Source organism: Candidatus Dojkabacteria bacterium (genome assembly GCA_030583845.1).
Classification (GTDB): Bacteria; Patescibacteriota; Dojkabacteria; order SC72; family JAHDCA01.
Genome location: CP129478.1, coordinates 115,343 through 173,013, shown reverse-complemented (window position 1 = coordinate 173,013; position 57,671 = coordinate 115,343). Strand labels below are relative to the sequence as shown.

The window sequence follows — 57,671 nt, the reverse complement described above, 5'->3', positions numbered from 1 at the left end:
TAAGAACTGATGGCTACAGAATCGCCATCGCCGCAACCATATCGTCACCCTTCATGCTCATCACCTTCACGCCCGAAGTCTGACGACCCAGCGTTGGGATGCTCTCAATCGAGGAGCGAATAACAACACCGCTCTCCGAGATGATCACGATCTCGCGATTCGGATGGTCCATAACGCGAGCAACAGCAACACGACCAGTCTTATTGGTCACTCTGAATGTAAAGACACCAGAGCCTCCCCTACCCTGCAACGGATAATCACTAAGCTTGGTCATCTTGCCATAGCCATACTCAGAAAGTGTAAATAGCTGGTTCTCGTCATCACGTACTGCGTTCATAGAGACGATCTCGTCTTCTCCTGATTTGAAGCGGATTCCTGTAACACCTCGTGTGGCACGTCCAGTCGGTCTCACATCCTCCTCATGGAAGCGAATTGATCGCCCCTCGCGAGTTACCAAGATGATATGCTCGTCACCTGTAGTTGCTTTGACCCATTCGAGCTCGTCGTCGCCGTCGAGGTTGATCGAGATCAATCCATTGGTGCGGATCTTGTCGAAATCGGATATCTCAGTCTTCTTCACTACACCCTTCTTGGTGGCCATGAATAGATATTTGAACTCTCTTGGGGTCACTACCTTCTTCTCGTCTTGATCCTCCTGGATCTCGTCCTCGCCCATCACGCCACCCTTGCCTTTGGTCAATACGCTGGTTACCAATTCGCCTTGGTCCAAAGCTACTAGGTTTACCAATGGTAGACCTTTGGCTGTGCGGCTAAATTCCGGTACTTCATGTACTTTCGTCTGGAATACTTTACCTTTGTTGGTAAATAACAGCAGGTCGTCGTGAGCCATACATGAGAATGCATGCTTAATATAGTCGCCCTCTTTGACTGAGGCGCCTGCGACACCCTTGCCTCCTCGCTTCTGAGTGCGGTATGTGTCTGGGCGAAGTCGCTTGATATAGCCCTCATGGCTAATTGTTACAAACGATTCTTCGTTGGCGACTAGATCCTCCTCTGAGAATTCTCCCGCTTTTCCTTTTACCACTTTGGTTCGGCGATCGTCACCATATTTCTCAACTAGCTCTTTGAGGTCGCTGTCGATTACCTTCAGTACCTCATCCTCAGATGACAATATCTTGTTGTACTCTTTAATCTTCTCTGAGAGGGTTTTAAATTCGTCCTGCAGCTTCTCGCGCTCGAGTGCAGCCAATTTCTTTAGCTGCATGTCCAGGATCGCTTGAGCTTGCACATCGGTGAATTCAAATTTCTCGATCAAGTTGGTCTTGGCCTCTTCTTGCTCCTTAGATTCACGTATCGTTGAGATAATTTCATCCAGTATGTCTAAAGCCTTCAGCAACCCTTCCAATATATGCCCTCGATATCGTGCTTGAGCCAAGTCGAATTCATATCGACGAATAGTTACAGTGAGTCTGAAGTCTAAGAACAATTCCAACATCCTCTTCAACGAGAGCGTCTGTGGCTCCTGCTCTACCAGCGAGATCATATTGGCATTGAAAGCCATCTGCATCTGGGTATATTTGTAAAGCTTGTTCAAGACTGTCTTTGGCTGTGCATCTTTCTTCAGGATGATGACGATACGCATACCCTCGGTTGTGGTCTCGTCGCGAATGTCCGAGATACCGGTTATCTTCTTCTCTTTCACCAGATCTGCGATCTTGGTGATCAACATTGCCTTATTTACCTGATATGGGATCTCTGTAATGATAATCTCCATCTTTCCCTTCTTGCCATCCTCGATCTTGGCTGCCGCTCTCATCAATACTCGACCTCGCCCAGTAGAGTAAGCGCTCAGGATCTCTTTCTGGTCATAGATGGTGCCTCCGAGTGGGAAGTCAGGCCCTGGGATGATTTCGATAAGCTGATCTGGAGTGATCTCTGATTCAAATTTAGGGTAAAGAGTTACCTGCTGATCACCGTTTGAAGGTGTCTCGTTGAGCTGCGCCTCAATCTCGGCTACCTTCTCTTCATAGTTGAGCTCATGCTCGAGTACATAGTTCTCTATATAGCTTGCCGGCTTTGAATTCAATGTCTTCGGGATGCTCTCCTGCTTCTCGCGGTTTAGTCTCAGCTCATTGTAGATTGCCTTACCCTCCCATGTGCTTCCCTGCTTGATCATCTCTCTCAATGCTGCCACTACCTCTGTCAGGTTGTGTGGAGGGATCTTAGTTGCCATACCGACAGCGATACCATCGCTACCATTGCATAGCAGGTTCGGGAAAACTGTTGGAAGTACTGTTGGTTCAAGCTTAGTACCATCATAGTTCGGGATGAATGTAACCGTGCCTTTATCGAGATCCTGCAGCATCATGCCGGTAATCTTCGACATCCTGGCCTCTGTGTAACGCATAGCAGCTGGTGGATCTCCGTCTACCGAGCCGAAGTTACCCTGTCCATCTACTAGCGGATATCTAGTACTAAAGTCTTGCGCAAGCTTCACCATCGTTGGGTATACGATCGACTCACCGTGTGGGTGGTAGTTACCTGAAGTATCACCGGCGATCTTTGCAGACTTCCTGTAATGTGCTGTCGGTGTGAGGTTAAGGTCGTTCATGGCTACGAGCACTCTTCTCTGTGATGGCTTCAAGCCATCTTTTGATTCAGGGAGCGCACGCGCAACTATGACCGACATTGAGTAGTCGAGATAGTTGTTCTTCATCTCGCGGACGATTGATTGCTGGACTACCTCACCTGGGTTGAATGTAGGTGTGAAATCGAGATCCTCATCTCCACCGCCTCCAATTGTAGGCTCTAATGGGTCGCCATCTGGGTTAACCTGCTGGTCTGCTACATCTTCGGTCTGGCTGTTATCGGCTGCCTCGGTGGCGGTTTCTTCGGCTCGTTTTAACAACTCGTCCTTCACTGTATCCTTTTCTAGACTCTTCTTTTCGGGCTTTGGTGTTGCTGTTTTTTTCTCTTTCTTCTCTGCCATGTTTTGCTGTATAAAATGAGGTTTTTGCTTTATCTAAATGGTTTTTGTCTGGTCGAGGTCTATCATACTATAAATTTATGGGCTTGTGAAATCTGTTGCAGAAGTGCTTCCGGAAATGTAGAATCACCTTATAGGCTTCGATTGATTAGGTAAAAGCAATGCCAACTGTTGAAATTATAACCACCAGATCTGATAGTGCTGATCAAGTTAACCTCTTGAAAACTCTTCCCGAATATTATCAGGAACTTGGATTGGTTCTTCATGAGAAAGCCCCAGGCTACCTATCTACTCTAATAACGCACTCTCAGAATCTGATGAAGGAACTCCCTGATGGAGTCTTCGTACCTATGTATTGGTGTGGGACGAATGATGATGGCCAGTCTGTTTTGTCTAGACTGGCCGTGGGTAAAAACTCCTTGCGTATAGAAATTCCAGACCACTACGCCCTACCTACTTATCAAGAATCGTTTGTTACTTATGTAAGCGGAAGTTTTGAGCAATTCACGAGAGAGCTGGCAAACCAGTATAGCGAATCTATGCAGTATGTGATTAAGGTAGTTAGGGCCGCTCAAAGTGATTTCGTGTCAGCGCCGGGAGCGGAATTTAATATTACAAGCACATTTTTAGATGGGTTTATAGGTACACTCCCTGCAGAGCTAAGGCCTTCCGTTGAAGTACTTAATTCAAGCGATGTCGAGCCGAGCCAACTATTCTCATTTTATGCTGCCGCAATTATCACTGGTGTACCAAGTATAATGAATCTTATGTACCGCGCATATGTTGATTTTGGGTCAAAGGCCAATGCCTACACAATGCACATCAGGCCTGATGTCTATCCAATAGGAGTACCGAACAAGGAGGAAGACCTTGTAATAGACATGGTAACATCAATAATTACAGAAAATTTTAATATGTCTGCTGTAAAAGAAAATGAACCTGTTTATCGGATTCTTCTTAGGGCAGCTGATGTGTTTAGTGTTTTCGTAGAAATACTTAAGCTGCCCTATTCGGAGAAGTCAGCTTGATCCGAGCAGTTAATTCGGCTACATTCCGCTACTCTTCAGCCTCTGCAAACGCCTGACCCAGAAGCCTAGCCCTTACTAGTCCAAGCCATACAAAGCCAGCCGCTTGTGCGATCCATCCAATAAGACAGAAAGTAAGCACGAAACTCACAATGCCTGTGATTATTGAGGCCACATACGTGATCAGCTCTGATAAGCCGAAGTTCTTCCAGTTAAGCTTTGATATTCGATACACCTTCTTCAGATCCCAAGCGGCGGTAACGGAGTTATATTTCAGATATTGGTAAGTTGTTGTTGGCATTACAAAAAATGTAAGCACGAATGATACCGCGATCATTGCAAGCACAAGTAGTCCAGCGAAAATCATCATCACTACTCCAATAGGAATGCTGCCGCCATCTGTAAATGAGACTACTGCACCAAAAAAGAAGATTGCCAATGCAATTACCCAGGCCAATGTTAGCCCTATATAGTAAGGCAATCTCGCAAGCCATAGCTTAAGCCCATCGAGCATTTTATGACCGATCTCTACATGCTCTGGAAGTGTATCTCTGTTGCCTGCCATTACACTTCTAGTAGCTTCAAGTGTATAACCGCTGATGTACAGCATTAATGGTAATGATGCCAGCGAAAACAGCAGTGCGACTCCGATTAGCCCCATGTAGATTAGTAAATATGTAAAATCGTCGGCTGTATCACTGAATTCAGATAATACATCTAGTATATTTGAGCTAAACCTGATCAGGCTGCTGATTAGATAAACGACCGCCAATGGTGCAGTGATCATCACTAGCTTCCTCACCCATTCTTTGTCGAGCGTTGGGTATTTAAAAACTTCGACCACATCGAATTTCATCATGTGTGTAATGGTAATAAATGAATTGGCTGATTATAACACGGTCAGACCCGAAGTGCTCAGACCCGACCGGGTCTGAGCGACAATGATAAAGCCTTTAACTAAAGGGAAAAGTAATTTCGAAATTGATTAAGAGTCTGAAACTACACGTCCAATGTAGCCATGCGAGCATTTGTCTGAATGAATCGGCGTCGAGGTGGAACCTCGTCGCCCATCAGCACTTCGAACACCTTCTCTGCCTCTTCCATGTCCTCGATGCTAACTCTCTTTAATACTCTGGTTTCTTTATTCATTGTGGTTTCGGCAAGCTGGTCTGGATTCATCTCACCTAGCCCTTTAAAGCGGTTGATCACTGGTGTTTTGCCAGCCGCTTTTGCTTTGGCTACGAACTTATCTTTTTCAGCATCGTTAATGAAGTAGTACTTTTGTTTCCCAACCTCAACTTTGAACAGTGGTGGCTGTGCTACGTACACATATCCCTGCTCGATCAACGGTCTGAAGAATCTAAATAGCACTGTGAGTATAAGTGTGGTGATGTGCTGGCCATCTACATCAGCGTCAGTCATCAATATCAGCTTATGATATCTCAACTTGCTGACATCCAAAGTCTCACCAATTCCAATTCCAAGTGCTGTGATAATATCTTTGATTTCGTTGTTGGCCAAAACCCTATCCAATCTATACTTCTGGGTATTTATCACCTTACCTCTCAATGGCAATACCGCCTGAGTACCACGGTCGCGGCCCTGCTTTGCAGATCCACCAGCCGAGTCACCCTCGACCAGGAACAGTTCGCACTCCTCAGGGTTCTTACTCGAGCAATCCGCCAGCTTACCTGGCAAGCCTCCACCCTCAAGCGCGCCTTTTCGCACGACTGCATCGCGGGCGGCTTTTGCTGCTGCGCGGGCCTTGTTAGACAAAATAGCCTTGCCGATTATGGCTTTCGCTTCCGCTGGGTGCTCGTTAAAGTAAGTCGTTAAGGCATCTTTTACCACTTTTTGCACGACAGGCTTCACTTCTGGGTTGTTCAGCTTGATCTTGGTCTGGCCTTCAAATTGTGGGTCGCTTACTTTTACTGAGATAACTGCGGTCAATCCCTCGCGCACGTCGTCACCGGTCAAAGTGCCGTTCATGCCCTTGAGCATTTCGTTTGCTCCGGCATAATCATTGATTGCCTTCGTAAGTGCGGCACGGAAGCCTGCCAGGTGTGTACCACCCTCAGGGTTGATAATGTTGTTGGCGTAGCATTTTACATTCTCGTCGAGTGAGTTGTTGTACTGGATTGCGGTCTCGACAAGTACATTTTGATCCTCCCCTTTTGCATAGAATACTTCACCCACTGCCTTCTCATCCATATTCATGAACTGAACGAATGACTCAACACCATTTTCGAAATATAGCTCGAAGATCTTTGGTGGCTGACCCTCCTCTACTCGCTGGTCAATCAGTGTGAATCTAAGTCCAGCCGTCAGATATGCAAATTCACGGCAGATCTTGGTAATCATATTGTTATCCCACTCGACAGTGTCAAAGATCGTCTCGTCAGGATAAAACAGATGTGTGGTTCCTGACTTATCTGTCTTGCCTAGTTCTTTAACCTCGGTTTTCTTCTTTCCTTGTGAATACTCTTGTGCGTAAATCTTGCCATCCTTATAAACAGTAGTGACCATCTTGCTAGATAGCGCATTGGTACACTTGATACCCACACCGTGCAAACCACCCGATACTTTATATGCACCACCACCGAACTTACCGCCAGCATGCAGGTTAGTCATGATAGTCTCAAGGGCTGATACTTTGGTCTGCTGGTGGAAGTCGACAGGCATACCTCGTCCGTTGTCAGATACTTCCATACCGCCATCCTTCTGAACCGTCACAATTACGTGATTACAGAATCCGGCAATCGCTTCGTCTACGGTGTTGTCAATGACTTCTTTGAAGATATGGTGTAAGCCAGCTTTGTCTGTAGAACCGATGTACATAGCCGGTCGCTTGCGGACAGCCTCTAATCCTTGGAGCACCTCAATCTTGGAGGCGTCGTATTTTTCGTTGTTTGTTGGTTTTGGTGTCTTTGGCATAACGCTAGGTATCTTAGACTAGAGGGCGTCGGAATTCAAGGGGAGGTGGATATAGAATGGGGCGTCCCAGAACTGGGACGCCCTTGTTGGGTCTGCCCTGAATTGCTCAGACCCGATCGGGTCTGAGCAATTAATCTCCGATGTGAGCAATTAATCTCCGATGTTATAATTCATTAAGTAAAATTAATAATTAACCCAAGATGCAGATCTATACGATCTTTACCGTCATAATATTGGCAATACTCTTTCTCCTCTCCGCAGCGCTTTTCATGCGGAAAAAACTTTTCTCGGTGATGTCGGTTGGGCTAAAAGTGCTTTATGCCTTAGGAATTATAGGTGTTGTTACAGCCTTGCTACTACCACAAATATATACATGGACCTCCGATAAACTGCTCCAGGCATCTGGTGTACACGACAGAATTGTAGAACTGGATGAGCAATTCGTTTTTCTAAATATCGTGAAGGATTCTGTGGGCAATGTTGACGATATTACAGATCGACTGTCCGATTTCCTTAACAATTTACGAGACTCTGATAGCGATGACGATGCCAGCAGTCAGGAGGATGAAGCTACTGAGTCTGAGAGCGAAGGCTACTTTACCGAGAACCTATACCCTATTTTTGTGGACATCCTTGCCGGCTTTTTGCGGCTTATTGCATTAATCATGTCTATGGTTCTGGTTGTGCTGGTTGTGTATGTAAGTTACGGCATGAGCGGTGCTACAGATGCTGCCCGACTCGAGGCGAAAGTGGCATCGTTAGAAGCCAAACTTTCCAAGCTCGAGGATGAGTTGGAATCAAAAGTCTAGACTGGCGCCTCAATCGGCCCATTTTGCTTAGTGGCGCACCATGTTGACACTAATTATCCCGTTGTAGTAGAATAAAGAGGACTTAATGAGTTGGCGCTAGCTACACTACAAGTCACTCTTGAGAAATGACGTCGTATAGGTACGCCGTTTTCAAGGTGCGTTAAGTAGGCGGGCGAGTCAGTCGGTTCATTAGGTAGGGTAACTTTTAATAGATCTCCAAATGGAAAAAGCAGTAACAGACTTTTTAGGAAAGCTCGGTATTTCCGATACTGAGGCCCAGTTGTACGTGGACCTTCTCGAATTAGGCCCCTCCTCTATCGCCGAATTGACCCGCAAATCAACGATCCCTCGTACGACTGTTCGTGAGAATGTTGAGCGACTAATCCAGAAAGGCTTGGTGAGTCAGACCTTCAAAGGCGCTCGCAAGAAGCTTGTAGCCGAGGAGCCAAATAAAGCGAAACTGCTTTTGATGGATAGGAAGTTGGATCTGGAGAATCAGCAGAGGAATTTGGATGATTTGGAGAATAAGTTTGAGGGGTTTGTTAATGCACTCTATGAGTTTATACCAGGTCAGGCAACCGATTCGAATGTTGTGATTAAATATTTTGAAGGTAAGAGAGAGGTATGGCCAGTTTACGATGAGATATTGAAGGCAGACACAGTTTATTCTTTTGCTGACCTATCAAGGTATTATGAAGTATACCCAGACAGCATGGATCTGTGGGTAAAGGCTTTTGATGAAAACAAACGGAGAGAGTACTGGGATATTCTCGTCGGATCCTCAAAAGATAAAGAGGTGACTACATCACAGGCGATTGATAGGTATCATGTCAAACTTTTGCCTTCAGCTAAGAAAGATGACGGAATCTACTTCGCAGATATTATAGTTTTTGATCAAAAGGTTGCGATTATCGACTTGGGAGATAAGATTCCTAGAGCAACTGTAATTGAGTCGCCACACATCGCAGGAAGTATAAAAATGCTCCACAAGTATTTGTGGGACATTATGGACTAGTAGATCCTAGTAAGTGTCTTTCTTCGCACACTCCGGATGTGCGTATATGTGCCCTCTATTCGTTAGGGCTAGCGACTGAGAAATCCTTGGGAAGTTATTATCGTATAGATATGTTTTAGTTGTAAACTCTATTGTTGGGTCAACCTCGATTGGATATCCGTACTCTGTGAAGTATATTATAGACGCCAGTTCTTCAATCGCATAGTTTAGAAGTACTTCTATCGTATCTCTCATCTCACTGTCCGGGATGTTTCGTGATTCTTGCATCTCCTTGAGTTTTCCACCAATGCCCATCCTCATTAAGTTTCTCAAGTCACCGTGGAATGACTGGTCTGAAACAGAGAACTCCTTCAGTTGGCGAAGGATATTTTTATACTCTTCATTATCGGCGAAGTCACGGAATTGCAGAATTCTGACATTATCTGTTTGGAGGGCTGTAATTAACTTCTCGTAGCTTCGCTTCTTCTCATCAGATATATTTCTAGCCTTGGTCAGCGCTTCATCTGCATTAAGAGAATTAAAGACTTCAAAGTTGTACCTATCAGGGTCGTCCATTAGAACTATGGCAAAATTCTTAAAGACCTTGCTTCCCCATTCGATATAGTACTGCATTCTCTTTGGAGCGAAAAATTTGTGTTGAATGCTTATTCCCATAAATCCATTATATTTTCCTGGGTTCAAGAGAGCATTTGTTCCCAAAGCTGTTTGCTGTTCTATTATCATTGGTATCTGAGTGATCTCATTTTTCATGGTGGATTATACTACACTATGGGGAAGATTTCTTGTATTTCAGCACACAGTTCTCCAGTAAAAGTCTGGGGCTACTATTCGATTCTAGTCGTTTGAGCGATTCGCCTAGTAATACTATGAGTTGTGTATACTTTCCTTTAGCCTCCCAGTCTTCTTCTTCTAGACATTCAGCCAACGCTTTGTCAGTCATCTGTTTTATCAGATTTTGCGGGATAGGCTGCTCATCTGATAATTCACTTATTAAGGCAAATAGAGAAGCAATAGAGGCATTTCTTACATCTATGTCTGCAATTTGTTTATTATTTGCAAGAGATACATCAAAATTTTCGCTCTTCACATAATGCCTGACACACCTCGAAACAATCGTATCCAACACCCCACTCTCACTATCCACCAACAAAAAATACAAAGTCCGCTCACCCTGCTCCTCTAGCGCTTTCAACATCGCGTTCTGTGCCTCGAGCCGTCATATTGTGGGCATAACAGATAATTCCCAGCTGGTACTTCTCTTTAAATGGCTGAAAAATCAGCTCCTTCTGGAGCTGTTTTACATCTTCTATCTTTATAGACTCACCCTCGGTGAACTCAATAATATGTATATCAGGGTTACCGTGTAATTGGGCGAATTTCTCAAAGCTTGTGCCAAGATATTCGTTTATCTTCCCGATAAGGTATTCGCGGCGGAGGTTCACGTTTTGGTTAATTAGTAGATGTGTCATAGGGCTAAAAATTTCAGACCTTTGGTAAATTGTCCGAACTCGAAAAATGAAAATGTTAGAGGCCAACTGGTCCCTTTGCGCATTCGGCTGTCCCCAACTATCCGCGCTAAAATGTTAATAAGTTCGCACTTACATAAAATTATAGGACCCCTGTCGAGTTTAGGCGTACCTGACTCGTTTACGCCACAAGCTAAATACCCCTACCGCTTGCGGCAGTCCATTGTAGCACAGATCTGCAGATGACATTCTTTAACCATACCACCCCGCTAACTCATAGTGCGTAGCATCTCCTCGAATCCGAACTGCACTTAATGAAATCCGCAATAATTGCTCTTGTCTCAGCGTATGCATGTCGCACTATACTTACTCATAAATTATAGTTAATGAGTCGTGAAATACTAAAGTATTATAGGTTAGCTGGGTGGTTAGGCTGTACTCACTCGAAATAAATGATAATATATTGGCAGGTTGGTCTGGTGTTGCCATGGCCTGCCCACGTTCAGAAATTAATAGCTGCCCAAATGAGATAACACTCGCTTAGTCGACCATTTTCAGCAAAATCAAAAAATCACCAAGGAGCAAGCTGATGAGGTTCGCGTAGAGCTGACTCAGTCATCTAAAACTGAGGAGGCTGCCTTATTAGAGCGAAATCTAGTCACAGTAGAAGATGTCGCAAAGGCTAAGTCAGAGATGTTTAACATACCATATGTTGATCTCCGCGCTATAAATATTCAAGATAGCGTGTTCTCCGCTTTCGATATTGAGAAGCTAAAGAGATATAACGCAGTACCGTTTGAGCAGTCTGGTCACGTTATTAAAGTGGCAATGTCGGATCCGTTTGATGTGCAGGCCACTCAAGCTTTGACCCAGGTGCTGATGACAAAAGGTGGAGGGAGAATTCTAGTTCATATTGCGACTCAAGATTCAGTTGATTTTGTTCTTGACAGTCATATTGGTGGTCTGATCTCGACTGAGGTGTCAGAAGCACTTGAGGATTTTGAGGGTGGCGAAGTCACGGAATTGAAAGATGAAGATGCCGGCGCACTTGAGTCAGGCGATCTGAAAAATGCTCCTGTAGCAAGGATTGTAAACTCAATCTTGCAGTACGCAATCAAATCTGAAGCCTCAGATGTCCATATTGAGCCGCTTGAATCTAGCCTTCGTGTTCGTTTTAGAATCCACGGCGTGATGATTGAGAAGCTTACTTTGCCCCGAAATATGAAAGATTCTGTCGTTGCTCGTATTAAGATTATGTCCAACATGAAGATTGACGAGAAGCGCGTTCCTCAAGACCAGCGCCTCCAGGTGAAGTCGAATGGGAAGAGGTTTGACGTTCGTGTCTCCACGATGCCCTCAATTCATGGTGAGAAGGTGGTTATGCGTCTGCTTGATGGGTCGCAAGGTGTGCCGGCATTGGAGACATCCGGGCTTCGCGGCGGAGCATATCAGCAGATTCTCGACGGCTTGAAATTGACAAACGGAATTATTCTTATCACTGGCCCGACCGGCTCTGGTAAGACGCGTACTTTGGCGGGTGCGCTAGATAAGCTAAATACTACTGAGGTAAATATCATTACTCTTGAAGATCCTGTCGAGATCCGTATTCCTGGCATCACCCAGATCCAGGTTAACAAACAGGTTGGCCTCACCTTTGCTGTTGGTCTTCGATCTATCTTGCGTCAGGACCCAGATATCGTAATGGTTGGTGAGATCCGTGATCAGGAGACTGCAGAGTTGGCGGTTGAGGCTTCGTTGACTGGCCACCTGGTTTTAGCAACTTTGCACACAAATAGCGCTGCAGCTGCTATCCCTCGATTGATTGATATGGGTATTCAAGACTATTTGCTAGCTTCAGCTCTGAGAATCGCAGCGGCACAGCGTCTTCCAAGGCGTATCTGCAATGATTGTATGGAGGCATACCCTGCTTCTGAGGCAGATGTTGCGAACATTAAAGAGGTATTCGGCAGCATAAAAGGTTTTGATGTTTATGAGTATCTGAAGAAGCTTGCAGCCAGTGCGGGACAGCCTGGTCAGCCTGAGCACCTTGCCAAGCTGAAGGCTCCTGATGTAGATGCAAATGGTGCCCCGCAATTTTACCTGTATCGCGGTAAAGGTTGCAGCAAGTGTGGAGGTTCCGGCTATAAAGGGCGTATTGCTATCTTCGAAGTAATGACAGTAGATGGTGAGATCTCTGAGATTATCAAGAACGATCCATCGGACGCAGCGATTCAGAAGGCGGCTGTTGAAAAAGGCATGATTACAATGATTCAGGATGGGTATCTGAAGGCACTCGAGGGGATAACGACTCCAGAGGAGGTACTCAGAGTCTCGAGGGAGTAATTCTGTCCCGATCTGGTTGAATTGTTTAAATAGTTCATCTATATTGTATTTAAGACGGTTTAGAGATTAAAAATAACTAACTGCCCAAGATGGATCTGACGAACGCTCAAGGCAACGCGAGCCCACAATCACAAAATAGTACTGGTTTAGACTTTACCTACCCGACCGTTGCCACTCCAGGTGGCAGTTCCGTTGCTCAACCCGCAGCTACTCCAACAGCTTCTCAGCTTTCTGCAAATCAGCCTGCTGTGTCTCTTAACTCACCTATCTCGAGCGATATGGCTGATAATGCAGATGCATCAGCACAGGGTCTAGATACACCGATGCCGGCCAGCTCCCCGCCTCCATTCAAAGACGATGAATCGAAAAAAGAGGCCTTGGACATGCTGAAAAGTGCAACCAACTCGATGGATTTTCAGCCAGTTGAAGATAGTGACGAAGGCTCCACAAAGAGCGCAGAGCCAGCGAATTTCTCAACTGACACAGAATCGACCACGTCAGGTGAGAGTCCATTGAAAGCTCTTGCTAAGAAGCTATCTGGCTTAAAAGATGAATTTGTTGAAGAAGTCGACAGTGAAAGTAACTCAACTGCTCTACCCTCACATCAATCCAAAGATCCAGTTTCTAATAATCCACTTGTCCCACCGGTAATACCTGAAGCACCATCCCCATATGCCAATTCAGATACAGAAGATGAAAAAGAATTAGATAACTCATTAGAACCAAACAAGATGGATCAAACCAACACATCCCCTTCACTTCCTGTCGTGAATAGCAGCGATATGCCAGAAGATTTCAACCCAGCATCCCTGAGCAGCACAGCTGCCCCAACAGTATTATCTGCGCCGATCTCTCCACCACTAGCACCTACGCCATCACCTGCCCCAACCACAGTTTCGACTGCCGACCCTCTCGCTCCTGCCAATTTAACGCCGATGGTCACCAATGAAGATAGTTCTGATCCACTCACAGGTCCTGGTCTTACCAGTACTATGAGCACACTTGATCCTTTGACTGGCGATAGCAATATGGATAAAGGAACGGATATGACTTCGGTGGTAAATAATTCGACGCCAACGGTTTCTCCAGCTCCTATGGGTGGCTTGGCTGGTATGGTTGATCCTATAACCGGCCCTGGCAGTCTAAATACTCCAGCCGCTGATCCAATTACGCCTGGTAAATTAAGCAGTGTGACCGATAGCGCAATACCGAGTAGCCCGCTCGGTGGCGATCTAAGCATGGGTATGGGTGGGTCTGTCTCGGCGTCACCAATGGAGAGTGTTAAAGCCACAGATGCTCCGGCAAAGGAAAGTCAAGCCGCCATGCCAGCGAAGGAAGTAGCAGTCACTCCCCCGTCACCAGTCATCCCGACACACGCTAATTCTGCAGATAGTTCAAAGAGTAGTTCGGTAGCAGCACCATCAGCATCGGGAGGAAGATATCCGTACACGATGGAACAGCTACTTGATCTAGTGTTTGAGAGGGATGCATCGGATCTCCATATTACAGTTGATTATCCAGTAATGCTCCGCATCGACGGTTCGTTGGTAGAGGTAAACCCAGCTATTGTTACAGAGCAACAAGCGCAAGACCTAATCCTCTCGATATTGCCAGAGCAGAAGAAAGAGCTGCTAGAAGTAAACCGTGAAGTTGACCTTGCCCACTCTCATAAGACTAATGCTCGATTCAGAATCAATGCTTACTACCAGCAGCAATCTTTGGCTGCGGCATTCCGTCTGATTCCGAACGAGATCCGCTCTATTGATGATCTTAAGCTGCCACAGATATACCACCAGATCGCCAAATTGAGGCAGGGGCTTGTGCTCGTAACAGGACCTACCGGGTCGGGTAAGAGCACTACACTTGCCGCAATTTTAAATGAGATCAATAATACACGTCCCGATCATATTATCACTATTGAGGATCCTATCGAGTATGTGTTCCCGAAGGCGAAAGCTATGGTGGATCAGCGTGAGCTTCACGATGATACCCACTCATGGGAAATTGCACTTAAAAGCGCACTTCGACAAGATCCAGATGTAATGCTTGTAGGTGAGATGCGTGACTTTGAGACAATCTCATCGGCGATCACATTAGCTGAGACCGGACACCTGGTATTTGCAACGCTCCACACCAATAGCGCTGCTCAGACAGTTGATCGTATTATTGATGTGTTCCCGGAGCACCAGCAGTCGCAGGTGCGTTCGCAGCTGTCGAATGTAATTGAGGCAGTTGTGGCTCAGAGGTTGATTCCCGTCGATAAGGGCGGTCGTACAGCAGTATCAGAGATAATGATCGCTACCCCTGCGGTGCGTAACTTGATCCGCGAGGCCAAGACTCATCAGTTGGATAATGTAATTAGGACAAGTGCAGACATTGGTATGATCTCGCTCGAGCACTCGTTAGTGAAGCTTGTGCGTGATGGCATAATTACAATGGAGAGGGCTCAAGAAAATGCTGTACATCCTGAAGAGGTGATTCGATTGATGAAGGGTGCGGCCTAGTCGCACTTGCGAAGTCGGACTTAATGAAGTCGCACTTCGCGAAGGCGGAGTTGATAGTTGTTGAATATTAAATTTAATGAAATAGCAGGAAGTGAACCAGTATAAGTACTCGGCCAGAAACAAAGAAGGTGCTGTCATCAAGGGGAAGTTAAAAGCAAGTAGTGAAAACGATGTAGCTGATTCATTGCAGGCCAAAGGGCTTATTGTTGTTGATATCAAGGAAGATGTTGGTGTGAACCTCGAGCGACTAAATGAGATAAATATCGGTGGTGTGCCGATGGCCGATAAGGTTGTCTTCATGAGGCAGCTGTCGACCATGATTTCAGCAGGCCTTCCGCTTTCGCAGGCGCTTGAGATACTTGAGGCGCAGGCGGGCAATCCGAAATTTAAGAAAGTGCTGGCTGATGTTACTGCCGATGTTAAAGGTGGTACTGCGTTAGCAGTAGCCTTTAGGAAGAGCGCAGATGTGTTTGACGATATCACTGTAAGCTTGATCGAGGCCGGTGAGGAGTCGGGGCACCTAGAAGAGATTTTGAAAAGACTTGCAACTGAGCTCGAGAATCAGAAGAAGCTAAAGGATAAAGTGAAGTCAGCATTCACCTACCCCGCTGTTATTGTTGTAGTCATCATTGCAGTTATCGCAATCATGCTGTTGGTGCTTGTGCCGGCGATGGAAGATATATATAGCGAGTTCGATGCCGAGCTTCCATGGGTAACTCAGGCGCTTGTTGCGATGAGCAATTTTGTGATCAATTTCTGGTGGCTAATAATCGTAGCTGTCGCGACAATTGGTATTTTGTCCAAGTACTACTTCGATACACCGAAGGGTCGCAAATTTAAGGACAAAGCTATGCTTCGACTCCCTGTTTTTGGGAATTTGATTAAGAAAATTCAGATAACACAGTTTACCCGTGTGTTATCGCTCCTTCTCAAGAGCGGTCTATCAATAGTGGAGGCGCTACAGCTGACTTCTAACTCGCTGAGCAACACCCTATTTAAAGAAGCTGTGCTTGAGGCGAAGAAAGAGGTCGAGAAAGGCACGCCGATGGCTACACCAATTGCAAGAAGTCAGGTATTTCCGCTGATTGTGAGTCAGATGATAGCGGTTGGTGAGGAGTCTGGGCAGATCGATATGGTTCTTGAGAAGATGGCTGAGTACTACAATTCTGAAGTTGAAGTCATTACGAATAACCTGACGACATTGTTAGAACCACTGATTTTGATAGTTATGGGTGGTGTGATAGCGTTCATAGCTCTTGGTGTTTATATGCCGATGTTCTCGCTTGTTGAGGTTATCGGTTAGTAATTGACATCACCATGAGTATGGGATAAATTTTAGGTAGCACTATTTTAATTAACTATTACTGTCCATGAATAGAAAATATAAGGGCTTCACACTAGTCGAGATGCTGATCGTTATGGGTATCCTCGCAATTCTTATGGTTTTAGGTATTACCGTTGGTAGATTCGCTATCCAGCGTGCAAACAGAATTGCTCACCAGGGTGCTGTTGACCAGATTGATCAAGCAATGCAGGCCTACTACACAGTTAATAGAAAGTATCCAAGTGACACTGAGTGCGCAAGCATGTCTACACTTATGACTGATGAAACCAACTGTCTTGGTAGCTTCGTAGAAGGTGGCTGGGATGGAGGCTCAGAAGCAACATACTACTACACATCAGATAGCATCTCACAGTCATTCTTAGTGTGTGTTTCCATTGGTGGTATTGATGATGAACTTGAAGAAGGCTTCTACTGCTCGGGTAACGCATGGGGCGAGAGCGATGCTGGTGCAGATAGCGTAACGACCAAAGATGTTGGGCCAGATGATGCTGGTGCAGCGCAGGTCACTAGCTTCCCTGTATCTCAAGATTGGGATGGGTCAGCTTGGGGATCAGGCGCATCAATCGAGTCGCGTTAGTATTTGATCATTAACCCCGCTAACTTATAGTGCGACACGCACTATAAGTTAGCGGGGTTAAGCTTAGGATAATGGTATTACTGCATATTTTAATCTTCCTTCTTGGTGCTTCATTTGCGAGCTTTTTCTGTGCTCTATGCTATCGCATCGAGAGCGAGATGAAATATCGGGATCTCCTTACGAAAGGCTCTCACTGTGAGAAATGTGGAAAGGAATTGAGGTGGTATGAGCTCGTTCCTGTGTTGTCATTTCTATTTAGCAAGGGTAAGTGCAGAAAGTGTGGGGCAAAGATAAATCCGGTGTACTTTGGTGCTGAGCTGATATTTGGTACCACAACACTACTTCTATACCTTTATGGTGTCCATCCGATTGTATATGTTTGGGCTGCTACATTAGGCTTCCTTGCAATCTATGATGCTCTATATAAAGGTGTGCCCAAGAGCATAATGCATCTCTATCTATTACTTGGTGTGGTATGGCTTGGTGTAAGGTTGGTTCAGACGCAAGATGTTACCCTCCTCTACCCCACAGTTATTGCGCTGATGATATTTGCTGCGGTTGAGCTGCTCAATAAGCGAAAAATGGTATTTGGTCGTGGGGATTCGCTGACGCTAATTTACATTGCCACGATTTCAACGACAGAGATGTTTGTCACCACAATTGTCGCAGCATTTCTTATCAGCGGTATATTTGCCCTTGTGGCACTGTTGGCAGGCTTGGTGAAGAGAAAGGGGTATATCCCATTTATCCCATTTCTTGCTGTTGGTTATCTTGCTGCACTTCTACTAGCGCAGAAAGGCGTGTCCTTCTTTGATTATATTTTTTTGCTATGGTAGATTGTGGTATGAAAACTGCTGATAAATACAAAGGATTTACTCTGATGGAGATGATAATCGTGATCGTAATCTTTATGATCCTCTTCGCGATGTCAATTTCAGCTTTCTCGGGCTTGCGCTCAACTATTGCCCTCAATGAGGCGGTTAAGAATCTAGAGCAGGACATCAGGAATGCTCAGAGAGATGCTTTACTCCTCTCGAGGGGTAAAGATGAGAAGTGGCTTTATGGTATAGGTATAGATTTTAGCGATTTCCCCCAAACTGGTGAATATAGAGTTTTCAAATGGTGCTCACAGTTCGATGATTTTGGTGATCCTAAAACGACATCGGATTTCCCAAACTACGATCCTGCGGTCGGTGACCTTGGGAGTGCCACTAACGGGAACTTCCCGCAAGGCAATTATGTTGAAAGCTGTACGCGAGGTGGAAGTACATTTTCGTCAAATAGCACATCACTAGTAGAAATGAGCGGGACAGGTATTGTGCCAATAGAATATCCAATCATGATTGGTGTCAATCAGGAGCTCACTGGGCAAGGTGGAGCACCAGCGTTCCCAGCATATGTGGTATTTGAGTCGACAACAGGCCGAGCATTTTTCTACGATAATAATGGGAGAATACTAAATTACGATGGAGATGGTGACCTCGAGTCAGACGCATTTGATTTTGAGGTCGTGCTAGCAACTGTTGATAGGGATCATAATCGGATGCTTAGGATAAGATATTCGTCTGGAAAGATAGAGCTCGACAAGGTAAGCACAGAAGACCTCGGAAAATGGGTCTTCCCAGCGGATCCAGCCAATCAGGGCGGTGGGCAAGAGCCTCCAAATGATGAAAATCCTCCGAGCGACGATATCCCTCCAAATGACGAAAGACCCCCAAACGATGACTCATCATCTGATAATGAGACTCCGCCAATAATTCCGCCACCAAATGATGATAATTCGTCGGAAGAAGAGGATAAGCCGTCTGAAGATGACGATGGTGGTAGTGGAGAGATAATTATCCCTAATATTTAATTATGTCAGCCGTCTCAATGATAAATTCAAGTTCACAGAAACGATTGCGGACTTATTCGGCACAGGGCTTTATAGAGGCCTTAATCGCCATCCTGGTGGCTGGAATAGCATGTGTAGTGTTGATGCTTGTTGCCTCAAAGACAATCTCTCAGATGAATCGAAACGAGATACACGATGAACTGACTGTCAGCGCGATTCAGGGCGGTGAAATGATGAAATTTCTCGTCGATGGGTATGTAGTTCATGAGCCACCTTCCGGGCTAGGAAACTTTCTCCCACTTAACTTTTCGGCGAATGGCACTCTGTTGGATGCTGGTAAGTGCGTAGCAATCTCTGGTGGACTTACCGATGCCGAGCTGACTTCCAAAGATACTGCCCTTTGTAACTACAACCTATTGCAGGGAGGAATCATCCCTTCTGAATGTCTTGATACTGATGAGGCAATTGTCAATCCTGACGAGCAAGGCGATATATTTCGTGTAATGTGTATTCACCCTGAATCAACAGAGAGAACCTTGGTTGTTAGATTCTTTACCGGGTTCGAGCCTGAGTGTAGAAATGAAGGTGGATACCAGTCGGTTGTTGGAAGTAACGATCAAGAGGCATCAGAGTGCATTATTTATGGATACACTTCAGCCTACTCTACTGTGCAGACAATAGAGAATGAATAATTTCGCTATAGATATGATGCAAAGAGTGAGAAGCCTAAAAGCACAAAAAAAGTATGAAGCCTTCAGTATGGTTGAGATGCTGCTTACATTGTTGATCATGGGTTTTGTGATGATTCTCGTCGGGGCGACACTTACTGCACTGATCAAGGCCTCGGCTATATCATCGGCGAGAACTCTTTCGCGAAATGAGAAGGAATTTATGTTTGACCTCCTCGAGAGATACATTGAAAACGCTGATCCAGAGGAGATCCTGGTTTACAATGTGTCTGGGAGATATATTGACGAGGATGGCTCTATAAGTGTTTCAAACCCACAGCAAGTTGCAGCTAGCTTTGAAGAGCCAGTGGAGCAAGCATCTGGCATTGGCAGCGAGATTCATGTCCGCCCGGTTGGGTCAAATAACTGGATTTGCATTGCTTTTTATCCAGGTGATATCGGTGCTACCGACCTTGGCAGCGGGTTTGCTCCAGATGTCACTACCCCATCTAATGGAGATGAGAGCATAGGGTATCTCCTCAAGGCTACCTCCGACTCGCTTGCAAACCATAAAGATTGCTTTGATCCTGCTGAGAATCTCACGTTGGAGAACGAGCTTGTTTTTCTGAACTCACGAGAAATTGATGTTGAAATCTTTGAGGTGAGCTACTTCCAGTCTCAATCGGAAAATTACACCTTTCTGATTGACCTCGGAATAGAGCCTGTAAATTGGGTCGGCGGTGAGAGCTCTGAGTTTAAGCCGCTCTATCAGGATCAGTTAGTCGTATCTACGGACAAAATTATCTACTAAAATCCAGCTGCTCGGTTCGATGTTGGGACATTCCAAAACTGTTTGCAGAAACGTGTAAAGTTGACCCGCATAACCCTTTTTGCTACATTTAATGTAATTAAATCGCAAGCAAAGTTCATATAGTGCATAAGCTGAAAGGTGAGCGTTACCAGGGGCAAGCATTGGCAATCATACTGATAGTTCTGGTTGTGGCTGTTATTATTGCCTTGGCAATCTTGTCGAGGACATTGAAGGATAGTAGACGTGTAGTTGATGAGCAGGAATCTGCGGAATCAGTCGAGATTGCAGACACGACCCTAGACGCGCTTAAGGATATTACACTGGAAGAGTTTGCCCTATTTGCTGAAACGGCTGGAGTTGAAGCTGGCATATGCAATCCTGGTGGTACTATCCCAAACTATGACTTCTACGAGCATGGCTGTGAGATAAGCTCAGAAGATATTGATGTGCTAATCGACTATTTTGGCGATGGATATGATCTTGAGGCTATTTTCTCGACAATCTTTAGCGATCTCTCAAATCAGTGTCATGAAGAGACATCAGGCTTCAGAATTATGTTTGAGCCGGCAAATGCTGAAGAAGAGTTCGAGATTGGCAAAGATACGATGTTTGCATTTGTACCAGGGGCTATACCTGCTCCCGCAGGCTGTCAGGTAGAGATAAATGCTTCGCCTGTCGGTAGTCCCGATGGTAGATTGATCGTGGCAAATATATATGCCCAGCGTGATGGTGCTGGACTGATCTCAAGCTATAAAGAATACGCTTATGACGACGTTAAAGGGTACTGCTTCACAGCTGGTTGTGGCCCGCAATACTGGACTCCCGCAACTGGGACTCCGAGTATCGTTGTACCCGCGAGCATGGCTTCTGGTGGTCAGACATATTATATAAATGAAATCAGGATGCGGGCAGTAAATAGCACAGTTGCTGTTAGTGCGATCGCAGACCCCAACGAGTGCGTGAACATCGGTACATATATGAAAATTTCTGCTATAGTGAACTGTGGTGATAACTCTCGTGGAAAAGAGCTTGTAGTCTCTGATCAGGAGTGGGCTCCACAGATCTTCGACTATGTGCTTTTCAATGGTGAGGGCGAGTTGAGGACCTATGATGAGTAGTTCTTCGCTGAAGCTACGAACTACAAATTATGATAAATATTAATTTAATTACAAACTAATATGGCTGATACAAAAGGCTACACAGTATTGATTGTTGAAGATGAGGTCCCTTTACTAGAGACATACGCAGAAATCCTGACAGGCCAAAGCTATACTGTGTTGAAGGCCGATAACGGATATAAAGGTCTTGAGCTGCTTGAGCAGAACAAAGATCAAGTCGCAGTAATGATTCTTGACCTAATGATGCCAGGCATGGATGGCCTTGAAGTTTTGAGGAAAATTAAGGCAGATGCTGCAAAGTATGGCAATCCTCCGGTAGTAGTACTGACAAACATGACAAGCGAGCGAGTCATCAAAGAGGCATTCATGATCGGAGCAAACTCTTACCTCATTAAGTCCGAGCTAGAAGCTGAAGATCTGCTGCGCGAGGTGAAGAAATTTGAGAACGGAACTGGTGGAGCTGCGACAGGTAACCCTGGAACTGATGCGCCAAGTGCGCCTACAACTGATACACCTGCGACTGATAACCCTGCATCCGATGCTCCTGCCGCTGAATAGATAAGAATGAATAGTAGAACTAACTAGAAATAAACTTAAGCACTTAGAGACATGGCTGTACTGCCCAATCATGTTGGTATAGATTTCGGAAATCATACCGTCAAAGCCGTAGAACTGAAAAATACCTCATCCACTACCCCATCCTTGGTGAATTTTGGTAGCCAACCAACGCCAACTGGTGTAATCAACAGTCCCGATGCAGAGCATCAGAAGCAGCTAGCGAATGCCCTGAAAGAGCTGTATGAGGCCTCAAGGATAAAGACGAGGCAAGTAGTGCTTGCCATCCCAGAATCAGCAGTATTCACTAGATTTATGGAATTTCCAGGGATCAAGGAAGAGGAGATCCAGAGTGCTGTCTTCTATGAGGCTAAGCAGTATATCCCGATCCCTATTGAAGAAGTACAGATGAGTTTCATCAAGATAGGTTTCAACCAAGATAAAAATGCTCACCGCATTCTGTTGGTAGCCGCGCCTAAGAAAATTGTTGAGATATACCTTAATGTGGCTCAACAGGCTGACCTCGAGCCAGTTGCGATTGAGACCGAGTCTATCGCGATGGGACGAGCGATGTATCGTGCCACAGAGTACAGACATATGGTGATGCTTGATTTTGGTGCGCAGACGACTGATATGAGCGTGATGAGCGATGGCTTCCTGGTGTTCTCACAGAGCATATCGATCGGTTCTGACGCTCTGACTCAGGCAATCGTAAACCAGTTCAACTTCGACTATGTTCAAGCCGAAGAGTATAAGCGCAACTATGGAGTGCAGGAGAATGCTTTGGAAGGGAAAGTCGCCGCAGCACTGAAGCCAATTGTTGACTCGATCCTGACCGAAGTCCGCCGTGGTGTGGAATTTTATAAGAGCAAGACACTCCTCACTGCACCAGATAAATATCTGTTAAATGGTGATGGTGCCCTACTTCCTGGCTTGAGTGATTATATTACAAGCAACCTTGGCGTAAGCGCTGAAATTTCAGATCCATGGAAAAACGTCGATATCCCAAGGAAATTCAAGGATGTTATTGAGAAAAATAAGCCATCCTTCTCGGTGGCGATAGGATTAGCATTAAAGTCTGAGTAAATGGATCAAAGTAGCAGTAACAATATCAATAACTCATCAGCCGGAGGAGCAAATGGCGCAATGACAGGGTCTACAGACTTACTGTCACCAAATCTGTCGGGCGATGCAGCTACAACTGCTGTAGCTGATTCAGTTGGTGCAGGTATTGGAGCAGCAAGCGCAGCTCCAGAAGGTACTGTAGCTGATGCAGCATTGCAGCCAGCTGTTCCCGCGACTGAGGTCGCGCCATCGGCTGCAGGTGATGTTGAGACGGCTAAACCTAGTGCAGATGCAGCACCTACAAAAGAGGAACAGGCTGAGAAAGACCATATAGAGAAAATTAACAGTGGAGGAGGAATTAACCTAGTCCCTACTCTCTCGAAAGGTGAGAAACAGGTAATAGAGAAAAAAAGCAGATTTAATTTCGCTGCTGCATTCTTCATTCTATTGCTAGTAATCGTCTCGATTGCGGTTGTAGGATTTAACATCATTACGAAGTTTCAACTTAACAGAGAGCGTGATCAGACAAAAGAGCTTGAAGCACAGATATTAGATCGTGGTGATGTAGTTCGCTCTAACAACGAGCTGCTCGATAGAATAAGCCTCTACAAGAATGTACAGGAAAGCACCCTCTCCCCTCGCGAAATTCTGCTCTACTGGCAGGAGCTCACGGCTGACTACGGCCAGATACAAGAGGTCGAGATGAAGGGCGGTGTGAAATTTACTTTCCGTGGTACATCAAATTCACTAAATGATGTAGCTATCTTATGGCATAAGCTTAGCATTGATGAGAGGGTTACGAATATCAACTTGGAGTCTGTAAGCAAAGGCGAGGATGGAGTCGTGTCGTATAACTTCGAGGGTGACCTCAACGCAGATTACTTTATATCAGAGAAAGCCAATCAGTAATGGCCTTACAGCAATCTAGGAAAACAATATCGGAAAGGACAGGTCAAGATTCGGTCAAGACATTGACCTTCGGAGATATGGTGGTGCCTCTCTTGAGCTTGTTGATCCTTCTGCTTCTTACTGGCTTTGTGTTTATCCCAATGACTCTTGAGGCGCTAGACCTCCGCGACAATATCAAAGAGGCCCAGAATAAGCAGGAGCAGCTCGATGAAAAGCTCTTAACGATGAAGCCACTTGTAGACGATAAGGCAGTAGTTCAGGAAGATCTGAAGGTGGCCAGAGATGTTATCCCTTACATACTCGATGTCGCAGATTTCACTTACTACGTCGACCAGATTGCACAAGGGAATAACCTACGATTTCAAGAGATCTCCTCAGGAAATATCGAGGTAAGCAGGATCGGATTTGAAGGTGAGTCAGAATTTGGTGCCAATGTGCGTGGTGTTAGCGGCCCAATCGAATACCGTGGAAGCTATGAGAATATTGTAAATTTTCTGGATCAGCTGCAGGCCGAGTCGCCATTTATCGTTGAAGCTAGCTCAATCAGGCTGAGGCGCAACAATGCCCTTACTGAAGAGGAGCTGGCTGCTCTCCCAGAGGGTGATGAGAATGTCGAGGGCGACTGGGCAATTGAGATGGATATCACTGGATACTACATCGCACAGCAAGAAAGAGACCTGACTATCGATATTTACGCTGGCTTCATTCCATATACTAACTATCAAGATGTGGTCGCCGTATTTGAAGAAAAATCTACAAAGATCCAAGAAAGCGAAGATAATCGCTTGGAGCAGTAGGCCGCTAACTTATAGTGTTTAATCTCTCCCCATACCTGTACGATTTTGTTGCAATCATTAAATCTTAGCTATTGGCCTTATCTATAAAATTTATAACTTCTATGCTATAGGTTAGCGGGGTGGGTTACCATAAGCTTAAGAAATCCCCTTGGTACAGCCGGAAAGCTTGAAAGAGCTTCATGCATCTGTTAAAATCACGGTAGTTGTAACAAGGGGTATACTAGGTTTGATAGTCACCCACTACTTGTTGAACCTGAAATTATTTAATTCAAATACCTGTAATGCTCAAAATCAGATTGAAGAGAACCGGTAAGAAAGGTGAGCCTCACTACAGAATCGTAGTAATCGAGTCAACCAGACCTCGAGACAGCAAGCCTGTCGCAGAGATTGGTTATTACAACCCTAGAACCAAGCCTTCAACATTGACATTGGATAAGGAAGCAGCCAAATATTGGCTAGACAATGGCGCACAGCCAACCGATACCATGGCTCAGATGTTCGTGAAGGAAGGATTGCTTAAGGGCTTGAAGAGAGGATCAAAACTTGCAGCACAGAGACCTCCAAAGAAAGAGGCCAAAGCCGCAGAGAACGCCTAATAAGAAGGTTTAATTTAGATATAAAATTATTTATATACCTAGAATGCAAGAGCTACTAGAAAAAATTGTAAGAGGGATTGTAAATAACCCGGATGAGGTTTCGGTAGTTGAGCGTGAGAGCGTAGATTTCCCAGGCCTTACCATTCTCGAGATAACAGTTGCAGATGCTGACAAGGGTATCTTGATCGGCCGACGTGGTCGAACAATTAACGCTATCCGCGACATCATGACTATTAGCGCGATCAGAAACGACCGCAAAATCAAGGTGCTTGTAAAAGAGGACCGAGATGGTGGTGACCGAGGCATGGATAGAGGAATGGATTCAGGAATGAGAGATGAGGCGCCAGCCGAGCATGCTCCATCAAACGAGCCAGAGCAGAGCGACTCAGATGTTGAGGATATGCTCTCCGACGACGATATGTAATCAGTTTGGTAACTGCTAACCGTCTACCCCGCTAACTTATAGTGCGACGCGCACTGTAAGTTAGCGGGGTAGTTGCATTTGAGATAGAATGTAATTCTTGATAAAAGCGACCTTTATGCGATCTTGGTAGTCTTATCCATCTTGTCTAGCTTATTAAGAGCCTCAGTCGCAGCGCTCTCTTCAGCTTTCTGCTTGCTTGGGCCGGTACCTTGCCCCATCTCATGCTTGCCGACCATCACAGCCATTGTAAACTGCTTCTCGTGGTCAGGTCCCTCTGCTGTTATAAGCTTATATGTAGGCGTGATTCTATACATTCGCTGTGCTACTTCCTGGAACTTGGTCTTCGAGTCGATGTCGAGTCTATTCTCAACAATGTTAGTGATCTTAGGAAGTAATGTAGCCTCGACAAATTTCTTGCATGCTTCATAGCCCTGGTCCATGTAGATCGCACCTAAAATAGACTCGTAAACATTGGCAAGTAGATAATCTTTATCTTTTCCTCCTGTTGCCTCTTCGCCTTTCGACATCTGAAGATATTTCCCTGCCTCTATCTTGCGTGACTCTTCGGCGAGACTTTCTGTCTTGACCGTAGCTGCACGGAAGCTGGTGAGATCACCCTCTGGGTGATCTGTGTAGGCATGGAATAGATGCTCGGATACGATCAGCTCAAGAACTGCGTCGCCAAGAAACTCCATTCGCTCATTGTTGGATTGCGGGCCGCTTCGATTCTCATTTAGGAACGATCTGTGGGTAAGCGCCTCATTTAGCAGCGCCAAATCATTAAAAGTTACCCCAATCTTCGCGGAAAACTCGAGAAGCTCTTTCTCTCTCATATTTATTGATACTTAAATTAGTATCATCGTCAACTCGTAATCTCTCTTATCCTGAGAAAAAACGAACTTCGATGATTTATTAATAAAATGCTTCCGGTTAACGTAACACTTTATTTCTCTTCAGTAGCCTTATACTTCTCGTATAGGGCGCCTAAGACACCGTTCACAAACTTATCACTCGCACTTCCGCCAAACTCCTTTGCCAACTCGATCGCCTCATCTATCGCCACCTTAGGTGGTGTAATCTTGCCTACGAACCCTTCAAAGATGGCCATCCTCAATATCTGCAAGTCAACCTTCTTTATCTGCTCTATTGGCCATTGTGGTGCGAAGTCCTTGATATATTTATCAATCTCATCTTGCTTCTCGCCTACTCCCTCGACAATCTGCTGTCTCAACTCCTCATTGAAATCCTCAATTTCATCAATCATCTGGAACTCATCAACCTCAATCTCCTCTGTGGTTACGCTTTCACTGACTCGAAAATCTTTCAGAAATAGCTGCTGAAGTGCAATCATTCTGGCTGCGTGTCTTGGATCTTTTGGGTTCTTCATCTGGCTTATTCTACCCTGTTAAATAATTAGCAGAGGTTCCTCAGCTGAATTTTGCCTATTTCTTAGCCTTCTTAGCAGGCTTGGCCGTGGCTTTCTTAGTAGTAGCTGGCTTTGCCTTCTTCTCAGCTTTTGGAGCTGGTCCGTAGTGACCACAGAATTCACATGCGAAATGTGCTCTCTTCATCTTGCCACACTTTGGGCACTTTACAGTTGTAGGCTCTGACAAGGCGTTATGCGCTCTTCGTCTCCCTTTTCTTGCTTTTGAAATTCTTCTCTTTGGTTGTGCACCCATTGGGATTGCTCGCTAACTTAATTGTGCATAAATTCTTGGCAATTATATGGAATTGTTGGGATATTTGCAAGGAGTGGTCGGAGTTAGCACTGCATACTATAGGTTGTCAGCGCTTGAGATATGAGTTATAATACTTTGTATAGTAACGGCGGTAGACGCCGTACGGATTCAAGAGGGTAACTATATGCAAACCAATGATAGCCGGCCAAAACATGAAAGTGGAAAGCATCACATTACTGTAGAAGGTGCGATGAATGTATACCATGGTCTTCTTGGTAATGTTAATGCCTTTCAACCGCGCCCACAGGATATTCGGCTTAGGGCTGCAATAGAGTGTCGGGAGAGTAAAATTGAAGTAGAAACACCATATTCTGACTTTTCGTCTGTATTGAGGGAAGTAGAGACATTGGCCATTGAGTGTGGTGTCATCAATGAGCTGCTAGGATGGGATTTTGTACAGCGAAGGGAAATGATCTTAATGGCTCGCCCAGGTATCGAGCTATATCCAGACGATCCTGAGAGTGATAGAGCTGTTATCTACAGCAGAGCGGAAGGGTTCCCTGACTATAAAATGAGAGTCCGTGAGGAGTTTCCCATCGTCAGCGGTGATGCCTCAGGGGAAGCATTGTATAAAGTAATTTATTCTTCTGCACAGGCTGACTGGTCTCCATCTGGACCTGCTTGCATGACTGAGCACCAGAAATTGGTAATCCTTCAGCTGACTGGCCATCAGGCACTCAATAGCTTTAAGGAGTTAGCCATTTATACTTTCTCACGAACACGCGTTTGGGAAGAGAAACCGCAAGTTGTCCATGCTACCATGAGGCTTGGTAGTTCTTATCCGACCCGTGACACCCTGTCGGCAACCTGTCCTGGATTCTTAGAGGAGGTAAAAGTCACTGAAGATGGATTTGTTGAAATAGCTGTAAGGCAAGTATGTGTAGATGGCAAATCTCGCTACGTCATCGAGGTAGAGCAGGTAGGGACTTCATCCTACTCTGATAGCATGACAGATTTCATCACCCGACTAACAGAAGCGTTTGCATTCCAAGAAGCGGTGTTATTTTAGTCATCCTACCCCATCAACCACCCCTCTTTCACATCCACCACATCCCCAGGCTTCAACCCCTTCTCCAAAATCTCATCCGCCAGCTTTGTCTCGATCTTATCCTGAATGAACCGCTTTATCGGGCGTGCTCCCATTCCTGGCTCTTGGGCAGCGTTGGCAATTAGCATAGGTATCGTCTTGCTCCACTCCAAAGTTATGCCCTTCTCCCCCACCCGCTTCGCCAACTGATTGAGTAGTAGCGATGTGATTTTCACCAGATTGTTAATGTCGTGCGGCGAGAATACAACTATGCTGTCAAAACGATTGAGCAGCTCTGGGCGGAGAGCCCCGCGCAATTCGAGCAGTGCCGCCTGCTTTGCCTCTTCCCACAGCGACTTATCGCGTTCGAGAGCCACGATCAAGTTGCGACTACCGATATTACTTGTGCAGATGATGATCGAGTTGGTGAAATCTATCGTTTCGCCGTTGTTGCTTGTTAGCCTACCCTCGTCGAACAATTGCAGGAATAGATCCAGCACCTGCGGGTTTGCTTTCTCGATTTCGTCAAATACGACTACTGAGAAAGGATTCGATTTAACTCGGTCGAGCAAAGTGGTACTGGTTTGTCCATAGTCAGAGTTCATACTTCCGAGGATCTTGTTGATGCTTGAGACCTCTTGATACTCAGACATGTCTACCTTGATCATCTGCGACTTAGTACCGAAATATTTATCTGCCAATATCTTGGACAGGTGAGTCTTACCAGTACCAGTTGGACCCAGGAAGAGGAATACTCCAATTGGTTTGTGTGGATCTCGGATATCTGTGCGTGATCGCTTCAATGCCTCAACCACTGAGTGGACTGCCGGCTCTTGGCCGATTACTAGGTCGTTGAGCTCCTCTTCGAGGGTCATCAGCTTGGTTGCTTCCTCTGCGGTGATATTTTCTACTGGGATGTCGGTCTGGACTGACACTGCTTGAGCTACATGGTCGCTCTCGAGCTGCTTTATGCCTTTGGTTTGTGCCCATGAGCAGGCGGTTTCGATCGTGTCTACGGCGCTATCGGGCAACTTCCTATTGGTTACATATCTTTGCGATAGCTCAATTGCAGCTGTAAGTGCTGGGAAAGTGATGTAGAGGCCATAATTACTTTCTAGGTTGTCGATCTTGGTCTCAAGAATGCGCAGTGTGGCTTCAGGTGTCAGCTCTTTAACTTCGATATTTTCAAAGCTATTGCGCAGTGACTCGCTAGAGTAGAAATATTTCTTATAGTCAGAGTAGTTGATGCTGCCGACCACAGGGAAGTTCCCTTCAAGTATGTAAGGCATCAGTATCCCGGCTAATGAGTGGCCTGACTCCTCTGCCCTCGTAGGGATGATCTCCTGGATCTCGTCGATGTACAAGATCGCATTTCCGGCTCTCTCAATCTCTGACATCGCTTTTTGTACAAGTGTTTCTAACTTGCTGCCTGAGCCCATCGCGATGAGGGAGTTGATGTCGAGCTGCAATATGCGCTTACGGTCAAGCTGATGTGGCACATTGCCCCAATTGATCTTCTGGGCTACTCCTTTGATCAGGCTAGACTTCCCTACTCCTGGCTCACCGATAAGCAGTGCATTGTTCTTCGAGAGCCTTCCTAGGACCGAGACCAGCTCCTCGAGCTCGCTTTCATGGCCGATGCCGTACCTGTCGCGGTCGTAGGAGATCTCCTGATTTAGGTCACGGGTGAATTTGTTCAATACGAAGGTGTAGCCAAAGACCCATGACTTGGCGATGCCGCCTGTTCTGTAGTACGGATAATTAATGTTGAGCCTGTTTGAAGAGCGGATTTTCTCTTCTCGCACCACCTCATACCGTATCACTGATCGTAGAATTGTGAGTGAGCTATTTTCCGCTTGGATATATTGGTGAAGCACAGGAAATACTTTGATGTATGCCAGCAGCATATGCTCAGGTCGGATATTCGGTGACTCTGAGAGGATTGCCTCGTCGAGGGCATATGTGATGATGCTTCGCAGGGCTGGCAGATGGTAGTAAGGCATGGTCTGAGAGGTAATGTTGTATTTGCCAAGCAGCTCTTTATCCAGCTCTAGACCGGCGCGTTTAATTAGGTTTTGCACATCGCTGTCTTCCAGTATGTCGAGGAAGAATTTATATGTGTTGATGCCATTCTTGTTTATGTGGGCGACAAGCATCTCCTGTGTCTCATCGTTGAGGAAGTAGATCATCTTAAAGAGTGTGTACTTGCTGAATTGGATCCCTGTATTGCGTATATTTGCCAATAGCTTCTCTTCCATCTTCTTGGCCGCTGGGATACGGATTGGGTGGCTGCGTGTTCGATAGTAGTCATGCCACAGGATGATTACGCCAAGGACTGCTACCCAGAAAGTAATATTGGTAATCTTGTTTGTTAGTATTGAATCTAGTACCACGTTCTCACCCACCAGGCCGCTAGCCTGTAGTAGGAAGAGGGCTGATATGACCAATCCTGGCAACACAAGGAGCTGTGCTACAAGATTCTTCAGCCTCGCGAACGAGTGAATCGCGCGGTAATTGTTAATTAGTTTGACAATGTCCTTTGTGGAGATGCTGTAATGGTGAGTAGCCGTTATCAGGAATGGTGCGTACTTTTCATCTGTCAGCACAGGGAGATTGCCCTCGGTAATGCTATACCTGTTTGAGGATTTGTCGTGATAGCCAATTAAAGTTGTGTTGTTTTTCTGCTTATCGAACATCTGTGCGGCTTTCTCTATCTGATCAACGGCGTCAATACAATTAAAATAATGGCAATCATCGGCATCGCAATCCAGAGGAATACGCCAAGAGTCGAGAGGATGATGACCGAGAAGTAGATAAGTAAGGCAATAGGGAGGTATATCAATCTCACCGCTATACCTATAAAGTAGCCAACAAAGCTCTTATCTCTATGCCACGGCGTAAAAAATGTCTTAAGCAGGAGTGTGATTGAAAGCTGGTCGTTGATGACACTGCTCAGTCTTCGGAGAAACCCGATATACACCACCGGCATCTGCACAAACCACCAATCAAGGAAATCCCTAACAGTAAAGCTAATTACGACAAAAATATTGTCGCTCGGTATTGCAGCGTCGGTGAAAACCGGGTTGGTAATTTCAGCTTTTCTTCTCATGTTCGGGCAGTTGTTAAGTTTGAAATATTTTAGCATAGGAAAAGCCATCCCGCTAACTTATAGCGCGGCTCGCACTATAAGTTAGCGGGATGGCCTGGTGCTGTATTCTGATGTATCATCCGGAGATACTTAATTAAATTTCATGAAGCAGATGGCGGTCACAACATTTAAGCAGTATCTGGAAGCAAACGACATCGATGTCGAAATAATTGAAACAAGCGAAGATACCCACACAGCACAGCAAGCAGCAGATGTGCATGGAGTGCCGGTTTCAAACATTGTAAAGTCACTTCTACTTTGTGCCGACGAGAAGCAGTTCTATCTTGTGCTAACTCCCGGCGATGTTCGCCTTGATATTGAGAAGTGGAAAGAAAGACTTGGTGCAACAACGCTTAGGATGGCTAATGCAGATGAAGTAAAGCAGAATACGGGCTATTCGATTGGTGGTGTGCCTCCCTTTGGTCATGCCACACAGATTACTACCTATATCGAAGAGGGCTTTGACCCGGCAATCGACCTAGTGGCAGCAGCTGGAAGTGCGAAGTCGGTGTTCAAGATTACACTGGCTAAGCTGAATGAAGTTATTTCCTAAAGTAAATGGCAAATATCTGGGCAGAACTAAAAGCAAAGAAGCAGCCATTCCTGGTGCTTGCACCGATGGAGGATGTCACCGATACGGTGTTTAGACAGATTGTGGGCAGATGTGGAGCGCCTGATCTATATTTCACCGAGTTTACATCGGCAGAAGGGTTGCTTTCCAAAGGAAGCAACGAGGTAGGCCTGAGGCTTAGATATACAGAGATCGAGAAGCCGTTGATCGCCCAGATCTGGGGAACTACACCTGAAGCCTACTTTAAATCTGCCAAAATGATAGTGGGCATGGGCTTTGACGGCATAGATCTCAATTTTGGTTGTCCTGTTGAGAAGATAATCAAGCAGGGTGCATGTTCTGCCCTGATAAAGAATCCAAGCCTGGCCGGCGAGATTATAAAAGCAACCAAAGAAGGTGCTGGAGAGCTTCCGGTGAGCGTCAAAACTCGGATAGGATTTAATGAAATTGCAACTGAGGAGTGGTGTGGATTTCTCCTCGAGCAGGGAGTGGCTGCGCTTACGGTTCATGGTAGGCTAGCCAAAGAGCTGTCAAAATTTCCAGCTAACTGGGATGAGGTCGCTAAAGTTGTGACGCTGCGAGATAAGATTGCTCCGGAGACGGTGCTACTTGGCAATGGCGATATCCTAAGCTACCCGCAAGCAATATCTTATGCCCAAACATATGGCGTTGACGGGATAATGATCGGGCGTGGAATATTTCAGAATCCTTGGATATTTAATCCTGGTGTGGACGAGAGTCAGAAAACTCCAAGAGATAGATTAAACCTGCTAAGTGAGCATTTAAATCTTTTTAATGAAGTATGGGGAGATGAAAAGGATTTCAACATCATGAAAAAATTTGTGAAAATGTATGTAAAGGGCTTTGATGGCGCGGCTGAATTACGAGATGAGATGATGAAGTGCAAAACAGTTGAAGAGCTTTCAACTGTTGCAAAAGGTGCTGAGATCTAAGCCCTAACCTCTGGGAAAGCGTTGTGGTTGAAAATCGCTGTCACAACCTTGATGGCTTCGCCGTAAGTCTTCGCTCTTGTCATCTGATCTTTGATACTTGTGGCACTCTCAAAGAACCGCTTAACCTGTATATTCCCTTTAATACCACCTTTGTTAGCAAGAGAATCTTCAATTCTGCTTACTAGCTCTTCTAGTGCAGCATGACCTAGTTGGAGCGGCTCTAATATCTTTCTAAACTGTTTATCCAAAAATTCGATGAAACTATACTCGAAGAAGACAGGTAGAGTTGCGTCCAGGCCCTTCTCAATTGCTCCTTCTTGAACAAGACCTAGCAAATTATTAAAGCTATTTTCTGTGAACCACCCTGCTCCTATCTGGTCGATTAATTTCATGAAAATTTCAAAAGGAGCCGTCTTATTGATCGACTCAGGAAATTCACCTTTTACCCCATCCTGCTCGCATAACTGGCTAAGGAAAGGGAATTTCGTATTCATAATCATTCGCTGAACAAACATCGCATGTTCGTCAGTCAAATCAAGCTCCTTCAACCTTTTCCATGCCAGGAGTGCGCCTCTATCTTCGGCATTTGCTGCTCTATAAATCGTCTGGTACGTCGGTATTTCTAATGAAAAGTCATTTCTCAGTTGGCACTCTATCGCATCTGGGTTGCTATTGGATAGTCTGATGTATTGAGGAAGCTGGCTATCGTCTATTGAAATTTGAAATATATTACCCTGGTCGTGTAGATATGCTGCAATCTTCAGCAACGATGGCAGATGAGCTAGTTTTATATCTGTCCCGTACAGCTTGTTATATCTGTCTAGCTCAGAGATAAGGTGCTCAGACATTGCCTCTGAGATAGGCTCAATCGAGCGTACAGTTCCTAGAATGTGGTGCTGGTTGTGGTATGAGCCAAGATCCGGATTAACTCCATCCTTGCTTAAAAAATAGTTATTAAACTCAGTGTGAGTACTGATGGCTACCTTCTCTATTTCCGTGACTGTTTTTTCTAGCTTTTCCAGGAGTTCATCCCCACGACTAACCTCGGACTTAGCAATTGGGTCTACTGACATAATGGCTTGGTATTGTACCACCATGTATTAAACTTGCAAGAGTACTTCTGGAAGCGATAAGAACAATTAATGCACTCAAGTTACAATTGGATTTCATAAAAATCGTAGAAATCCTTGATACGACCTCTTGGAGCAAGATTCTGAAAATTGAAGCTACTTTTTAGCTCATCGACTGAATTCGCAGCGTCAATTTTTAAGGAGAATTCATTCGCAAGACTTCTTTTAAGCTGCCACTCGGAATCCAGGAATTGCCCCCATATAACCATATATTGTGTGTTAGTTGGTGAAACCTTCATATCCTTAGTGTACGAAGCGGGAAACAGTCTTCTGTAGCTCTCATAATTGTACAACCAGCTGTTTCCCTGGACATACCTAGCTTCTGGGTGCTGCTCTTTAATATGGGTGAACATCTTCTTTAACTCAGTTAGTCTGAAGCTTTTATTATTAATAGAGAGTGGGCCATGCGTTGTGCGGTCAATATTCCTGAAATGTATCTTAATAGTATTCTCCGTCTCTACATATTTGTACCTAAAGCACCCAAACCATTCACTCTCTTTTCTGAGAAGCTTGTTGTTTCTTAAGTGCATTGAATAGGCGACTTCACCTGCATCCTCGCCATTTTCGATCCGTTCTTTATATTCTTGTAAGAATGTGGAATGTGTGTCAATTTCCCATGAGTAGTTCCCTATGAAAAAATATATTGGTGTTACGGTAAGAATCGCCTCTAGAAGCGGTACTTTAGTAATCATTGAATATCTTTCTGCATAACTCACAATCAGGGTAAAAAGTTGTTGAGGGTATACTTCACCATTTTGTCGTTTGATCCTTGCTCTGGACATGTAGTAACAACTAGTAAAGTATTTCGATGGTGGGCGATACAGGGCTTGAACCTATGACCTCCACAGTGTCATTGTGGCGCTCTAGCCAGCTGAGCTAATCGCCCATTTATATAGGCTCCCGAATTGTAGCGGTGCGAGAAGCAATAGTCAACCCGACCACCCCGCTAACCTATAGTGAGTTATCCATACACACTTATCGTTCAATTTCATATCAGGATGCTAAATAGGTTATTGGTAAGCGCCTCTCCCACCCACTATAGGTTAGCGGGGTGGTCGGGTTACTTCTTCGTGGCGCTTTTTCTTTTTCCGATCACTTCGTCGATCAGGCCATACTTAACAGCCTCTTCCGGCGTGAAATATCGATCACGGTCAGAGTCTTTCTCAATCTGTGCTTCGGTCTGCCCTGTAAACTCTGAAAGCATCCTGGTGATTTCAGCTTTGGTTTTTAGCAACTGATTTGTGTGAATCTCAACGTCGCTCGCCTGCCCACCAATCCCCCCAACTAGAGGTTGATGGATCAATATCCTGCTGTGTGGTAATGCATATCGCTTCCCTTTCTTACCACCTGCAAGTAGCAGCGAACCCATCGATGCCGCATGTCCAACTGCGATTGTTGATACATCACACTGTATATGGTTCATTGTGTCGAGAATTGCTAGTCCGTCAATAACGCTGCCACCGGGTGAGTTAATAAACATCTGGATGTCGGCCTTAGGGTTCTCTTTCTCTAAAAAAAGTAGCTGTGCAATGACAGTATTTGCCATATGTGTCTCGATCTCGTCGCTTACGAAGAGGATGCGATCCTTAAGCAGGCGTGAGTAGATATCGTATGCCCTCTCACCATATCTTTCTTTTTCGATAACCGTAGGAATTAGTACTGACATTTAAGTGCTTTAATAAGTTATGTCCCACCGCTTTGTCCGCTAACTTATAATTCTTCGCTAAAGCTTCGAACTATAAGTTAGCGGGCTTCCTGTTTACTTGCTCTTTGCCTTCTTCTTAGGCTTTGCTTTCTTAGCAGCTTTCACCTCGTCCTCATGGTCGTGATGGTGATGGTCGTGCTCTTCCTCCTCCTCTACATCGAAGAAGTCTGCGCCAAGTATCTGCTTCACTATCTCCTGATATGCCTTCTGCTTCACGAGCACAGTTTTGATATAGGCTTTCCACTGCGGATTCTCATAGATCGATTCATCGATCTCCTGCTCACGCTGCGCATACTGCCTATTGGAGAGCTTTATCTTCTCAATTTCAACGAGAAGCTCATCGTCGTCAATCTCTAGCTCGTGCTCCTTTGCATACTGCTTGAACAAGATGTCGTTCTCGAGTGCCTCAAGTGCATCTGCTTTCCACTTCTCCTGCAGATCTGAATATTTTACCCCTTGTGCTTTACAAAATTCTGCAATGCTGGTCTTAACCCTCTTCAGGTCTTCTTTGAATGCATCTTCGCGCTGCTGCGCCTCATACTCAACTGCAGGCTGTGGCACGGTAATTTTTGAGACTTTGACTGCCTCGCGGACCGCCTCTGAAGCATCGTGCTGTCTTGCAATATTCTTCTTCTGCTTCATGATTGCTTCCTTTATGAACTCCACTAACTCTTTCATGCTTGTAACCTCGTGTGCATGGTAAAGGTCTGCTACCTCTTTGGCCCAAGCGTCCGTGAGTAACTTGCGGTCATACTGCGCCTTATCTTCTTTGGCCTCTTTGCCGGCATTCTTGATTGCACGTGCATTCTCCCACATCGACTTCAATGTGTTCTCAACCTCTTCTTCTGTAGCATCCAGTTTCTCTTGCTTAATCTTGATCTTCTTAAGATCACCAACTTTGAACTCAGGCATTACGGTCACAACCACCGAAAATTTTACCGGTTTGTTCTCCTCGAGTTTCTCCAGATCTGTGTATGCTGGTGGTGCCACTGGGTCAAGATTCTCTTTGATGATTGCGGCATTTACATAGTACGGGGCGATCTTCTCGAATGTCTCAGCCAGGATTGCGCCTTTCATGTTGGAATCAACCATCTCTGCTGGAATATTTCCTTTTCTAAAGCCCTTGAGCTGCATATTGCTAAGCCGGTCTTTCAAAAGCTGCTGATAGGATTGGGTAAAGGCATCTGCTGGGAGTGTAACTTTCAGTTTTACTTCGCCGTTTGCAACATCTTCTCTTTCGTAAAATTTGTCCATATCAAAATGTCAGGTTTATATTAAATTCGATTGGAAAACGGTTAATTATACATCCGTGTCGCCCTTTTGCCCACCCCGCTAACTTATAGTACGCTATGCAATTGCACGGTGATAGCCGATCTCGATAATTTCATTAAAATTACTTCATATAAGGAGTGGCTTCACACACTATACTTGCTCATTAATTATGCCAAATAAGCCGTGAAATGCTACGCATTATAGGTTAGCGGCCTAAATCCTCCTGTAGCCTCTGTCCAGTATTCCGACAATTGCGAGACGCTTCTGCGATGTCCAAAGTGGTGTACAGGTAATTAAGGTAATTCGATGATCGCCATATGACTGCAGCACCGTTCGGTCATTTTTCTCGACAACCTGTGTGCTCACTACCGTATAGGTATAGGCAATATCGCCCTCCTGCTCCACTACGATCTTGTCCCCGACCCTTATCTTGTCTAGGTTAAAGAAGGTATTTGTACTTGGCGGTAATTCTGCATACCTATGGCCGAAGATCACCATGTTGCCGCGCTCGCCAGGGCCAGAAGATAGAGGGAATCGCCAAGGTCCATCCAGCATAGTGTCAGGGTTTTCACCATCATGTATTGAGCCACCAATGTTTACTGAGTCTACTCGGATAGTAGTATTTTTCTTTTCGAGATCAAGCTTCACTTTGCCTTCGTTGAGATACTTGATCAAGAGTGCCGGGTCAGCATACTCTACTGAGGATGATTCTCGATAATCGGCTTGATAGGCGTCAAATGTTAATGGTGAAAGCTTTGTAAATAGTTGTAGAGTGAAATTGTGGGTAATGTTGTAGCTGTCCAGCTGCGACTTATACAGTGTGAGGTCGCCATAGTTTGGATAGGCAATTAAAAAACCAACCGCTCCGGCGAACAGTAGTAGCATGAATATTGAGAATAGTTTCAGAAGTAGCTTCATTTCGTCGAAATTATACCATGCAGCTAACCTATAGCCGGTACCATAAGTTAAGCTAGTGATAACATCATCAAATTGATGTAGCTGAGCTACTGTTTGTATATATTTAATCTTTGACCGCTTTTCCTTTATTGGCCGTCATTACTTGCTTGAAAAGCATCGTACTATAAGTTAGCGGTTGCAATGGCCAATAGGCTAATATAAAATGGCATAGATAAATAATTTATAAGTTTGATTCTAATGGCTAATAACAAGCCAAATAATAACGGTAGCGCAGCCAAAAAGGCTCAACCTCCAAAAAATCAAACTGTCCAAACTACAACTACTACAAAAACCGAAGAGAAGGCAATGATCGACAAGGTAAACGATAAGATGACGCCACGTGAAGATAGCTTCCTGGCCAGATTTATCGGGACCGCGCTGATTGTGCTCGGCATTCTGTTTGTATTGCTAGCAATATTGGTTGTCGCTCTCTCGCGAAGACCAGCCTCAGTGAATGGAGATCTTCCAGTACCGAGCATTCAGGCTCCGGCTATCACAAATCGAGATCAGATAAGGGTCACAGGCGAGACTGTCGACAACGGAACTGTAATGTTCTGGGTTGACGGGAATGTCTATACTGAACTTGCAGAGGCTGATGACGATGGTGATTTCGAGATTGAAATTGAAGCAGAAGATGAGAGGGAGTATGAAATTCAAGCCGCATATGTACGTGGTTTCCCACTGAAGCAGCGCAGCGAGAAAAGTGATGTAGAGCGAGTAATCGTTGATAGAACTCCTCCATCGTCTGATGCGAAGCTCGACTATGAGAAGGTGGTCAGCGGAAATGAAATGACAATCAGGGGCAATACAGATCCTAATACTAAGGTAATTGTAGAAATTGACGGAAAAGAGTACACCACCATGTCAGATGAAAATGGAGACTTCGAGATCAAGGGGATTATCCTTAGTGAGGGTGAGAACAGCATCTCTGTAGCGCTTGAGGATGAGGCTGGCAACAGGACAGAAGTTGATCAGGAAGTTGTCGTAGAGTATGTGCCAGGTGGTGACCTTGATGGTGATGGAATCCGTGATATCGGCGTAGACACAGATGGCGACGGAATTCCAGACTCAGACACAGGTGCAGACTTGCCAGAAGCAGCCGGAGAATTGGAGGCGGCAATGGACTTCCTCTTCGGTAATAAGTTGATGTTGCTATTTGGAATCTTGGCCTTGGCAATCTTTGGATTGAATGCAGGGCTGGTGGCAGTGAAATTGAAGAAGAATTAGTTATTGAGCTATTGCTGCGAGTCAGCCATGCCGGCTGGCTTGTGGCGATACAGCTTTCCGTTGAAATCCCCCGAATACACCCCTAGCTCCAATCTACTCCCCAATGTCTCCACACTTATCTCACGCTCCTCAAAGTCTGCTGGAAGCTGAGGTGTTTTGACCGTCCTGAACAAGAGCCATAGCTTATCCCCTATCATGCCTGTGATTACAGCATTTGACCCAAGTAGCGAGCGCAGGTCTTGCAAAGAGAAAAATGAGTAGAAGGTGCTGCCGTCCTGCATATTATGAGGTGGGTGAGTGTGCATATTGAAGAGATATTTAATCTCAATCTCCTTTGGTGCGCGCTTATGGTAGACATCCTTGCTCATATACTTCTTCTCGTCGACATATACCTCTTTTGTTAAATATCCTTGGTGCTTGCTTTGGACATATGAGACACGGATCTTGTTGTTTGGTTTGACCGATCGACTGTCGCCGCGGACTACTGATGATAGTACTAGCTCGCCGTCAGCCCAGAAGACTGAGATTGCACGCTCGTTGCCGTCCGATTTGGTTAATTTGTAAAGCTCGATCACCTTTTTCCAGAAATCTTCGGGAAAGCTGATGACATCCGGTAGCTCAAATTCATATGGGAAGGTGCCGCTCTTGTTCCAGGCCCTCATCTTCTGGTAGAGCTGGTAAAAAGTCATGACATTTGCACTGTTGCTACTAAAGATATTTTTTAAGAATTGGAAGGCCATTATTTTCTCTCCGCTAACCTATAATGCGTAGCATTTCACGACTCATTAACTATAATTAATGAGTAAGTATAGTGTGTGCTGGTTACTCAGTATATACTACCCAATGCGTGTTCGAAATCCAATCCACCAATTTCAGCTCACCCGAATCATACATTTCATGAAGCTCCAGGGCATATCTTGGCACATATAACGGATCACCGAAAAGCTCCGAGACGGAGATTACATAATATCTCCCCCGCTCTATTGTGCCTGGCCTGTACTGCGCGTCATATGCTGGATGCTCGTCAATGTATTCTTCGACCATAAACTCATTCTGCCCCCAATCCAAGTTGCTGTCGTGCAGATACTTATAGCCGTTTCGATCTCCACCAATGGCTGTACTGAAATAGTTCACATACTCCGGGTATGCAAATAGTATGTCCAACGCGATCAATGCGAGTGCTACAATTACCAGTACCCTAGCCACAATTTGCCTCCTAAAATAGTAGGCCACCACTACCCCGCTCGCCATGTAGATAAATGGGAGTACCGGTGCGATATGCCTGATCCCCAGTTTGATGCTACTAAAGGAGATAGTTATAAATATGAAAGCGGGCACAAGCGCAAAGAGGATAGGAAAGGCTACAGGGATTCGGTGTCTAACTACACTCTCTTTGCGGGCATTTATATGATTCAGAGCTGACAACACACCGTAGTACCCAAGTATCGTGATCGAAAAAATTGAAAAAGCTACGGTGATAACAGGCTCTTTCAGCAGAAAGGCGCCTAGATGATATGTCGGTGGGATATCTTTATACTGGCCAATAAAAAATGTCTCGTGCTGATTAACATTGTGAAGGATCACATTCTCCATGAATCCACGGAAATAATGTGGGAACGGAAGCTGGACCTCTTCAAAGATATACTGGAGCTGATCCGCAAATATCAGACTATCTTTATCAACCTGATAGTTTGTGTCAAAGCTGCTATTGTCCTGATACAACACAGTCTGCTGCATTGTCCCAAACTCTAGCCTGTAGGCCATAAACATCAACCCGACCCATGAGACAGCTACCAGCAACACAATAAAGCTAGATTGGGCAACCGAATGGATGAAGGTGCGCCATCTCGTATTATTAGTCTTTGCATATGTCCCAAAGCTTGCTGCATACCTTTTGATACCGTCGAGCCATAAGATCAGTAGCCAGAGCAGCGCCAACGGGACCGCACTATATTTGCTCATTAAGGCAAGGAAAGAGGCCAAAATGAATAGGGCTAATGCCCACCTGCGGCTAACCTTCTCATCTAGGTCGGTCACCATATACCTCCATAATGCAGCTGTGGCCATGAAGATCGTGATAGCTGAAAATATATCAGTGGTCGCCAATGCACCATGGGCAAGGAATGTCGGGCTAAATGCCAGCAGTATCGTCGAGATTACGGCCTCTGTTATCCCCCAGCACCTCCTGATAAATGTATAGAAGAAAAATATGAATATCGAGGTGATAAAGATGGATACAAGACGAGCCTGGAATATATATTGTGATGCAAACTCGAGCTCTCCTCCATTTGCCTGCATCAATTCGTCGGTGAAGAGATCTTTATTCCCCTCCTGCCATGCGAGAGAATTTTCGCTAGGTAGCTCTACATCCTCAAACAGATATAGCGGCAAAGCATTTAATACATTTGCAATATATGGATGGTGGATATTGAGCCTTAGATCGCCTGTCTCAAGCAGTATTATGCCTCGGGTGATGTGATATTTCTCATCTTGTGTCATGCTCTTGCCATGGATTGCTGTCGAGGCAATGATGAAATAGAGCAATGCAAGAAATACCGGCAAAATCCACACAAAAAATGCATTCTTAAGGCGGTCGCTATTTTTTGGTGCTTTTGAGTTCATATTGATGCTACAATTATTGTAATTATTCTTAAGGAGTGCGATCAATGCTCCTTTGATATTAATCCAATTTCTAATTAATCTCTACCCTGCCCGCCCTCATGAGTACGCCAAAAATCAGCACAGACCAACCGGTAGATCAGTTTGTACAGGAGCTGGATAGTACATATCCACTTTCCAAGTACTTGAGAGAGCATATTCCGTATAAGACGATTCCTCGCGTATATCGCAACGAGGAGGTTGAGCTTCTTAATGAGCCGGGGTTACCATGGCTCATAATGGTCAATGGAATCGTAGGCTCAGGTAAATCAAGCCTGGCCGCTCAATTAGAAGAGCGTGGGCTGGTCACTAGGGTTAAGACTGCTACCACCAGGCTGAGGCGGCACGGTGAAGATGGATTTGCATTTAAGTTTATGCGACTACGCAAAGGTGATGAAAGCATTGAGCAGTATCATGAGAATCTGATAAACGAGTACGAGCTAATTGAAAGCAGTACAACCCATGGCAACCTTTATGGGTTGCCCAAAAGCAGTCTAGATGAGGCGTTAGCAGCAGGCCGCACCCCCCTAATCGTGAATGAGCCGGACGCTGTGCTTGAACTGCGTCGCAAGCTGAAAGGGCTATTTAATATCGCTGTGGTTTTTGTTATGCCCGACTCATGGTCTGATTCATTCCATAGGATCGATAGCTCAGGAGCTGTGCGTGACAATTTGAAGCAGCGGTTTGTTGATTCCGTTGAGATGTTGCGACAATCAGAATCAACGGCACACTTCTATCTGCACAATGCGCAGTTCCCGCTTGATGCAATATATAGGACTGGTTTTGAGGAGGCTTGTGAGTACTTCTACCAACTTGTGAGTGATATTGTTACCCCGGGAGCTCAGGCAAGTGGCTTGTAACCAGCTTCGCATATACCTTTGTCGCTCCAATGCGATATACTTACGGTATGAGTAGTAAATATCAAGATCTTATAGACCGGATCGACCCGAAAAAGCTGAAAGAGGCAGAGATGAGCGACGCAAGTGACCATCCTACTACCGGCGGCATGTCTGAAAATATACCTGTAGCTCAACCCGAGCGCGAAGTGTCGGCGCCACAATCAGTTGCTCCCCCTGTTGCTCAGCCTATGCAAGAAATAGTTACAAAGCCGCACAACTCAGATCGGATAGCGGATTTCGAGCCAATATTTAGAGCGATCCTACTTCTAGATAACAAATATAAGCTTGGCGCACTCTTTAGAAGAAATCGCTATTTTTCCAAGCAGGACTCCCCTACCCTTCGCTTGGCATTAATAATGTATGCCAATAGCTACCCAGCTGATCGAGGCACACTGGCGAGAACATTGCGCGACCTCGGAGTTATAAACGACGAAGCTATGCTCTCACTATCTGAGGATGGCTTATCCAGGCTGCTAGAATTCCTCAACGTATTGATGCCAGATCTAAAGCTACCTGAGCAAGATAACGACCAAAGCAAGTATATTGAGTCATTGCTAGATGAGGTTTTGGCATATATGGCGCGACTTCCAAAGTCTTCTCCTATGCAATTAGCCCAGCATTACGAGATCTCAGAAAAAGAGTGGCTCTTCATGATGAATCAACTATCAAAGGTACGCATGTCGCTAAATGACAAGCTGCTCAAGCTCGTGCAATTTTACAAAGCTCACGGGATGGATAAGGCTACGGTGAGATTTGACACGGCTGGAAAGACCGAAGTCGCTACGAAGCGAACTCTTGCACAGCTACCCGATATTGTCTCCGAGCTTGGTCGAGAGCTATACCTGGCAGATCTACAAGATGTGCTTGATAAAAGCAGCCGCAAGAGGCAGGAGCCGCTGCCCTACAACGAACTTGCCGACAAGGATGATCCAACATCGATACGTCATGTCTCAAGGCTGGTCTCTACCGATGTCTCGATGCAGGCAGAATTGAGGGATAAAAGCGAGTATTACGAGCACGGCATTGCCTCGCTAAGCAAGGGCAACGCCAAGCTGGTGATGCTAGGAGGGATATTTGATGATTATGTAAACAGTAAGCTCGAGCAGCAGCCAGACCAAGAGCTTTCACCCAACTGGGAGATCGATAGGGAGAGGCTGCCAGTGGCTACAGACTTGCTAGAGATGCTGGATAAGCAGATTGAGTTACTATGTAGCTTGATCACTCTTGAGGTGAAGCCGCTCATACTTGTCGCCTCCAAAGAGGAGCTAGAGTTGGCAAAAGAGCTTCGCGAGTGGATGAAAGATAATCAGGCTACAGCGAAGTACAGGCTAAGCATAATTGCCACACTGCTTGGGCGGGAATGCTCGAGACTGCTACTTGAGTGGCTAGAGATCTTACCGCTAATTGCGATTGGTAGCTCGAAAGATGGCGATCGTGTCTTGGCTCTAGGGTCAATGCTTGATATTAAGTCTGAGCCGGATTTTCTCATGCTGACCCAGTCACGGGTGCGAAACAGCGATATCGCGGAGATCTATAAAATGTGGACCACTACTGCTGCAGAATCGAGCCTGATAAGTGACCTGATCCCTGAGAGCTACTATCAGCTAAAGGTTGTTCTAATTGACCAAAATATAATTTCTGAGACGCCACACTTATGAGAAGATTACCCGAGATCCTTCTAATATTTGTATCCATATATGTACTGTTGGCATTTGCTGCGCCAACTTTGCTGAGGCTTGGCTTCACAGATGCTGGCATGGGGATACACTCGATATATAGAATTTTCTGCCACCAGAGGGTGGAGAGGTCGGCATTTCTATTTGGTGAGGAAGGGATAATAAATTTCTACACACGTGATGAGCTGCAAGAAGCCGGCGTGATTCCGCTTGAAAACCCGGAGATTCCGGAGCCGTTTGATGAGCGATTCTTCGGCTATCCATATGTGGGAAATTCGGAGATGGGGTATAAGATGCCCCTCTGCATGAGAGATGTGCCACTCTATTTAGCATTCCTGATCTTTGGGTGGATCTACTTGGCAATAGCGCGCAAGAAGAAGAGGGTGAAGAAATTTCCGTGGTGGATGATACTGCTCTTTATGATGCCTATGGCGGTCGATGGGGTATTTCAGTATGCGACAGAGTTTTTCCTAGTCGGACAGCTACCGGAGGCTTATTACGACAATATCCCTAAGCGAATTGTTACAGGCGCACTTTTCGGGATTGGGTTTGCGATGATTATAATTCCGGTTCTGCTTGATAGCCTGGAGATGCTGTATAATAATGGAGAAGATTCCAAATTAGAGAAAAACGGGTCAGGAAATGAAAAATCTTAGCATGGTAAACAACAACGGGAAGATCGATTATAAGAGAGATGGCGCGAAAGCCTCGAGTCGAAGCCGCAAATCACAGAAGTCGAAAAATAGCGCAGAAGGCGTGAACAATTTCATTAATTATGTAACTAAAGGGCACGAGGTCGATCCGACAACCGTTGTCCATAAGATCGAGATCACATGGAAAAGCATCGCAATGGTGCTTATCACCTTAGGTGCGCTCTATCTCGGGATGCGGCTTCTGAGCCTATTGTCGGTCTTCTTCTTAGGCTTCGTGTTCTCAGCTGTGCTGCTCCCACCTGTAAGGAAATTAATGCGCAGAGGCATTGGCAAATTCTGGGCGATTGCGATCACATATCTCGGGCTTGCGGTAATAGTTATTGCTCTGCTTATTATGGTGCTCGCTCCGCTCGCGCAAGAAATATCTGCGATCTCACACTCTTTCCCTTCAATGAAGGAGCAGCTTATCAATGATGTCTCGCACATCATTGCTGCTGTGGCCGACGTAGATCCAGAGCAGGTGGCCGCGGCGCTAAACGAGTATGGTGGCCGTCTAATTAGAGGTGAATTGATCCTTAACTCAGGTGGCGATCGAGCTGCCGAGACATTCAGGACGATCTCTGACTTTGGTGCTGTGCTAGGCTCACTCTTCCTCTCTGTTATTTTATCTATCTACATTATCTCCGAGCACGATACATTCTTGGATATCGTATTCCTGAGGATTATGGACGAAAATAAACGCACGCTGGCGAAAGGAATGCTGCGTGATGTTGAGGATAAGCTTGGTCGCTGGCTACTAGGACAAGGAGCACTCTCGCTCATTGTTGGTGTGTCAGTATGGCTAATACTTACTGTTTTTGGTGTACCATTTGCGCTTCCGCTCGCGCTGCTTGCAGCTATGGCAGAGCTGATTCCTAGTGGTGGAGCAGTGATCTCATTTATACCTGCGGTTGTTGTAGCTTTGGTTAGCAACGGTGTCGCCAATGCCTTGATGGTTGCTGGTGCATATATTGTGTTCTACCAGATTGAGAATGCAATTCTTGTGCCAAAAATCATGGGGAATGTGATTGGTGTTAAGCCGATTGTTGTATTTGTAGGATTGCTAGTAGGATTGAGTATCGGTGGTATAACCGGAGCAATCATGGCTGTCCCGGCAATGGTGCTTATAAAGATCGGATACGACTTCTACGTGAACTATCAGAAATTGAAGGCCGAAGGGAAGATTTAACAGGCAAACGCCTGAACTTTCAGCAGGAATGAGAGAGCGAGGATTACTCCACCGCCTAACGCTACTTTGTAAATTGTCTTAAGGGCAGATTCAACTTTATTGTTCATTGTTGAATCGAATTTCATGAAGTGCTGGATTATACATGGTGCCGGCGTTTTACGCCACCCGACTGCTTGCAAAGCAGTTGGTTGAGTGCTATATAGGCCTGTATATCGCGGATTGTAGATTTATCTCGATATGGGTGCTACAATAATTTCAGTATGATTCTAACTTATATTACTGCCTAGACATGTTCGGTTTCGCTAAAAAGTCTGAAGACACGCAAGATCAGTCGATCTTCTTCCATGAGGATTACGCCTTTAAAGATGTAAATGAAGCATTAGTTGGCCGCAAAGGTCGAAGCCTCTTTCAGCTCAGAAGCATGGACATCCCTACCCCAGGGTTCTTCGTTATCTCTCCAGAAGTTTACAAGAAATTCTTGCTCAAAGCATTTGACCATAAGCTAGAAAATGTAATCAAGAATGCGAAGGAGCCCGATATAAGCAAGCTCGAGAAACTTATACTCGAGGCTGAGTTTGACAGAGATTTCTACGAAGAATTGCTGCGTGCATATTCACGACTCTCTGGATTCTCAAATGCCTGGGTAGCAGTTCGCTCCTCCGTCGTATATCCGAAAGATCCTGGCGTATCATTCTCGGGTGTATTTGCGACTGAATTAAATGTCCGCAATATCAACGCGCTGGTCGAATCGGTCAAGCATGTCTACCTATCACTTTTCCGAGATAGTGTCGTCGCATATGCAGCCAACCACTCTGTCGACCTTACCGAGGTACAGATGGCGGTCGTAGTACAGAAAATGATCCAGCCGGAGGTATCTGGAGTGGCATACACTGTTGACCCAATCACAAACGATAGTAAGAAAGTCAGCATCGAAGCAGTATTCGGACTTGGAGATGTAATCGCTGACGGTACAATTACCCCAGACCAGTACCTGCTGAACAAGAAGAACCTTGAAATTCTCGAGAAGCATATCTCCCCTCAGGACTGGATGAAGATTCGCAATCTCTCACAGGATCGTAAGCCTGGCCAGAAGGTTGATCACCACAGGATCCAGATCTCGCAGGCTTGGAGTCACCAGCAGAAGCTTGAAGATAAGAATGTAGAGTTTGTAGCCAAAGTAGCTTTAATCGCTGAAGATCGCGTAGGATCACCACAGATTATTGAGTGGCTCTGGGAAAGCGGCACTGTTTGGGTACTCCAATCGAAGCCAATCATCGAGCCAGCTCCAAAGAGTGAAGAGAAAGAGGCTAAAGCTCAGATGCAGGCTGCGTCTGCCACTGAGGTTCCTGCAGAGCCAGTTATCAAAGATCCGCTCGAGACCAGTGACAGCACTCAAGCGCCTAAAACAGAAGAAAAGGCTCCAGACACAGTATTCGATGTAGCAGTCGACATAGTCAAAGAGGAGAAGCTTAAAGAGAAAGCCATAATTGGTACAGTAGTTGCCTCGAAGATGGCTGAAGAAGCCGCAGAAGATAGGAAGCTCGCCAAAAAAGATGTAGAAGAAGCCAAGAAGAAGGCAGTCGGTGCAAAGGTTGATGATCTGTACACCGTCGAAGAGACTCGACTAGATCGCGAGACAGCCGAGCTGAAGGAAGAGGTCGAGCAGATGCCAAAGAAAGAGGCTGTCGAGGAGTATAAGGAGCGAGAGAAAGATGTGAAGACATTGGAGAAGCTGAGCGAGAAATTCCGCCAGATGAGCGAGCGAGCAGCCCAGAAGAATGAGAAGGCCAAAGAGAAAGTAGAAAAGAAACAGGTTGGTAAGCTTCTTGACCTAGGTGTGAAGTCTGTGAAAGACAATATGGAGTTCCTACTAACAGGAATCGGAGCGAGTGCCGGTGCAGTTACTGGTGAGGTCAAAGTAATCGGCGACAAGGTGCCAGATAAGCTGATTGTGACAAAAGGGACAATCCTGCTGCTCAAGAAGTTCTCACCAGACATGGAGAAATATATCTCTGAAGCTGGCGGTGTATTGATGGATGAGGGTGGATTGACAAGCGACGTGGCCATACTTTGTCGCGAGCTTGAAGTCCCAGCAGTAGTCGGCACAGGCCTTGCCACGACATTGATAACTGAGGGTGAAGTGGTAAAGATTGATGGTACTGTTGGAAGCGTCTACCGAGTCCTTCGCGAGAAGCCAGAAGACCAGCTGCAGAATGCTATTGCACAAACGGGAGCTGTAGATAACGCTCAATCAACACCGTCGAAACCTGATCAGGTTGTCAAGATGGCAACCGCTACCAAGGTAATGTTAACACCAGAGTATGGCGCAAGGGTTGAGAAATATAACGACCTGAAAGATGTGACCGATGGCTACGGCCTACTCGATCTTGATATGGTGATGGTAGAAAAAGGTCGTCACCCACTCGCCTATGCCGAGGAGAAGAAATACCGTGAATATTCAAAAGATATTGAAGTAATGATCGATGAGTTCTCTGATGTAGCCAAAGGCAATGAGGTTATTGTATCACTAGGCTCAGGCACAGTAGGCATGTTCCGCGAGCTAGTTAAGGGTACATCGATGGAAGGGAAAGATCTCCCCGACGAGATGAATGGTGTCGCCCGCTATATGCAGAATACTCGACTCTTTGAGAAAGTAATGCTTACACTGAAGCGAGTTCGCAACGTGTACAAGAGCCGCAACGTCTCTATCGCCCTTCACTCGCCAGTTAATGGCAGCCTATTGAAAGATATCAAGAAAGAGATGTCGGCAGCCGGATTGCGACGCACAACCACACTTATGATATATGCAGTGATCGACCGCCCATCTGAAGTGATACTTGTCGACGACATATTGGCAGCTGGCGTTGATGGTGTAATTATCAATACCCCATGGCTGGCTCGACAGATGCAAGGCTTCTCAGTCCATGAGAAAAATGTCCGCTATGACCTAAGTGTTGGCAGCGTCGCCAAAATATTGGAGAGCATACTGGCACAGACCCGCGGCTCTAAGCAGCGTGTCTATATAATCGCCGAGGATGATCCAGCCCTGATCAAGAAGGCTGTGGAATGGGGTGTCTACGGAGTGATGGTAAAGCCAGAGGCTTACATGGAAGCAAAGCGAGTGGTCGCGGAGACCGAAGCAAGAATGGTGATGAAGATGTAGGCTTCGACTTTGTTAGAGTGGTTGTCCAAAGTGTGGTCATCAAAGATTGGAGTAAAATTAATGCCGTAAAAGGTTGTTTTTGTCATGGAATTGTTGCAGAACCCATAGTATAATATGGTCGTGCTCTAAACGTAGAATTAATCAATTGCGCAGAGGAGTAAATATGGCAACAATCGTATACACAGAAATTCTGATCTACAATGGTGAGTCTCTGGTGACTCGAGAGAATGAGTTACATATAGCAGACGATTGGGGATTACAGATGGCTACTATGGAGGCGGGCGGTAATCAGCACACAGAGCTTACCCTATTCAGGGGCGAACACGATACGCCGAGTATGCAGGAATGCCGTTTATACTTTTACCCGTATGACATCTACAAAGTAGTTGTAGTTGAGGCTCTTGACGAGCTCACACAAATACAGGTTGTGTATGAAAGAGATCAATTTGGACTTGCTCTTAAGGGTACTGATTACAAAGGTATAGTGCCGCAGCATAATGTCATGGACGTAGGCATCAATTTCGTACCAAAAGGAGCTAGAGTCGCAAGATTGTTCTATCCTAATCGTCTGGATCTGGAACAGTTGGAGGGAAATCTCAAAAAGGATTACTCTGGTGATCCGCTGTTTGGTCTATCGTAGAGCTGTAAACAGTCTACGGCTCATAAACGTTCAGTCTAGTTGTGGGAATATGCCAGCTTGAAGTCTTGAAGAAATGCGCCAGCCGATGAATATCCAAAATTCTCAAACGCTCGCATGAATACTTCACGAACACGACTAGCTACTGCCGGGCTCAACCCAAGCCTATCAATTACAGATAGCCGCGCTTCGGCATTTTGATAGTGCATCATGACTTCAAATCTATCTGAGTCAGGATCCAGATTCATAGGTAGCCTTCCGAGTATCAGCTCAAATGCTGTAACTGCATACGAGTAGACATCATCTTCATGCTCTGGATAGAAACCATACTTCCCTTGATTATCACGATAGCTTCTTGCCCCACTTGTAATTTTAGATGAGGCATACTCTTGTGTGCAAATAATTACATCCGTGTACCCCAACGAAGCCACTGCGGCAGCCCATATGTTATACTCCAAACATGAAAAAGACCCCCATGATGGAACAATATTTAGGCGTCAAGAGGCAATATCCTGACAAGATTGTGCTGTTTCGGATGGGTGATTTCTATGAGACATTTGGCGATGATGCCAAGCTGGCCTCTAAAGTATTAAATATCACATTAACTACCCGCGACAAAGCTACCGACCCTACCCCACTTGCCGGTTTCCCACACCATGCGCTTGATCAATATCTGCCCAAGATCATCAAATCAGGCCACAGCGCTGTTGTTGTTGATCAGCTTGAGGATCCTAAGCTGGCCAAGGGAGTAGTTAAAAGAGGTGTCACTCGAGTAGTCACGCCAGGTACGCTTGATGGCGATCTGGCCGATTCGCGCAAAAATCCATATGTGATGGCTGTCGTGCAGGATAAGGAAAAGATCGGCGTTGCATTTGCAGATCTCTCAACTGGTGAATTTAAGATTACTGAGATTCCGCTGAGTCGGGATTCATTAAATTCATTAATTGCGGCGCACGACCCTGTAGAGATTTTGCTTCCGGACTCCGAGACTTCATTAAAATTTAATGAAATCCCTGTGCAGCTTATCAGCGCTGCAGAGAGCAAGCCAGCCGCCGCTGAGAAGACGCTCAAAGAATTCTATAAAGCGAAAAGCTTGGATTCGCTTTTTATAGCGGACTATAAGTTAGCGGCCAGAGCTGCTTCCATGCTTATCAGCTATATCTTGGATACGCAGAAAATGAACCCAGAGCATATCAGCAGACCGCAATACTTCTCGACTCAGGGCACGATGGTTCTTGATCGAGCGACAATCCGCAACCTCGACCTGGTGCAGAACTCCTACACTGGGCAATCTCACGACACACTGCTTGAGGTGCTCGATGACACTCGTACTGTCATGGGCAGGCGTATGCTCTACTCTTGGGTAATTAATCCGCTGCTTAATCTTCATGAAATTAATGAAAGGCATGAAGTTGTCGAGTATTTTCACAATGACTTTGAGCTACTTAATGAAATCCGCAAGCTTCTATCTGAAGTAAGCGACACAGAGCGAATTGTCGGCAAAGTCGGTCTAAACAGAGCCTCAGCGCGCGACTTGAAAGGGTTGCAGCTTTCATTGCAAAATATGCTGCAAATATCTGATAGATTAGCAGAGCATAGCGAGCTGCTTGAGAAATTTAAATTCGCCCAGCTCTTCTCCGACGAAAAACTCCCAATAAATAGCCTGATCACCCGCCTTGACTCTACAATCTCGGATTCACCACCTACTACGATAAGTGAGGGTGGAATTGTCAAAGCCGGTTACAGCCCAGAGGTAGATGAATTAAGATCACTGGCTGGCAGCAGCAACTCAGGCCAGAAAAACGAGTGGGTCCAAGAGATGGTTGAGGTCGAGAAAGCGAAGACCGGCATCCCATCGCTCAAGATCGGATTCAACAAGGTTTTTGGCTACTACATAGAAGTCACTAATGCGCATATTGATAAAGTCCCCGGCTACTATATCCGCAAGCAGACTTTGGTAAATTGCGAGCGCTTCATTACCGATGAGCTGAAGAAGAAAGAAGAGGTGATCCTTGGCGCTGAGGAGAGGCTTTTCAAGCTCGAGTACAATATCTTCCAAGAGCTGCGGGAAGAGCTGCTCCCCTACCTCACAGCGATCAAGCAGCTATCTCATGAGACTGGCAAGCTTGATGTCCTGGCCGGGTTTGCAAATATTGCGCGGTCAAATCTTTACATCAAGCCTATCATGCATGATTTTGGTGTGCGCGACGGAGTTTTAAAGATAGCAGGTGGCCGCCACCCTGTAGTCGAGAAGATCTCAGATGATGAGTTTGTATCAAACGATGTCGATGTGACAATCATGGGCAATCGCATGGCCATCATCACCGGCCCCAATATGTCGGGTAAATCAACCTATATCCGTCAGATCGCACTTATCGTCTTGATGGCGCAGATCGGCTCATTCGTGCCAGCAAATGATGCTGAGATCTCGCTGGTCGATCGTGTGTTCTCACGAGTAGGTGCTTCAGACAATCTGAGCCAGGGACGGAGCACATTTATGGTGGAGATGGAGGAAGCGGCAAATATATTGAATAATGCGACCGAAAACAGCCTGGTGATACTGGATGAGGTGGGTCGAGGTACAAGCACCTACGATGGTGTAAGCATTGCATGGGCTCTCTCCGAGTATCTTGTGAGTCGAGTCAAGGCTCGCACACTGTTTGCTACCCATTATCACGAGCTGCTGAAGCTGGCAGCCGAGCACCCTGAATTTGTCCGCAACTACAATGTGATGGTGAGCGAGGATGAGGAGAAAGGCGAAGTAACTTTCATGCGGAAGATCGTCGAGGGTGGTACTGATCGGAGCTACGGCATCTATGTAGCGCAGCTGGCTGGATTGCCTGAGGAGGTGGTAACGCGAGCGAATGAGATCCTCTCTACTCTATCAAATGGCAAGGGCGAGTCTGATGATGAGCAGATAGCAGCAGCGACTAAGGGGAAATCGAGCAAAGCAGCTAGCATTGATCAATTATCATTCTTCTCTGCGCAGGAGTCGGAGCTTATTAATGAGTTGAAAGGGCTGGATCTAGATGGGATGACGCCGGTGGAGGCGCTGAATAAGCTGGTGGAGTTGAAGAGGAGGTTTGAGTGATGGGTGGACCAAGTAGTGAGAGATTAGAAAACCTGGCAGTTGAGTACGGAGAGAAGAGTGAGCGATTTCCCCTCGAGCTGTACATGGAAGAATTCAATCGTGCACCATGGGTCAAGCATAATGATGGAGAAACAGCATACTACTCGGCAGTTGTTCCCTTGATGGAGGAGATGATTATGGAGTATGAAAATGGAAATGAATCTCTTGAGATGATTGAAAAATCAAGGGTTATAATCTTTACTGGGTTTACAGGGCTTGAACAGGATGGGAAGTTCGGTACAGCTCAGAATGCATGCTACGGAGTAATGGACACAAATAGGAATATGGCGATGCTGGTTGTTACTGATCAAGGCTACTTCCTGCTGTATCGGAATTATGAATTCAGAGCACCAGTGTTACTGTCATCTATCGATGTAGATCCTGTGGCTAGCTTCGGTAAATTGTATGAAAGCGTCGCAAGTGACGAGGGTATAGAAATACTCGCTGGGAACCTCAAGCCAAGTCGGTTTACTGGCAGGATCTTCGACTTCGGGGAGTACAACAGTAGGCTAATTGTCTCGAAAGAGATATTTAATAGCTGGTTTATGAAATTGAACTGGCCTGTTGAAGCGGAGTAATGTTCTCAATGTAATTTCGTTGCATCTAATGCAAACTACAAGTAGTGTATAATCCCTATATGTATAAACTCTAGGCTGCCCACTTTGCTTCGCAATATGAAATAGTCTTAAGGTAGTGGGTTATGGAAGTCCAATTGTCTCCATCCTGCTAAACGAGTATGAGCACCGACCTGGAACACACACACAATCCAAAGCCGAATATACGAACTGTAATCAGTTATGAGTATAAGGGGGTAATCGAGAAGTCCCTACCACTATTCCAAAAAGGGATGGATGAATCTACCACTCTATTAGCATTGTTGACACAGCGAAATGCATATGAAATTGAGTGGGACTTTTATCATAATGATAGGTATACAATTCCACCGGTACTCTATACCGAGATTGATTACCGAGAGTGCATCTATTTTATAGCCCCAAATGCCTTTGGTCTTTGTTCTGCCGAGGCATTTCATGTGGTTGAATTACCTAGATCCAAAGGCCAGAAGCGGGCCTATGTATATGCGTGTAAGGGTATGCCTGGCATAAGATACTTTAATCCTGATGTAGTAGATGCTGTCGCTACGCTAGAAGAGCTGGTCAGTGGCATGAACTACGGACATGGAACTTTGAGCACAGCTGCAGTTACTCCTGTGGGGCACCCTATTCAGGGTTTGAACTTTAGAGGGAGAGTACCTCGTGGAAGCTCAAAACAGAGGGGAACTGGAGAAACCAATTGGTATAGTATTCTTCACCCAGCCATTAAGGGCTACTGTTAGGCGATTAGATCTCCAGCCTATGCCCATTCTCCTTCAGCCACCTCCGATGCTGCTTATAATCCGGATAGATCTCCCCCACCAAATTCCAGAAGCTCTTCGAATGATTCTGATGCCTTAGATGCGCTACCTCGTGGGCGACCAGATAGTCTACTACCTCCATCGGAGCCATTATGATACGCCAGTTGAAGTTTAGATTGCCCTTGCTGCTGCATGAGCCCCAGCGAGTCTTGGCATTTGAGAGCTTGATCGATTGGTGCCTAAGCCCGGCTAGGTCGCAGAAATGCCCTACTCTATCGGCCAGAATTGTACGTGCTTCACTCTTGTACCATTTTGTGAATGCCTCGCGCGCTTTCGGCTGCTTCTCGGCATGGAGGATGAAGTCTTGGTGCAGGTCTAGCGGCTCTCTTAGTGTGAGCCCATATTTGGTGACTGCGCTTGGAGGGATTATTTGCAGGCTGTAAGTCTCGCCGAGATACTCGAATTTTTCACCCTCATTAAATCTGTGCGCAGGGCGTTCTCCGCTGCGGCGCTGCTGTAGAGCAAGCTTCTTGCTTATCCAGCCGGATTTCTCCTCTAGGAATTGGTCGATCTGCTGCTGTGGGAGGCGGTGAGGTGCTTTGACAATGACGTCGGCGTTTTCGGTGATGCGGATAGTAAGGGAGCGGCGTTTTTCTCGTTTGAGGGTGTAGTTTAGTTTCATACTCGGTAAATTATACAGGATTGATATTTTGAGCGTGTAATGGGTATGTAATGGAGATGGAACATCTCCGATTATTTACAGATAGAGACTATGGGGTATGCAAATAGTTAAATTATTCCTAGTGACAAATGATGTCGGAGTTTGGTGGCGATACAACTAAAGGGCTAGAAAGAGATGGATGTGAAACCGAGATTGTACATGAAGGCGAAGGGTGTGTTCTCGCTTGTTATACGTCGCTCAATGGCGATACGGTTGGGATAGATGAGTTATCGCCATATCTGTACGAAGGTTGTAATAAGGTATATGTGCATCTTCTACTTGATAACGGTAAGGTTAGATTACTCGACATATTTGTCCCGAACTTGTCCGGCTGTGGACTTGATGGGCATAGTATAACGGCCCCCCTGTCTGATGAATTCAGACAACGTTCCCAATATGCATATGCATCAGCTCTCAAGCATCATGAAGCTATCCAGTATCTAAGTTTTGATGAGATACAGTTCTAGATTTCACTTTACTCAACCATAATCCTTCACTACATACAATATAAGCATGGGCGAAAACGGGAGCCATCGCTACTACGGTGATAGATCGGAAATGCAATTTCCACTCAGAGTGGGAGAGCGCGAGCTGCCTTGGAATTATGCCTCAACCGAGATATATCAGCTATCATACAAAGACTTGGAACTGGGCGGTCGGACAGAGCGATACCGCATATATTATTGTGAAGAGATTGAGCCCGATAACATGGGTCTCACTTGGGAGGTACCGGAGGTTCTCAGGGAGTTTGATCGACGCGAAAGCATGGGCTATTTCTTGCTGTATCAAGAAGTGGGCAAAGAGCTGGCGTACGTAACTGCTGGCGCGTTGGATCGTAGGTGGGAAGTAATCTTGAGCTTCTCTTCTCACTATCTCGCTAATCAAACGGTTGTTCGAGTGTGCCACAGGCTAATGTTTGAGTATGCACAGGGTATGCGACGAAACGGTGATGATCCGAGATGGCGAGGTGTACGTGGTTGAATCTGCAATAGACTTATAGTATAAATCAAGCCATGATAAATAGTTATGGCCAGATGAGTACTGAAGAACTTTACGGACACGTTGACGAGCATTTCCGTGATAGAGAAGCTCAGTACGAAGGCATACATACAATACTAAAAACAGAAAGGCCAGATAGCTGGGGTGGGTTTGCTATTGGACCAGACACATTTGGATGGACAAGATATACGCTTAGGCCAGACAATGCCGAAATGATGCCACAGTACGAGAACGACTCTTCTCTATCTGCTGTAAGGCTATATAGAGTACTGAACGCACAACAGGATGAGTTGTATGTGATCATTTACGCGATGGGAAGCAAAGTCGAGCGTGTACTGTGCAATCCTCAAATGATCGACCTCACGCCTTTCCAGATTCAAACAATAATGAACGAGATGCTTCTCGAGCATATACAAAACCAAAGAGGATCAAGATAGCCCATTTCACAACCCACCCCGCCTCTGCTATATTATATCTGCAATGAAAACAACTCATACAGATAAAGAGCCACAACGTCGAGACATTGAGAATCCAGTCCGACCAGTTGGCTCAAAGCAAAAGCCTTTCCTTCTACCGTATCGCCGACAAGTGGTCGGACGCAAAAGACACCTACTCATCCCCTTCCTCGCCATAGTTATCGTAGCCATACTCTCTTTCGTCTCCAGCAGCCCCGCATATGCCGCCACGACAGTTAAGACCTCTGCATACACGCCAAACAAGGTTGACGGCTCCACAATGTATGTAAACGATGTCTTCACCTCGGTTATCACATTTGAGAGTGATGCAACCATTGCCACATGCAAGGTGTCATTTAACTGGGGAAGCGGTGAGACAGGACAGTACAACGGCACACTTTCCGCGGGTGTCCCAGATGAAGATGACCCAACCATGCTGAGCTACTCCTGTACCAACAATATTAACCGCACACTACTCGACCCTGTTGCTACATACAGTGTCAGGTTCTGGGTATATGACCCAACAAGCTCCCCGCTCATCAATGGCCAGACACTCAACACAATCACCGTAGATGGTGAGGCACCCCGCAGCACTCTGACCGCCCAGATCACCAATGCCAACGGTGC

Annotated in this window: 56 protein-coding genes and 1 tRNA gene (1 of these 57 cut by a window edge); 35 read left to right on the top strand and 22 right to left on the bottom strand. The window is 45.7% G+C overall.

All coding sequences use genetic code 11. The features are described from left to right. Nucleotides 1-13: 13 nt before the first annotated feature. Entirely contained in the window at nt 14-2,677 is a 2,664-nt protein-coding gene (locus QY318_00850; protein ID WKZ31586.1) for a DNA gyrase subunit A, read from the bottom strand. A 431-nt stretch (nt 2,678-3,108) separates the two neighbouring features. Here QY318_00850 and QY318_00845 point away from each other — a divergent pair, with 431 nt between their 5' ends. Then, nucleotides 3,109-3,975, top strand: coding sequence for a hypothetical protein (locus tag QY318_00845; protein ID WKZ31306.1), 867 nt, complete (start codon nt 3,109-3,111; stop codon nt 3,973-3,975). A 28-nt stretch (nt 3,976-4,003) separates the two neighbouring features. On the opposite strand, the gene QY318_00840 is transcribed toward QY318_00845, so the two are convergent. Both QY318_00840 and QY318_00835 read right to left on the bottom strand, forming a co-directional pair. Then, a complete protein-coding gene (locus QY318_00840) occupies nt 4,004-4,831 on the bottom strand; it encodes a DUF4013 domain-containing protein (GenBank protein WKZ31305.1) in 828 nt (275 codons plus the stop codon). Between the two features lie 140 nt (nt 4,832-4,971). After that, complete coding sequence (locus tag QY318_00835; protein ID WKZ31304.1) at nt 4,972-6,906, bottom strand: DNA gyrase subunit B; 1,935 nt, start codon at nt 6,904-6,906, stop codon at nt 4,972-4,974. Nucleotides 6,907-7,106: 200 nt separating this feature from the next. Here QY318_00835 and QY318_00830 point away from each other — a divergent pair, with 200 nt between their 5' ends. Together QY318_00830 and QY318_00825 are read left to right on the top strand one after the other, a co-directional pair. After that, on the top strand, nt 7,107-7,715 hold the full coding sequence (locus QY318_00830) for a hypothetical protein (protein WKZ31303.1): 609 nt from the start codon (nt 7,107-7,109) through the stop codon (nt 7,713-7,715). Nucleotides 7,716-7,935: 220 nt separating this feature from the next. Next, nucleotides 7,936-8,730, top strand: coding sequence for a helix-turn-helix domain-containing protein (locus QY318_00825; protein WKZ31302.1), 795 nt, complete (start codon nt 7,936-7,938; stop codon nt 8,728-8,730). A gap of 6 nt (nt 8,731-8,736) precedes the next feature. Here QY318_00825 and QY318_00820 read toward each other — a convergent pair whose 3' ends face one another. Genes QY318_00820 through QY318_00810 form a run of 3 tightly spaced genes read right to left on the bottom strand, consistent with a single transcriptional unit; the run spans nt 8,737 to nt 10,172 of the window. Beyond that, complete coding sequence (locus QY318_00820) at nt 8,737-9,480, bottom strand: tRNA-dependent cyclodipeptide synthase (GenBank protein ID WKZ31301.1); 744 nt, start codon at nt 9,478-9,480, stop codon at nt 8,737-8,739. Nucleotides 9,481-9,496: 16 nt separating this feature from the next. Further along, the gene (locus QY318_00815; GenBank protein ID WKZ31300.1) at nt 9,497-9,925 is read right to left on the bottom strand and encodes a hypothetical protein; all 429 of its coding nucleotides are present in this window, start codon (nt 9,923-9,925) and stop codon (nt 9,497-9,499) included. Continuing rightward, nucleotides 9,897-10,172 carry a hypothetical protein gene (locus QY318_00810; GenBank protein ID WKZ31299.1) on the bottom strand — a complete coding sequence of 92 codons (276 nt, stop codon included), beginning with the start codon at nt 10,170-10,172 and terminating at the stop codon, nt 9,897-9,899. Before QY318_00810 ends, QY318_00815 begins: the two co-directional genes overlap by 29 nt. A gap of 630 nt (nt 10,173-10,802) precedes the next feature. On the opposite strand from QY318_00810, the gene QY318_00805 reads away from it, so the two are divergent. The 15 genes from QY318_00805 to QY318_00735 all read left to right on the top strand — a co-directional run bounded on the left by QY318_00805 (nt 10,803) and on the right by QY318_00735 (nt 25,742). After that, entirely contained in the window at nt 10,803-12,539 is a 1,737-nt protein-coding gene (locus tag QY318_00805; protein WKZ31585.1) for a GspE/PulE family protein, read from the top strand. A gap of 1,451 nt (nt 12,540-13,990) precedes the next feature. Then, complete coding sequence (locus tag QY318_00800) at nt 13,991-15,043, top strand: type IV pilus twitching motility protein PilT (GenBank protein ID WKZ31584.1); 1,053 nt, start codon at nt 13,991-13,993, stop codon at nt 15,041-15,043. Nucleotides 15,044-15,134: 91 nt separating this feature from the next. Continuing rightward, a complete protein-coding gene (locus QY318_00795; protein WKZ31298.1) occupies nt 15,135-16,346 on the top strand; it encodes a type II secretion system F family protein in 1,212 nt (403 codons plus the stop codon). 67 nt (nt 16,347-16,413) lie between these two features. Beyond that, complete coding sequence (locus QY318_00790) at nt 16,414-16,965, top strand: prepilin-type N-terminal cleavage/methylation domain-containing protein (GenBank protein WKZ31297.1); 552 nt, start codon at nt 16,414-16,416, stop codon at nt 16,963-16,965. 71 nt (nt 16,966-17,036) lie between these two features. Continuing rightward, entirely contained in the window at nt 17,037-17,801 is a 765-nt protein-coding gene (locus QY318_00785; GenBank protein WKZ31296.1) for a prepilin peptidase, read from the top strand. Nucleotides 17,802-17,809: 8 nt separating this feature from the next. Further along, on the top strand, nt 17,810-18,820 hold the full coding sequence (locus tag QY318_00780) for a prepilin-type N-terminal cleavage/methylation domain-containing protein (protein WKZ31295.1): 1,011 nt from the start codon (nt 17,810-17,812) through the stop codon (nt 18,818-18,820). Between the two features lie 17 nt (nt 18,821-18,837). Then, on the top strand, nt 18,838-19,491 hold the full coding sequence (locus tag QY318_00775; protein WKZ31294.1) for a hypothetical protein: 654 nt from the start codon (nt 18,838-18,840) through the stop codon (nt 19,489-19,491). Then, entirely contained in the window at nt 19,484-20,278 is a 795-nt protein-coding gene (locus QY318_00770; GenBank protein ID WKZ31293.1) for a hypothetical protein, read from the top strand. The genes QY318_00775 and QY318_00770 overlap by 8 nt, the downstream gene beginning before the upstream one ends. Nucleotides 20,279-20,400: 122 nt before the next feature. Further along, on the top strand, nt 20,401-21,396 hold the full coding sequence (locus QY318_00765) for a hypothetical protein (protein ID WKZ31292.1): 996 nt from the start codon (nt 20,401-20,403) through the stop codon (nt 21,394-21,396). 60 nt (nt 21,397-21,456) lie between these two features. After that, a complete protein-coding gene (locus tag QY318_00760) occupies nt 21,457-21,954 on the top strand; it encodes a response regulator (protein WKZ31291.1) in 498 nt (165 codons plus the stop codon). A gap of 51 nt (nt 21,955-22,005) precedes the next feature. Then, complete coding sequence (gene pilM, locus QY318_00755; GenBank protein ID WKZ31290.1) at nt 22,006-23,037, top strand: type IV pilus assembly protein PilM; 1,032 nt, start codon at nt 22,006-22,008, stop codon at nt 23,035-23,037. Further along, nucleotides 23,038-23,925 (top strand): hypothetical protein, encoded by an 888-nt coding sequence (locus QY318_00750; protein ID WKZ31289.1) that lies wholly within the window; start codon nt 23,038-23,040, stop codon nt 23,923-23,925. After that, nucleotides 23,925-24,722 (top strand): hypothetical protein, encoded by a 798-nt coding sequence (locus QY318_00745; protein ID WKZ31288.1) that lies wholly within the window; start codon nt 23,925-23,927, stop codon nt 24,720-24,722. Before QY318_00750 ends, QY318_00745 begins: the two co-directional genes overlap by 1 nt. Nucleotides 24,723-25,003: 281 nt before the next feature. Then, nucleotides 25,004-25,318, top strand: a complete 315-nt coding sequence (gene rpsP, locus QY318_00740) for a 30S ribosomal protein S16 (GenBank protein ID WKZ31287.1) — start codon at nt 25,004-25,006, stop codon at nt 25,316-25,318. 43 nt (nt 25,319-25,361) lie between these two features. Continuing rightward, complete coding sequence (locus tag QY318_00735; GenBank protein ID WKZ31286.1) at nt 25,362-25,742, top strand: KH domain-containing protein; 381 nt, start codon at nt 25,362-25,364, stop codon at nt 25,740-25,742. Nucleotides 25,743-25,855: 113 nt separating this feature from the next. Here QY318_00735 and rnc read toward each other — a convergent pair whose 3' ends face one another. From rnc to rpmF, 3 genes are all read right to left on the bottom strand, one after another. Further along, nucleotides 25,856-26,575, bottom strand: coding sequence for a ribonuclease III (rnc, locus tag QY318_00730; GenBank protein ID WKZ31285.1), 720 nt, complete (start codon nt 26,573-26,575; stop codon nt 25,856-25,858). Nucleotides 26,576-26,685: 110 nt separating this feature from the next. Next, complete coding sequence (nusB, locus tag QY318_00725) at nt 26,686-27,129, bottom strand: transcription antitermination factor NusB (protein ID WKZ31284.1); 444 nt, start codon at nt 27,127-27,129, stop codon at nt 26,686-26,688. A 55-nt stretch (nt 27,130-27,184) separates the two neighbouring features. After that, nucleotides 27,185-27,421: a 50S ribosomal protein L32 gene (gene rpmF, locus QY318_00720; protein ID WKZ31283.1), complete on the bottom strand. Its 237-nt coding sequence runs from the start codon at nt 27,419-27,421 to the stop codon at nt 27,185-27,187. A gap of 184 nt (nt 27,422-27,605) precedes the next feature. On the opposite strand from rpmF, the gene QY318_00715 reads away from it, so the two are divergent. Beyond that, complete coding sequence (locus QY318_00715; GenBank protein WKZ31282.1) at nt 27,606-28,490, top strand: hypothetical protein; 885 nt, start codon at nt 27,606-27,608, stop codon at nt 28,488-28,490. A 5-nt stretch (nt 28,491-28,495) separates the two neighbouring features. Here the strand turns inward: QY318_00715 and QY318_00710 are convergent, their stop codons facing one another. Then, nucleotides 28,496-31,204: an ATP-dependent Clp protease ATP-binding subunit gene (locus QY318_00710; GenBank protein ID WKZ31281.1), complete on the bottom strand. Its 2,709-nt coding sequence runs from the start codon at nt 31,202-31,204 to the stop codon at nt 28,496-28,498. Nucleotides 31,205-31,218: 14 nt separating this feature from the next. Next, complete coding sequence (locus QY318_00705) at nt 31,219-31,617, bottom strand: hypothetical protein (GenBank protein ID WKZ31280.1); 399 nt, start codon at nt 31,615-31,617, stop codon at nt 31,219-31,221. 142 nt (nt 31,618-31,759) lie between these two features. Here QY318_00705 and QY318_00700 point away from each other — a divergent pair, with 142 nt between their 5' ends. Both QY318_00700 and QY318_00695 read left to right on the top strand, forming a co-directional pair. Further along, a complete protein-coding gene (locus QY318_00700; GenBank protein ID WKZ31279.1) occupies nt 31,760-32,209 on the top strand; it encodes a YbaK/EbsC family protein in 450 nt (149 codons plus the stop codon). 5 nt (nt 32,210-32,214) lie between these two features. Continuing rightward, nucleotides 32,215-33,180, top strand: a complete 966-nt coding sequence (locus tag QY318_00695) for a tRNA-dihydrouridine synthase (protein ID WKZ31278.1) — start codon at nt 32,215-32,217, stop codon at nt 33,178-33,180. On the opposite strand, the gene QY318_00690 is transcribed toward QY318_00695, so the two are convergent. From QY318_00690 to QY318_00665, 6 genes are all read right to left on the bottom strand, one after another. After that, nucleotides 33,177-34,253: a hypothetical protein gene (locus QY318_00690; GenBank protein ID WKZ31277.1), complete on the bottom strand. Its 1,077-nt coding sequence runs from the start codon at nt 34,251-34,253 to the stop codon at nt 33,177-33,179. The genes QY318_00695 and QY318_00690 overlap by 4 nt on opposite strands. An 80-nt stretch (nt 34,254-34,333) precedes the next feature. After that, the gene (locus QY318_00685) at nt 34,334-35,002 is read right to left on the bottom strand and encodes a hypothetical protein (GenBank protein WKZ31276.1); all 669 of its coding nucleotides are present in this window, start codon (nt 35,000-35,002) and stop codon (nt 34,334-34,336) included. Nucleotides 35,003-35,119: 117 nt separating this feature from the next. After that, nucleotides 35,120-35,196, bottom strand: a tRNA-Val gene (locus QY318_00680). Between the two features lie 174 nt (nt 35,197-35,370). Then, nucleotides 35,371-35,976, bottom strand: a complete 606-nt coding sequence (locus QY318_00675) for an ATP-dependent Clp protease proteolytic subunit (protein ID WKZ31275.1) — start codon at nt 35,974-35,976, stop codon at nt 35,371-35,373. Nucleotides 35,977-36,069: 93 nt separating this feature from the next. Next, nucleotides 36,070-37,269 carry a trigger factor gene (locus QY318_00670; protein ID WKZ31274.1) on the bottom strand — a complete coding sequence of 400 codons (1,200 nt, stop codon included), beginning with the start codon at nt 37,267-37,269 and terminating at the stop codon, nt 36,070-36,072. A 231-nt stretch (nt 37,270-37,500) separates the two neighbouring features. Next, nucleotides 37,501-38,205, bottom strand: coding sequence for a sortase (locus tag QY318_00665; protein WKZ31273.1), 705 nt, complete (start codon nt 38,203-38,205; stop codon nt 37,501-37,503). 237 nt (nt 38,206-38,442) lie between these two features. Here QY318_00665 and QY318_00660 point away from each other — a divergent pair, with 237 nt between their 5' ends. Then, nucleotides 38,443-39,471, top strand: coding sequence for a hypothetical protein (locus QY318_00660; protein WKZ31272.1), 1,029 nt, complete (start codon nt 38,443-38,445; stop codon nt 39,469-39,471). An 8-nt stretch (nt 39,472-39,479) separates the two neighbouring features. Here the strand turns inward: QY318_00660 and QY318_00655 are convergent, their stop codons facing one another. Next, the gene (locus tag QY318_00655; GenBank protein ID WKZ31271.1) at nt 39,480-40,211 is read right to left on the bottom strand and encodes a hypothetical protein; all 732 of its coding nucleotides are present in this window, start codon (nt 40,209-40,211) and stop codon (nt 39,480-39,482) included. Between the two features lie 82 nt (nt 40,212-40,293). Continuing rightward, on the bottom strand, nt 40,294-42,093 hold the full coding sequence (locus QY318_00650; protein ID WKZ31270.1) for a glycosyltransferase family 39 protein: 1,800 nt from the start codon (nt 42,091-42,093) through the stop codon (nt 40,294-40,296). Between the two features lie 98 nt (nt 42,094-42,191). Between QY318_00650 and QY318_00645 the strand changes: the two genes are divergently transcribed. Genes QY318_00645 through QY318_00630 form a run of 4 tightly spaced genes read left to right on the top strand, consistent with a single transcriptional unit; the run spans nt 42,192 to nt 46,585 of the window. Further along, nucleotides 42,192-42,989 carry a hypothetical protein gene (locus QY318_00645; protein ID WKZ31269.1) on the top strand — a complete coding sequence of 266 codons (798 nt, stop codon included), beginning with the start codon at nt 42,192-42,194 and terminating at the stop codon, nt 42,987-42,989. A gap of 29 nt (nt 42,990-43,018) precedes the next feature. Next, entirely contained in the window at nt 43,019-44,686 is a 1,668-nt protein-coding gene (locus QY318_00640; protein ID WKZ31268.1) for a hypothetical protein, read from the top strand. Continuing rightward, nucleotides 44,683-45,360, top strand: coding sequence for a DUF2085 domain-containing protein (locus tag QY318_00635; protein ID WKZ31267.1), 678 nt, complete (start codon nt 44,683-44,685; stop codon nt 45,358-45,360). The genes QY318_00640 and QY318_00635 overlap by 4 nt, the downstream gene beginning before the upstream one ends. Beyond that, nucleotides 45,347-46,585, top strand: a complete 1,239-nt coding sequence (locus QY318_00630; protein WKZ31266.1) for an AI-2E family transporter — start codon at nt 45,347-45,349, stop codon at nt 46,583-46,585. The genes QY318_00635 and QY318_00630 overlap by 14 nt, the downstream gene beginning before the upstream one ends. Here QY318_00630 and QY318_00625 read toward each other — a convergent pair. Continuing rightward, nucleotides 46,582-46,710 (bottom strand): hypothetical protein, encoded by a 129-nt coding sequence (locus QY318_00625; protein WKZ31265.1) that lies wholly within the window; start codon nt 46,708-46,710, stop codon nt 46,582-46,584. The genes QY318_00630 and QY318_00625 overlap by 4 nt on opposite strands. Nucleotides 46,711-46,874: 164 nt before the next feature. Between QY318_00625 and QY318_00620 the strand changes: the two genes are divergently transcribed. Both QY318_00620 and QY318_00615 read left to right on the top strand, forming a co-directional pair. Continuing rightward, nucleotides 46,875-49,748 (top strand): PEP/pyruvate-binding domain-containing protein, encoded by a 2,874-nt coding sequence (locus tag QY318_00620; GenBank protein ID WKZ31264.1) that lies wholly within the window; start codon nt 46,875-46,877, stop codon nt 49,746-49,748. Between the two features lie 163 nt (nt 49,749-49,911). Beyond that, on the top strand, nt 49,912-50,388 hold the full coding sequence (locus tag QY318_00615; GenBank protein ID WKZ31263.1) for a hypothetical protein: 477 nt from the start codon (nt 49,912-49,914) through the stop codon (nt 50,386-50,388). Between the two features lie 35 nt (nt 50,389-50,423). On the opposite strand, the gene QY318_00610 is transcribed toward QY318_00615, so the two are convergent. After that, the gene (locus QY318_00610; protein ID WKZ31262.1) at nt 50,424-50,843 is read right to left on the bottom strand and encodes a hypothetical protein; all 420 of its coding nucleotides are present in this window, start codon (nt 50,841-50,843) and stop codon (nt 50,424-50,426) included. A 2-nt stretch (nt 50,844-50,845) separates the two neighbouring features. Here QY318_00610 and mutS point away from each other — a divergent pair, with 2 nt between their 5' ends. From mutS to QY318_00595, 3 genes are all read left to right on the top strand, one after another. Further along, nucleotides 50,846-53,476, top strand: coding sequence for a DNA mismatch repair protein MutS (mutS, locus tag QY318_00605; protein ID WKZ31261.1), 2,631 nt, complete (start codon nt 50,846-50,848; stop codon nt 53,474-53,476). Beyond that, entirely contained in the window at nt 53,476-54,093 is a 618-nt protein-coding gene (locus QY318_00600; GenBank protein ID WKZ31260.1) for a hypothetical protein, read from the top strand. Before mutS ends, QY318_00600 begins: the two co-directional genes overlap by 1 nt. Before the next feature lie 158 nt (nt 54,094-54,251). Beyond that, entirely contained in the window at nt 54,252-54,851 is a 600-nt protein-coding gene (locus QY318_00595; GenBank protein ID WKZ31259.1) for a hypothetical protein, read from the top strand. Between the two features lie 4 nt (nt 54,852-54,855). On the opposite strand, the gene QY318_00590 is transcribed toward QY318_00595, so the two are convergent. Continuing rightward, nucleotides 54,856-55,551, bottom strand: coding sequence for a SprT family zinc-dependent metalloprotease (locus tag QY318_00590; protein WKZ31258.1), 696 nt, complete (start codon nt 55,549-55,551; stop codon nt 54,856-54,858). Between the two features lie 128 nt (nt 55,552-55,679). On the opposite strand from QY318_00590, the gene QY318_00585 reads away from it, so the two are divergent. The 4 genes in view from QY318_00585 to QY318_00570 are tightly spaced (at most 46 nt apart) and all read left to right on the top strand, a layout consistent with a single transcriptional unit that may run on beyond the window. Further along, nucleotides 55,680-56,057: a hypothetical protein gene (locus tag QY318_00585; GenBank protein WKZ31257.1), complete on the top strand. Its 378-nt coding sequence runs from the start codon at nt 55,680-55,682 to the stop codon at nt 56,055-56,057. Between the two features lie 46 nt (nt 56,058-56,103). Beyond that, nucleotides 56,104-56,571 (top strand): hypothetical protein, encoded by a 468-nt coding sequence (locus QY318_00580; GenBank protein ID WKZ31256.1) that lies wholly within the window; start codon nt 56,104-56,106, stop codon nt 56,569-56,571. Between the two features lie 32 nt (nt 56,572-56,603). Further along, nucleotides 56,604-57,026: a hypothetical protein gene (locus QY318_00575; protein ID WKZ31255.1), complete on the top strand. Its 423-nt coding sequence runs from the start codon at nt 56,604-56,606 to the stop codon at nt 57,024-57,026. Between the two features lie 43 nt (nt 57,027-57,069). Next, nucleotides 57,070-57,671, top strand: the beginning of a protein-coding gene (locus QY318_00570; GenBank protein ID WKZ31254.1) for a hypothetical protein. 631 nt of this gene lie beyond the right edge of the window; the window shows 602 of its 1,233 coding nt (coding positions 1-602); its start codon is at nt 57,070-57,072; its stop codon lies off the right edge, out of view.

Coding starts and splice junctions, on each gene's coding strand:
- QY318_00850 (WKZ31586.1), bottom strand. CDS start 2,677: ATGAAGAACAACTATCTCGACTACTCAATGTCGGTCATAGTTGCGCGT.
- QY318_00845 (WKZ31306.1), top strand. CDS start 3,109: ATGCCAACTGTTGAAATTATAACCACCAGATCTGATAGTGCTGATCAA.
- QY318_00840 (WKZ31305.1), bottom strand. CDS start 4,831: ATGATGAAATTCGATGTGGTCGAAGTTTTTAAATACCCAACGCTCGAC.
- QY318_00835 (WKZ31304.1), bottom strand. CDS start 6,906: ATGCCAAAGACACCAAAACCAACAAACAACGAAAAATACGACGCCTCC.
- QY318_00830 (WKZ31303.1), top strand. CDS start 7,107: ATGCAGATCTATACGATCTTTACCGTCATAATATTGGCAATACTCTTT.
- QY318_00825 (WKZ31302.1), top strand. CDS start 7,936: ATGGAAAAAGCAGTAACAGACTTTTTAGGAAAGCTCGGTATTTCCGAT.
- QY318_00820 (WKZ31301.1), bottom strand. CDS start 9,480: ATGAAAAATGAGATCACTCAGATACCAATGATAATAGAACAGCAAACA.
- QY318_00815 (WKZ31300.1), bottom strand. CDS start 9,925: ATGTTGAAAGCGCTAGAGGAGCAGGGTGAGCGGACTTTGTATTTTTTG.
- QY318_00800 (WKZ31584.1), top strand. CDS start 13,991: ATGGAACAGCTACTTGATCTAGTGTTTGAGAGGGATGCATCGGATCTC.
- QY318_00790 (WKZ31297.1), top strand. CDS start 16,414: ATGAATAGAAAATATAAGGGCTTCACACTAGTCGAGATGCTGATCGTT.
- QY318_00785 (WKZ31296.1), top strand. CDS start 17,037: ATGGTATTACTGCATATTTTAATCTTCCTTCTTGGTGCTTCATTTGCG.
- QY318_00780 (WKZ31295.1), top strand. CDS start 17,810: ATGAAAACTGCTGATAAATACAAAGGATTTACTCTGATGGAGATGATA.
- QY318_00775 (WKZ31294.1), top strand. CDS start 18,838: ATGATAAATTCAAGTTCACAGAAACGATTGCGGACTTATTCGGCACAG.
- QY318_00770 (WKZ31293.1), top strand. CDS start 19,484: ATGAATAATTTCGCTATAGATATGATGCAAAGAGTGAGAAGCCTAAAA.
- QY318_00760 (WKZ31291.1), top strand. CDS start 21,457: ATGGCTGATACAAAAGGCTACACAGTATTGATTGTTGAAGATGAGGTC.
- pilM (WKZ31290.1), top strand. CDS start 22,006: ATGGCTGTACTGCCCAATCATGTTGGTATAGATTTCGGAAATCATACC.
- QY318_00750 (WKZ31289.1), top strand. CDS start 23,038: ATGGATCAAAGTAGCAGTAACAATATCAATAACTCATCAGCCGGAGGA.
- QY318_00745 (WKZ31288.1), top strand. CDS start 23,925: ATGGCCTTACAGCAATCTAGGAAAACAATATCGGAAAGGACAGGTCAA.
- rpsP (WKZ31287.1), top strand. CDS start 25,004: ATGCTCAAAATCAGATTGAAGAGAACCGGTAAGAAAGGTGAGCCTCAC.
- QY318_00735 (WKZ31286.1), top strand. CDS start 25,362: ATGCAAGAGCTACTAGAAAAAATTGTAAGAGGGATTGTAAATAACCCG.
- rnc (WKZ31285.1), bottom strand. CDS start 26,575: ATGAGAGAGAAAGAGCTTCTCGAGTTTTCCGCGAAGATTGGGGTAACT.
- nusB (WKZ31284.1), bottom strand. CDS start 27,129: ATGAAGAACCCAAAAGATCCAAGACACGCAGCCAGAATGATTGCACTT.
- rpmF (WKZ31283.1), bottom strand. CDS start 27,421: ATGGGTGCACAACCAAAGAGAAGAATTTCAAAAGCAAGAAAAGGGAGA.
- QY318_00715 (WKZ31282.1), top strand. CDS start 27,606: ATGCAAACCAATGATAGCCGGCCAAAACATGAAAGTGGAAAGCATCAC.
- QY318_00710 (WKZ31281.1), bottom strand. CDS start 31,204: ATGTTCGATAAGCAGAAAAACAACACAACTTTAATTGGCTATCACGAC.
- QY318_00705 (WKZ31280.1), bottom strand. CDS start 31,617: ATGAGAAGAAAAGCTGAAATTACCAACCCGGTTTTCACCGACGCTGCA.
- QY318_00700 (WKZ31279.1), top strand. CDS start 31,760: ATGAAGCAGATGGCGGTCACAACATTTAAGCAGTATCTGGAAGCAAAC.
- QY318_00695 (WKZ31278.1), top strand. CDS start 32,215: ATGGCAAATATCTGGGCAGAACTAAAAGCAAAGAAGCAGCCATTCCTG.
- QY318_00690 (WKZ31277.1), bottom strand. CDS start 34,253: ATGTCAGTAGACCCAATTGCTAAGTCCGAGGTTAGTCGTGGGGATGAA.
- QY318_00685 (WKZ31276.1), bottom strand. CDS start 35,002: ATGATTACTAAAGTACCGCTTCTAGAGGCGATTCTTACCGTAACACCA.
- QY318_00675 (WKZ31275.1), bottom strand. CDS start 35,976: ATGTCAGTACTAATTCCTACGGTTATCGAAAAAGAAAGATATGGTGAG.
- QY318_00670 (WKZ31274.1), bottom strand. CDS start 37,269: ATGGACAAATTTTACGAAAGAGAAGATGTTGCAAACGGCGAAGTAAAA.
- QY318_00665 (WKZ31273.1), bottom strand. CDS start 38,205: ATGAAGCTACTTCTGAAACTATTCTCAATATTCATGCTACTACTGTTC.
- QY318_00660 (WKZ31272.1), top strand. CDS start 38,443: ATGGCTAATAACAAGCCAAATAATAACGGTAGCGCAGCCAAAAAGGCT.
- QY318_00655 (WKZ31271.1), bottom strand. CDS start 40,211: ATGGCCTTCCAATTCTTAAAAAATATCTTTAGTAGCAACAGTGCAAAT.
- QY318_00650 (WKZ31270.1), bottom strand. CDS start 42,093: ATGAACTCAAAAGCACCAAAAAATAGCGACCGCCTTAAGAATGCATTT.
- QY318_00645 (WKZ31269.1), top strand. CDS start 42,192: ATGAGTACGCCAAAAATCAGCACAGACCAACCGGTAGATCAGTTTGTA.
- QY318_00640 (WKZ31268.1), top strand. CDS start 43,019: ATGCGATATACTTACGGTATGAGTAGTAAATATCAAGATCTTATAGAC.
- QY318_00635 (WKZ31267.1), top strand. CDS start 44,683: ATGAGAAGATTACCCGAGATCCTTCTAATATTTGTATCCATATATGTA.
- QY318_00630 (WKZ31266.1), top strand. CDS start 45,347: ATGAAAAATCTTAGCATGGTAAACAACAACGGGAAGATCGATTATAAG.
- QY318_00625 (WKZ31265.1), bottom strand. CDS start 46,710: ATGAAATTCGATTCAACAATGAACAATAAAGTTGAATCTGCCCTTAAG.
- QY318_00620 (WKZ31264.1), top strand. CDS start 46,875: ATGTTCGGTTTCGCTAAAAAGTCTGAAGACACGCAAGATCAGTCGATC.
- QY318_00615 (WKZ31263.1), top strand. CDS start 49,912: ATGGCAACAATCGTATACACAGAAATTCTGATCTACAATGGTGAGTCT.
- mutS (WKZ31261.1), top strand. CDS start 50,846: ATGAAAAAGACCCCCATGATGGAACAATATTTAGGCGTCAAGAGGCAA.
- QY318_00600 (WKZ31260.1), top strand. CDS start 53,476: ATGGGTGGACCAAGTAGTGAGAGATTAGAAAACCTGGCAGTTGAGTAC.
- QY318_00595 (WKZ31259.1), top strand. CDS start 54,252: ATGAGCACCGACCTGGAACACACACACAATCCAAAGCCGAATATACGA.
- QY318_00590 (WKZ31258.1), bottom strand. CDS start 55,551: ATGAAACTAAACTACACCCTCAAACGAGAAAAACGCCGCTCCCTTACT.
- QY318_00585 (WKZ31257.1), top strand. CDS start 55,680: ATGATGTCGGAGTTTGGTGGCGATACAACTAAAGGGCTAGAAAGAGAT.
- QY318_00580 (WKZ31256.1), top strand. CDS start 56,104: ATGGGCGAAAACGGGAGCCATCGCTACTACGGTGATAGATCGGAAATG.
- QY318_00575 (WKZ31255.1), top strand. CDS start 56,604: ATGATAAATAGTTATGGCCAGATGAGTACTGAAGAACTTTACGGACAC.